Annotated in this window: 45 protein-coding genes and 3 pseudogenes (2 of these 48 only partly in view); 30 read left to right on the forward strand and 18 right to left on the reverse strand. The window is 71.2% G+C overall.

The window, feature by feature from the left end; genetic code table 11:
* From ACIRVH_RS38265 to ACIRVH_RS38285, 5 genes are all read left to right on the forward strand, one after another.
* Positions 1 to 1311, forward strand: the 3' portion of a protein-coding gene (locus tag ACIRVH_RS38265; RefSeq protein WP_403963640.1) for a sensor histidine kinase. 45 nt of this gene lie to the left of the window's left edge; 1311 of the gene's 1356 nt are visible here — the last part of the coding sequence; its start codon lies off the left edge, out of view; the stop codon is at positions 1309 to 1311.
* A complete protein-coding gene (locus ACIRVH_RS38270; RefSeq protein ID WP_386573042.1) occupies positions 1308 to 1973 on the forward strand; it encodes a response regulator in 666 nt (221 codons plus the stop codon). The genes ACIRVH_RS38265 and ACIRVH_RS38270 overlap by 4 nt, the downstream gene beginning before the upstream one ends.
* Positions 1974 to 2083: 110 nt before the next feature.
* The gene (locus tag ACIRVH_RS38275; protein ID WP_403963644.1) at positions 2084 to 6805 is read left to right on the forward strand and encodes a DUF6531 domain-containing protein; all 4722 of its coding nucleotides are present in this window, start codon (positions 2084 to 2086) and stop codon (positions 6803 to 6805) included.
* Positions 6806 to 6836: 31 nt separating this feature from the next.
* Complete coding sequence (locus tag ACIRVH_RS38280) at positions 6837 to 7298, forward strand: hypothetical protein (protein WP_403963647.1); 462 nt, start codon at positions 6837 to 6839, stop codon at positions 7296 to 7298.
* A 61-nt stretch (positions 7299 to 7359) separates the two neighbouring features.
* Positions 7360 to 8580, forward strand: coding sequence for a cytochrome P450 (locus ACIRVH_RS38285; protein ID WP_403963650.1), 1221 nt, complete (start codon positions 7360 to 7362; stop codon positions 8578 to 8580).
* Positions 8581 to 8598: 18 nt separating this feature from the next.
* Here the strand turns inward: ACIRVH_RS38285 and ACIRVH_RS38290 are convergent, their stop codons facing one another.
* Both ACIRVH_RS38290 and ACIRVH_RS38295 read right to left on the reverse strand, forming a co-directional pair.
* Complete coding sequence (locus ACIRVH_RS38290; protein ID WP_403963653.1) at positions 8599 to 10167, reverse strand: ABC transporter permease; 1569 nt, start codon at positions 10165 to 10167, stop codon at positions 8599 to 8601.
* Complete coding sequence (locus tag ACIRVH_RS38295) at positions 10164 to 11066, reverse strand: ATP-binding cassette domain-containing protein (protein WP_403963655.1); 903 nt, start codon at positions 11064 to 11066, stop codon at positions 10164 to 10166. The genes ACIRVH_RS38290 and ACIRVH_RS38295 overlap by 4 nt, the downstream gene beginning before the upstream one ends.
* A gap of 74 nt (positions 11067 to 11140) precedes the next feature.
* On the opposite strand from ACIRVH_RS38295, the gene ACIRVH_RS38300 reads away from it, so the two are divergent.
* Positions 11141 to 11632, forward strand: coding sequence for a GbsR/MarR family transcriptional regulator (locus ACIRVH_RS38300; protein WP_403963658.1), 492 nt, complete (start codon positions 11141 to 11143; stop codon positions 11630 to 11632).
* A gap of 20 nt (positions 11633 to 11652) precedes the next feature.
* Here the strand turns inward: ACIRVH_RS38300 and ACIRVH_RS38305 are convergent, their stop codons facing one another.
* Both ACIRVH_RS38305 and ACIRVH_RS38310 read right to left on the reverse strand, forming a co-directional pair.
* Entirely contained in the window at positions 11653 to 13161 is a 1509-nt protein-coding gene (locus ACIRVH_RS38305; protein WP_403963660.1) for an APC family permease, read from the reverse strand.
* A 218-nt stretch (positions 13162 to 13379) separates the two neighbouring features.
* On the reverse strand, positions 13380 to 14234 hold the full coding sequence (locus ACIRVH_RS38310; protein WP_403963663.1) for a diacylglycerol kinase family protein: 855 nt from the start codon (positions 14232 to 14234) through the stop codon (positions 13380 to 13382).
* A gap of 197 nt (positions 14235 to 14431) precedes the next feature.
* Between ACIRVH_RS38310 and ACIRVH_RS38315 the strand changes: the two genes are divergently transcribed.
* From ACIRVH_RS38315 to ACIRVH_RS38330, 4 genes are all read left to right on the forward strand, one after another.
* Positions 14432 to 15715 (forward strand): adenylosuccinate synthase, encoded by a 1284-nt coding sequence (locus ACIRVH_RS38315; RefSeq protein ID WP_403963665.1) that lies wholly within the window; start codon positions 14432 to 14434, stop codon positions 15713 to 15715.
* Positions 15716 to 15808: 93 nt separating this feature from the next.
* On the forward strand, positions 15809 to 16021 hold the full coding sequence (locus ACIRVH_RS38320; protein ID WP_390853521.1) for a hypothetical protein: 213 nt from the start codon (positions 15809 to 15811) through the stop codon (positions 16019 to 16021).
* Positions 16022 to 16300: 279 nt separating this feature from the next.
* Positions 16301 to 16789 carry a hypothetical protein gene (locus tag ACIRVH_RS38325; protein WP_403963669.1) on the forward strand — a complete coding sequence of 163 codons (489 nt, stop codon included), beginning with the start codon at positions 16301 to 16303 and terminating at the stop codon, positions 16787 to 16789.
* A gap of 250 nt (positions 16790 to 17039) precedes the next feature.
* Positions 17040 to 18863 (forward strand): bifunctional metallophosphatase/5'-nucleotidase, encoded by a 1824-nt coding sequence (locus tag ACIRVH_RS38330; protein ID WP_403963672.1) that lies wholly within the window; start codon positions 17040 to 17042, stop codon positions 18861 to 18863.
* On the opposite strand, the gene ACIRVH_RS38335 is transcribed toward ACIRVH_RS38330, so the two are convergent.
* Both ACIRVH_RS38335 and ACIRVH_RS38340 read right to left on the reverse strand, forming a co-directional pair.
* Positions 18820 to 19023, reverse strand: coding sequence for a DUF397 domain-containing protein (locus ACIRVH_RS38335; protein WP_403963675.1), 204 nt, complete (start codon positions 19021 to 19023; stop codon positions 18820 to 18822). The genes ACIRVH_RS38330 and ACIRVH_RS38335 overlap by 44 nt on opposite strands.
* On the reverse strand, positions 19020 to 19859 hold the full coding sequence (locus tag ACIRVH_RS38340) for a helix-turn-helix transcriptional regulator (protein WP_403963678.1): 840 nt from the start codon (positions 19857 to 19859) through the stop codon (positions 19020 to 19022). The genes ACIRVH_RS38335 and ACIRVH_RS38340 overlap by 4 nt, the downstream gene beginning before the upstream one ends.
* 126 nt (positions 19860 to 19985) lie before the next feature.
* Between ACIRVH_RS38340 and ACIRVH_RS38345 the strand changes: the two genes are divergently transcribed.
* The gene (locus tag ACIRVH_RS38345; protein WP_403963681.1) at positions 19986 to 20405 is read left to right on the forward strand and encodes a hypothetical protein; all 420 of its coding nucleotides are present in this window, start codon (positions 19986 to 19988) and stop codon (positions 20403 to 20405) included.
* Here the strand turns inward: ACIRVH_RS38345 and ACIRVH_RS38350 are convergent.
* The 3 genes from ACIRVH_RS38350 to ACIRVH_RS38360 all read right to left on the reverse strand — a co-directional run bounded on the left by ACIRVH_RS38350 (position 20398) and on the right by ACIRVH_RS38360 (position 23360).
* Positions 20398 to 21048, reverse strand: coding sequence for a hypothetical protein (locus tag ACIRVH_RS38350; protein WP_403963683.1), 651 nt, complete (start codon positions 21046 to 21048; stop codon positions 20398 to 20400). The genes ACIRVH_RS38345 and ACIRVH_RS38350 overlap by 8 nt on opposite strands.
* Positions 21049 to 21197: 149 nt before the next feature.
* A complete protein-coding gene (locus ACIRVH_RS38355; RefSeq protein WP_403963686.1) occupies positions 21198 to 21893 on the reverse strand; it encodes a GntR family transcriptional regulator in 696 nt (231 codons plus the stop codon).
* A 111-nt stretch (positions 21894 to 22004) separates the two neighbouring features.
* A complete protein-coding gene (locus tag ACIRVH_RS38360) occupies positions 22005 to 23360 on the reverse strand; it encodes an aspartate aminotransferase family protein (RefSeq protein WP_403963689.1) in 1356 nt (451 codons plus the stop codon).
* A 195-nt stretch (positions 23361 to 23555) separates the two neighbouring features.
* Here ACIRVH_RS38360 and ACIRVH_RS38365 point away from each other — a divergent pair, with 195 nt between their 5' ends.
* The gene (locus ACIRVH_RS38365) at positions 23556 to 25580 is read left to right on the forward strand and encodes a protein kinase (protein ID WP_403963692.1); all 2025 of its coding nucleotides are present in this window, start codon (positions 23556 to 23558) and stop codon (positions 25578 to 25580) included.
* Positions 25581 to 25620: 40 nt separating this feature from the next.
* Positions 25621 to 25950, forward strand: a pseudogene (locus tag ACIRVH_RS38370) (phosphate ABC transporter substrate-binding protein); the annotation flags it as partial.
* A gap of 20 nt (positions 25951 to 25970) precedes the next feature.
* Here ACIRVH_RS38370 and ACIRVH_RS38375 read toward each other — a convergent pair.
* Positions 25971 to 26720, reverse strand: a complete 750-nt coding sequence (locus ACIRVH_RS38375) for an SLATT domain-containing protein (RefSeq protein ID WP_403963695.1) — start codon at positions 26718 to 26720, stop codon at positions 25971 to 25973.
* Positions 26721 to 26990: 270 nt separating this feature from the next.
* On the opposite strand from ACIRVH_RS38375, the gene ACIRVH_RS38380 reads away from it, so the two are divergent.
* From ACIRVH_RS38380 to ACIRVH_RS38390, 3 genes are read left to right on the forward strand one after another with little or no spacing between them, the layout of a single operon-like run.
* Positions 26991 to 27335 carry a YbaB/EbfC family nucleoid-associated protein gene (locus ACIRVH_RS38380; RefSeq protein WP_145886284.1) on the forward strand — a complete coding sequence of 115 codons (345 nt, stop codon included), beginning with the start codon at positions 26991 to 26993 and terminating at the stop codon, positions 27333 to 27335.
* Between the two features lie 55 nt (positions 27336 to 27390).
* A complete protein-coding gene (gene recR / locus ACIRVH_RS38385) occupies positions 27391 to 27990 on the forward strand; it encodes a recombination mediator RecR (RefSeq protein WP_403963697.1) in 600 nt (199 codons plus the stop codon).
* The gene (locus tag ACIRVH_RS38390) at positions 27983 to 28645 is read left to right on the forward strand and encodes a DUF5063 domain-containing protein (RefSeq protein ID WP_403963699.1); all 663 of its coding nucleotides are present in this window, start codon (positions 27983 to 27985) and stop codon (positions 28643 to 28645) included. Before recR ends, ACIRVH_RS38390 begins: the two co-directional genes overlap by 8 nt.
* A 15-nt stretch (positions 28646 to 28660) precedes the next feature.
* Here the strand turns inward: ACIRVH_RS38390 and ACIRVH_RS38395 are convergent, their stop codons facing one another.
* On the reverse strand, positions 28661 to 29380 hold the full coding sequence (locus ACIRVH_RS38395) for a TSUP family transporter (protein WP_403963703.1): 720 nt from the start codon (positions 29378 to 29380) through the stop codon (positions 28661 to 28663).
* Positions 29381 to 29391: 11 nt separating this feature from the next.
* On the opposite strand from ACIRVH_RS38395, the pseudogene ACIRVH_RS38400 reads away from it, so the two are divergent.
* The 5 genes and pseudogenes from ACIRVH_RS38400 to ACIRVH_RS38420 form a co-directional block, all read left to right on the forward strand.
* Positions 29392 to 29496 (forward strand): annotated as a pseudogene (locus ACIRVH_RS38400) (methyltransferase); the annotation flags it as partial.
* A gap of 247 nt (positions 29497 to 29743) precedes the next feature.
* Positions 29744 to 31015 carry an aspartate kinase gene (locus ACIRVH_RS38405; protein ID WP_145886290.1) on the forward strand — a complete coding sequence of 424 codons (1272 nt, stop codon included), beginning with the start codon at positions 29744 to 29746 and terminating at the stop codon, positions 31013 to 31015.
* Positions 31015 to 32094: an aspartate-semialdehyde dehydrogenase gene (locus ACIRVH_RS38410; protein ID WP_403963708.1), complete on the forward strand. Its 1080-nt coding sequence runs from the start codon at positions 31015 to 31017 to the stop codon at positions 32092 to 32094. Before ACIRVH_RS38405 ends, ACIRVH_RS38410 begins: the two co-directional genes overlap by 1 nt.
* Positions 32095 to 32415: 321 nt before the next feature.
* Positions 32416 to 33108 (forward strand): SigE family RNA polymerase sigma factor, encoded by a 693-nt coding sequence (locus tag ACIRVH_RS38415; RefSeq protein WP_403963711.1) that lies wholly within the window; start codon positions 32416 to 32418, stop codon positions 33106 to 33108.
* Positions 33109 to 33251: 143 nt separating this feature from the next.
* A complete protein-coding gene (locus ACIRVH_RS38420; RefSeq protein ID WP_403963714.1) occupies positions 33252 to 34328 on the forward strand; it encodes a hypothetical protein in 1077 nt (358 codons plus the stop codon).
* Positions 34329 to 34369: 41 nt separating this feature from the next.
* Here the strand turns inward: ACIRVH_RS38420 and ACIRVH_RS38425 are convergent, their stop codons facing one another.
* Entirely contained in the window at positions 34370 to 35167 is a 798-nt protein-coding gene (locus ACIRVH_RS38425) for an SURF1 family protein (RefSeq protein ID WP_403963716.1), read from the reverse strand.
* A gap of 184 nt (positions 35168 to 35351) precedes the next feature.
* On the opposite strand from ACIRVH_RS38425, the gene ACIRVH_RS38430 reads away from it, so the two are divergent.
* Positions 35352 to 37160: a prolyl oligopeptidase family serine peptidase gene (locus tag ACIRVH_RS38430; RefSeq protein WP_403963718.1), complete on the forward strand. Its 1809-nt coding sequence runs from the start codon at positions 35352 to 35354 to the stop codon at positions 37158 to 37160.
* An 88-nt stretch (positions 37161 to 37248) separates the two neighbouring features.
* On the opposite strand, the gene ACIRVH_RS38435 is transcribed toward ACIRVH_RS38430, so the two are convergent.
* A complete protein-coding gene (locus tag ACIRVH_RS38435; protein ID WP_403963822.1) occupies positions 37249 to 39105 on the reverse strand; it encodes an NAD-binding protein in 1857 nt (618 codons plus the stop codon).
* A gap of 263 nt (positions 39106 to 39368) precedes the next feature.
* Between ACIRVH_RS38435 and ACIRVH_RS38440 the strand changes: the two genes are divergently transcribed.
* The 3 genes and pseudogenes from ACIRVH_RS38440 to ACIRVH_RS38450 all read left to right on the forward strand — a co-directional run.
* On the forward strand, positions 39369 to 40355 hold the full coding sequence (locus ACIRVH_RS38440; RefSeq protein WP_403963825.1) for a permease: 987 nt from the start codon (positions 39369 to 39371) through the stop codon (positions 40353 to 40355).
* Complete coding sequence (locus ACIRVH_RS38445; RefSeq protein WP_403963721.1) at positions 40352 to 41077, forward strand: TIGR03943 family putative permease subunit; 726 nt, start codon at positions 40352 to 40354, stop codon at positions 41075 to 41077. The genes ACIRVH_RS38440 and ACIRVH_RS38445 overlap by 4 nt, the downstream gene beginning before the upstream one ends.
* 191 nt (positions 41078 to 41268) lie before the next feature.
* Positions 41269 to 41940 (forward strand): annotated as a pseudogene (locus tag ACIRVH_RS38450) (serine/threonine-protein kinase); the annotation flags it as partial.
* Between the two features lie 821 nt (positions 41941 to 42761).
* On the opposite strand, the gene ACIRVH_RS38455 reads toward ACIRVH_RS38450, so the two are convergent.
* Positions 42762 to 43103 carry a hypothetical protein gene (locus ACIRVH_RS38455; RefSeq protein ID WP_403963831.1) on the reverse strand — a complete coding sequence of 114 codons (342 nt, stop codon included), beginning with the start codon at positions 43101 to 43103 and terminating at the stop codon, positions 42762 to 42764.
* A gap of 304 nt (positions 43104 to 43407) precedes the next feature.
* Positions 43408 to 44214, reverse strand: coding sequence for a hypothetical protein (locus tag ACIRVH_RS38460; protein WP_403963723.1), 807 nt, complete (start codon positions 44212 to 44214; stop codon positions 43408 to 43410).
* 360 nt (positions 44215 to 44574) lie between these two features.
* Between ACIRVH_RS38460 and ACIRVH_RS38465 the strand changes: the two genes are divergently transcribed.
* Together ACIRVH_RS38465 and ACIRVH_RS38470 are read left to right on the forward strand one after the other, a co-directional pair.
* Positions 44575 to 45795, forward strand: coding sequence for an RNA-guided endonuclease InsQ/TnpB family protein (locus ACIRVH_RS38465; protein WP_403963726.1), 1221 nt, complete (start codon positions 44575 to 44577; stop codon positions 45793 to 45795).
* 171 nt (positions 45796 to 45966) lie between these two features.
* The gene (locus tag ACIRVH_RS38470) at positions 45967 to 47784 is read left to right on the forward strand and encodes an APC family permease (RefSeq protein WP_403963730.1); all 1818 of its coding nucleotides are present in this window, start codon (positions 45967 to 45969) and stop codon (positions 47782 to 47784) included.
* Between the two features lie 20 nt (positions 47785 to 47804).
* On the opposite strand, the gene ACIRVH_RS38475 is transcribed toward ACIRVH_RS38470, so the two are convergent.
* Both ACIRVH_RS38475 and kdpB read right to left on the reverse strand, forming a co-directional pair.
* On the reverse strand, positions 47805 to 48614 hold the full coding sequence (locus ACIRVH_RS38475; RefSeq protein WP_403963733.1) for an SDR family NAD(P)-dependent oxidoreductase: 810 nt from the start codon (positions 48612 to 48614) through the stop codon (positions 47805 to 47807).
* A 340-nt stretch (positions 48615 to 48954) separates the two neighbouring features.
* Complete coding sequence (gene kdpB, locus ACIRVH_RS38480) at positions 48955 to 51108, reverse strand: potassium-transporting ATPase subunit KdpB (RefSeq protein ID WP_403963735.1); 2154 nt, start codon at positions 51106 to 51108, stop codon at positions 48955 to 48957.
* A 601-nt stretch (positions 51109 to 51709) separates the two neighbouring features.
* On the opposite strand from kdpB, the gene ACIRVH_RS38485 reads away from it, so the two are divergent.
* Positions 51710 to 53122, forward strand: a complete 1413-nt coding sequence (locus ACIRVH_RS38485; protein ID WP_403963738.1) for a hypothetical protein — start codon at positions 51710 to 51712, stop codon at positions 53120 to 53122.
* A gap of 13 nt (positions 53123 to 53135) precedes the next feature.
* Here the strand turns inward: ACIRVH_RS38485 and ACIRVH_RS38490 are convergent, their stop codons facing one another.
* Positions 53136 to 54710 (reverse strand): Na+/H+ antiporter, encoded by a 1575-nt coding sequence (locus tag ACIRVH_RS38490; RefSeq protein ID WP_403963828.1) that lies wholly within the window; start codon positions 54708 to 54710, stop codon positions 53136 to 53138.
* 234 nt (positions 54711 to 54944) lie between these two features.
* On the opposite strand from ACIRVH_RS38490, the gene ACIRVH_RS38495 reads away from it, so the two are divergent.
* Both ACIRVH_RS38495 and ACIRVH_RS38500 read left to right on the forward strand, forming a co-directional pair.
* Positions 54945 to 57476, forward strand: coding sequence for an ATP-binding protein (locus ACIRVH_RS38495; RefSeq protein ID WP_403963741.1), 2532 nt, complete (start codon positions 54945 to 54947; stop codon positions 57474 to 57476).
* Positions 57476 to 57671 carry the 5' portion of a DUF4118 domain-containing protein gene (locus ACIRVH_RS38500; RefSeq protein WP_403963744.1) on the forward strand. 605 nt of this gene lie beyond the right edge of the window, so only the first 196 of its 801 coding nucleotides appear in the window; its start codon is at positions 57476 to 57478; its stop codon lies beyond the right edge, outside the window. The genes ACIRVH_RS38495 and ACIRVH_RS38500 overlap by 1 nt, the downstream gene beginning before the upstream one ends.

Here is a 57671-nt window from a genome sequence, read left to right on the forward strand (position 1 = left end):
GCGAGGCCGCGCAGCCCGGAGTTCCGGCTCGCCGCGGACGCCCTGCGCGGGCTGCGGCAGGACCTGTTCCACGACGCCTTCGCCTACCGCCCGCTGCCCCGCAGGGTCGCCGAGGGCCGGCTCGCCCGCCGCGGCGGCCGGATGAGGGAGTACGCGGCCTGGTCACGGCACACGGTCGTGGTCGTCCTCGGCACGCTGGCAGGGCTCCTCGCCGTGGCGAGCACGGACGACTCCGGACTGCTGCCGCTGCTGTGCGGGCTGCTGGCCCTGGGGCCGGTCCTGCTGACCCTGGCGCGTCCGGTGGGAGCGTTCTGGTTCTCGCTCGCCGCGACCACGGTCACCGCCGCCCTGATAGGCGGCGGCTGGAGCGACTGGCCCTGGCTGCCGGGCAGCTTCCTGTCCCACCTGATCGTGCTCACGGTCGTCGCGCTGCGCACCCGCCCGCGCACGGCGGCGTGGATGTGGGCGCTGACCGCGGCCTACGGCTTCGTCGCCGAGAGCGCCTTCGGCTGGAGCCACTACGACACCAACGTCGGCCCGATGCTGATCCTCTCCGCGCTGATCCTGCTGGCCGTCTCCGTCCGGCAGATACGCAGGGAGGCCCAGCAGGAGGTGACCGCCCAGCAGTCGGTGACCGCCGTGGAGCGGTCGCGGCGCACGCTGCTGGAGGAGCGCACGACCATCGCCCGCGAGCTGCACGACGTGGTCGCCCACCACATGTCGGTGGTCGCCATCCAGGCGGAGGCGGCGCCCTACCGGGTCGAGAACCCGCCGCCGGAGCTGGAGAAGGCGTTCGCCACCATCCGGGAGAACGCGGTGGCGGCCCTGACCGAGCTGCGCCGGGTCCTGGGCGTGGTCCGCGCGGAGGACTACGAGGCGCCGGACGCCCCGCAGCCCACCCTCGGCGACCTGGACGGGCTGCTCGCCAATGTGCGGGAGGCCGGGCTGGAGGTGGAGAAGGTGGTGACCGGCGCGGTGCGTGAAATGCCGCAGGGCGTCGAGCTGTCGGCATACCGGATCGTGCAGGAGGCGCTGAGCAACACGCTGCGGCACGCTCCTGGGGCGGGGGCACGGGTCGAGATCGGGTACGTGCTCGGTGGCCTGGGCCTGCGCATAGTGAACGGCCCGCCGCCCGCTTCGGCCGAGCGGAAGCCCTCGCCGGGCGCCGGGCACGGCATCACGGGGATGCGGGAGCGCGTCTCGATGCTGAACGGGGAGATGACGACGGGCCCGACGCCCGACGGAGGACATGAGGTGACCGTGTTCCTGCCGGTGCCGGCGGCGGACACCGCGAGCGAGGGTGGGGCATGACGATCCGCGTACTGATCGCGGACGACCAGATGATGGTGCGCGAGGGCTTCTCGGTCCTGCTGAACGCGATGCCGGACATCGAGGTCGTCGGCGAGGCCGTCAACGGCCGCCAGGCGGTCGAGCGGGTGCGGGAACTCGCGCCGGACGTGGTGCTGATGGACATCCGCATGCCGGAGCTGAACGGCATCGAGGCGACGCGGGAGATCGTCGCGGCGGACGACACGGCGAAGGTGCTGGTACTGACCACGTTCGACCTGGACGAGTACGTGTACCAGGCGCTGCGTGCGGGAGCCTCCGGCTTCCTGCTGAAGGATGCCTCGGCCCGCCAGCTCGCCGACGGCGTACGGGTGGTGGCATCCGGCGAGGCGCTGCTCGCCCCCTCGGTGACCAGGCGGCTGATAACCGAGTTCTCCCGGCTGTCGGAGACACCGCGCATGATGCCGTCGGCACAGGCGGCGTACGGCGAGCTGACGGAGCGGGAGACGGAGGTGCTGGTCCTGATCGCACAGGGCCTGTCGAACGCGGAGATCGCCGAGCGGCTGGTGGTGGCGGAGTCGACGATCAAGACCCACGTGAGCCGGATCCTGGTGAAACTGGGCCTGCGTGACCGCACCCAGGCGGCGGTGTTCGCGTACGAGGCGCGGCTGGTGACACCGGGCTGACGGCGCGTGCCATCTTGCACGAACATCCCTGTTGCCAACTAGTGTTCGACATTGCGGGTCTGCGGATGCGCATGTGCGAAGGCTTCGGATGACGGGGGGTTACACGGGGGATGGGCTACGTTCTGCCCGGATGGGCCGATGAGATTCTGGACTTCATCGGGATCAACTGGCCGAATGTCGACGAGGACGACTACCGCGACATGGCCGACGCCATGCGGGACTTCGCCGACAAGTTCGAAGGCCATGGCGCCGATGCGCACAAGGCGGTGTCCCGCATCCTGTCCTCCTCGCAGGGGTGGGCCGTCGATGCGATGGAGAAACACTGGTCCCACGTCAAGGCGGGGCATCTGGAGAAGGTCCCGGAGATAGCCCGGCTGTTCGCGGATGCGTGCGACGTGGTCGCGGACGTCATCTTCGGGATGAAGACCAAGGCCGAGATCGAACTCGGGGCGATGGCCGCCTCGTTGGGCATATCGGTGGGACTGGCCTTCGTCACCGGTGGTCTGTCGGCGGTCATCGGGGCGGCGGAGACCGCGGCGATGCGGCAGGCGGTCAAGCGGGTCATCGACGAGGCCGTCGACCGGATCGTGGACGAGTTGATGGCACGGGTGACGGCTCCTGTCACCGCGAAGCTCGAGTCCATGGTCGAAGACATGGTCTTCGACCTGGTGGAGGGGGCCTTCCACCTGCCCCCCGCTCCGGGCGACGGACAGTCGGGAGGTACGGGGGGCTCGGGCGGTTCGGGCGCCCCGGGTGGCAAGCACGGTGGAGGGATGCACCTGGCCTCCGCCGGCGGTGGAGGCGGCGACGGGATGCAGTTGGCCTCCGCCGACGGCGGGGGCAAGCGGACCGTCATCGACCACATCGAGTTCGAGGACGGCGCCGGCAAGGTCTCCGCCCACGGCGGGGAACTGCACCTGTCCGGCACGGGCTCGCTGTCGAAGGCGAAGGGTGCCTTCGGCCGCACCCGCGGCAGGGACCCCTTCACCCAGGCTTTCGACTCCGTCCTCGAAGGCGCTCTGAAGGGCTCCGAGAAAGCCCTGGGCAAGATCGCCAAGCATGTCACCGAGACCATCCCGGACCGGGTGAAGGCCACTTCCCGCCTGCACAAGGGCAACGACCTCGACGTCCGCGACCGGGTCAACGCCATCACCGGCGGCAAGAAGGGCGGTGACGGCGGGGCGCGGCGAAGGATTCCCGAGTCGCTGCGTACGACTCTGGACAGCGTCCGCGAGAAGGCCGTGGCCCTGACGCAGCGCCGTTGCAAGACCGACCCGGTCGACGTGGCGAGCGGCGAGATGGTGCTGTCCCAGACGGACCTGGCCCTGCCGGGCGTTCTCCCGCTGGTGCTGCGGCGCACCCACATATCCGGCTACCGCTACGGCCACTGTTTCGGGACGAGTTGGGCGTCCACGCTCGACGAACGCCTGGAAATGACGGGCAGCGGCGCGATCTGGGCGCGCGAGGACGGATCCCTGCTCCAGTATCCGCACCTGCCGCGCGAGGCGGGCCAGGAGGTACTGCCCCTGGAAGGCGAGCGCGTTCCCCTCACGTACGTCGACCGGTCGGCCCTCGGCGAGGTCACGTACGCCACGTTCGACGTCCGCTCCGGCCTGACCCGGCGGTTCACCGGCAACCCGTACACCTCCGGCAGCCTGTACTGGCTGGACGACCTGGAGGACCGCAACGGCAACGCCATACAGATCGCACGCGATGACGAGGGCATCCCTTCGGCGCTCCTGCACGAGGGCGGTTACCGCGTGCGCGTCACCCGGGACACCGACCTCGGCCGGGTCACGGCCCTCGACCTGGAGACCCCCGAAGGCCCGGTCCGGGTCGCCTCGTTCGCGTACGACGAGAGGCACGACCTGGTGGGAGTGTCGGGCGCGCGTGGGGTACCTCTGCGGTTCAGCTACGACGACGAGCACCGCGTCACCTCATGGACCGACCGCAACGGCCACACCTACGGCTACGGGTACGACGCGGCCGGCCGGGTCGTGGAGACGACCGGCCCCGACGGTGCGCTCTCCTCGCGCTTCGCCTACGACACCGCCGCCCGCGAGACCCGCTTCACGGACTCCACCGGCGCGGTCACCGTCACCCGCTTCAACCAGCTCGGCCAGACGATCGGCGAGACCGACCCGCTCGGCAACACCGTGCGCTTCGAGTGGGACCGCTACGACAACCTGCTGTCCCGTACCGACGAGTTGGGGCACACCTCCCGGTTCACGTACGACGACGCGGGCAACCTCGTGACCGTGCACTACCCGGACGGGCGGCAGGCCTCGACCACGTACAACGCGCTGCACCTGCCGGTGGCGATGACCGGCCCGGACGGCACGGTGTGGCGGCAGACCTTCGACGAGCGGGGCAACCGCACCGGGATGGTCGCGCCGGACGGCACCTCGACCACGTTCACCTACGACGCGACGGGCGCCCCGGCCACGGTCACGTTCCCGGCCGGCGAGACGGAGACGCGCACCAACGACCAGGCAGGCCTGGTTCTTTCGGTCTCGGACGGGCACGGTGCCACGTACACGGTGCGCCGCGACGCCTTCGGACGGCCCTGCGAGTCCGTCGACCCCGCCGGATCCGTGACCCGTCTGGAGTGGACGGCGGACGGCTGGCTCACCCGGCGTACCGCACCCGACGGGGCGAGCGAGCGGTGGACGTACGACGAGGAGGGCAACTGCCTGACCCACACCGGCCCGCTGGGTGGTGTGACCCGTTTCGAGTACACGTGGTTCGACCTGCTCGCCGCCCGCACGGGCAAGGACGGGGCTCGCCACGAGTTCGCGTACGACACCGAACTCCGGATCAGCGCCGTGCTCAACCCGCAGGGTAAGACGTGGAGTTACCGGTACGGCCCGTCCGGCCTGACCGACTCCGAGACCGACTTCGACGGACGCACCACGCGCTACGAGTACGACGCCGCCGGCCGCCTCGTCGCCCGGACGACCCCGCTCGGGCAGCGCATCGCCTTCACGTTCGACGCGGTGGGCAACGTGCTGGAGAAGGACGCCGACGGCGTGCTCACCCGCTACACGTACGACAGCGACGACCGGCTCGTCGCGGCCGTCTCGCCGACTTCCTCGCTCGCCCTGGAACGCGACGCCATGGGGCGGCTGATCGCGGAGACGGTCGACGGACGCAGCATGCGCTACGGCTACGACCCGCACGGTGAGCTGGTCTCGCGCACGACACCGACCGGCGCCACCACCTCGTACGCCTATGACACCGCGGGCAACCGGGTGCGCGTCGACTGCGCCGGTCACGCGCTCGGGTTCGCCCACGACGAGCTGGGGCGCGAGACACGGCGCACCCTGGGCCCCGCCCACGCGCCGGTGACGCTCGACTCGCAGTGGGACACGATCGGCCGCCTTTCGGCCCGGTCGCTGACCACGCCACGCGGTACCGTTCGGGACCGCTCCTACGGCTACCGCGCCGACGGCTTCCTGACCCGGATCACGGACCGACAGGCCGGAACGGACTGGCAGTTCGAGCTCGACGCGGTGGGCCGCCCGCTCGGCGTCAGCGCCGGCGACTGGTCGGAGCGCTACGCCTACGACGCCACCGGGAACCAGACCGACGCCCACTGGCCCGACCAGGCCCGGCACACCGAGAGCCGTGGCGAGCGGGCCTACGACGGAAGCCGGCTACTCGGCGCGGACGGCGTGCGCTACGAGTACGACGACGCCGGGCGGGTCGTGCTGCGCCAGAAGCGACGTCTGTCCCGCAGGCCCGACACCTGGCGCTACACGTGGGACGCCGAGGACCGTCTGGTCTCCTGCACCACCCCCGACGGCACCGTGTGGCGCTACACCTACGACGCACTGGGCCGCCGTACCGCCAAGCACCGCATGCGTGCCGACGGGCACGGCGCGGCGGCCACGGTCCGCTTCGCCTGGGACGGCACCCAGCTGGCCGAGGAGACCGACACCGCCACGGGTGTCACGCTGACCTGGGAGTACGAGGGCTCGCAGCCGATGGCCCAGCTGGAACGCAGACTGCCGCCCGACGCCGTTCAGCGCGAGGTGGACAGCCGGTTCTTCGCCATCGTCACCGACGTCATCGGCACCCCGACCGAACTCGTCGACGAACAGGGCGACATCGCCTGGTACAAGCGTTCCACGGTCTGGGGCATCACCACCCGCAACCGTGGCGCCGGGGCCCACACGCCGCTGCGCTTCCCCGGCCAGTACGCGGACCCGGAGACGGGCCTGCACTACAACCTGAACCGGCACTACGACCCCGAGACGGCCCGCTACGTGTCGTCGGACCCGCTGGGACTGGTGCCCGCACCCAACGCCGCCGCGTACGTCGTCAACCCCTTCACGTGGATGGACCCCGAGGGCCTGGTCGCCAAGGGGTGCACGCAGATCGGCGGCTGGTACGGCGGACTGCTGCCCTCGAACCGGCAGGCGGACGGGAGGCGGTATCCGCAGGCGATGGAGGTCAACCACATCCCGGCCAAGTCGGCGTACAAGGACGTCATCGAGCCCGGGTTCTACATCGCGAACAAGCCCCACAAGAAGCAGAAGGTCAACAACGGCCCGGCCATTCGCATGGAGCAGGCCGACCACGAGCAGCTCTACAGCACGGGGTACTCGCACGAGTCGCAGGCCTGGCAGCAGTGGCAGCGCGAGCTGATCAATCAGGGGCGCATCACCGAAGCCATGCGCATGGACATCGACGACATCAAGCGGCGATTCCCCGACAAGTACGATCAGCACATCAAGGACATGGTGGCCAGCCTGAAGCACAACAAGCCCCTCCAGGCGATGCTCAAGAAACGAGGATGGAGCATCGACGAGAACGCCCTGCTGGCGTGAGGGTCCGGGGCACGTAACCGAGGGAGTGAGCATGGAACTGGAACTGCTGCCGCATGTCGGCGTCGCACGTTTCCGGCTCGGCATGTCGGTCGAGGAAGCGCGCGGCGCGGTGCAGGAGTGGGGACTTTTCCGGGTCGTCGCGAGTGACGCGGACCCGGGACAGATCACGCTCACGCACGACGTGTCCCAGCTGGGCATCGTGCTCGGGTTCACCAAGGGCGCGCTGAGCGGTGTGGAGCTGTTCCGGTTCCGGAACGAGGACGCCGACGTGCGGGTGCTGCTCGACGGGTTCGACGTCTTCCGCACCCCGAGCGAGGACCTCTTCGAACAGCTCGCGGAACGGGGCCACACCGTCGAGGAGAACGACCTGGGCTTCGACGCCCTGCCGGAGCTGAAGGTGATCCTCGCGAACCAGAGCAGCTACGAGTACCCGATGGACGAAGAGGGCGACCCGATCTACTACGACTACGTCCTGGTCGCCAACCAGATCTGAGCGGACACCTGAAGGGTGTAAACCCTGGTCACGCACCAGGCCGACGGGTTAGCGTCCCCGCATGGCAGGCCCTACCGACCTCGTGTTCGCTCCCTGGGACCCCGCGTTCCTGGCCGACCCGTACCCGGCCTACGCCGAGCTGCGCGCCCGCGGCCGGGTGATGCGGTACGAGCCGACCGACCAGTGGCTGATCCCGCACCACGCCGACGTCTCGGCGCTGCTGCGGGACCGGCGCCTCGGCCGGACCTACCAGCACAGGTTCACGCACGAGGACTTCGGGCGTACGGCGCCCGCGCCCGAGCACGAGCCCTTCCACACGCTCAACGACCACGGCATGCTCGACCTCGAACCGCCGGACCACACCCGCATCCGGCGGCTGGTGTCGAAGGCGTTCACCCCGCGTACGGTCGAGCAGCTGAAGCCGTATGTGGCGAACCTCGCCGGCGAGCTGGTGGACCGGCTGGTCGAGGCGGGCGGCGGGGATCTGCTCACGGACGTAGCCGAGCCGCTCCCCGTGGCCGTCATCGCCGAGATGCTGGGCATCCCGGAGTCCGACCGGGCCCCGCTGCGCCCCTGGTCGGCGGACATCTGCGGGATGTACGAGCTGAACCCGTCCCAGGAGACGGCGGCGCGGGCCGTCCAGGCATCGGTCGAGTTCTCGGACTACCTCCGCGAGCTGATCGCCGAGCGCCGCAAGAAGCCCGGCGACGACCTGATCTCCGGGCTCATCGCCGCGCACGACGAGGGCGACCGGCTGACCGAGCAGGAGATGATCTCGACGGCCGTCCTCCTCCTCAACGCGGGGCACGAGGCGACCGTCAACGCCACGGTCAACGGCTGGTACGCCCTGTTCCGCAACCCGGACCAGCTGGCCGCCCTCCGCGCCGACCATTCCCTGGTCCCCTCGGCGATCGAGGAGCTGATGCGCTACGACACCCCGCTCCAGCTCTTCGAGCGCTGGGTCCTGGACGACATCGAGATCGACGGCACGACGATCCCGAGGGGCGCCGAGATCGCCATGCTCTTCGGCTCCGCCAACCACGACCCCGAGGTCTTCCGGAACCCCGAGAACCTCGACCTCACCCGCAAGGACAACCCCCACATCTCCTTCAGCGCGGGCATCCACTACTGCATCGGCGCCCCCCTGGCCCGCATCGAACTGGCGGCATCGATGACCGCCCTGCTGGAGAAGGCCCCGGCCCTGACCCTGGCGGCGGACCCGGAGCGCAAGCCGAACTTCGTGATCCGGGGGTTGGAAGGACTGGACGTACTGATCGCCTGACCGCCGGCCCGGCGGGGCTCACGAGGTCAGGTCACGCCTGCGCAGCCCCGCCAGTCCCGCTCCCACGAGCGCCACCACCAGCCCCGTCAGGACCAGCACCGGCCCCCACTCCATCCTCCCGCCCGGCAGCTTCGGCAGGTGGCCGAACGGGGACAGGTCCAGGACGATCCGGGGGGCGTTCAGGGCCGGGCCCACCCAGCCGATCAGGAGCGCCGCCACGGCGATGCCCCAGGCGGCCGGGGCCAGGCGCGGGGCCAGGCCGTAGAGCAGGAGGGCCAGCGCGCCGATCAGCCAGACCGCCGGGAGTTGGACCAGGCAGGCGCCCAGGATCGGGCCGATCTGCTTGCCGTAGCCGACCGCGAAGCCCAGGCCCGCCAGGAGCATGATCAGGGCCGAGCCGGCGAAGGCGATCGTGAGGTGGCTCGCGGCCCAGCGGAGCCGGCCGACGGCGCAGGCCAGGACCGGTTCGGCGCGGCCGGAGGTCTCCTCGCCGTGCAGGCGCAGGACCGATCCGACGACGTAGAGCGCCGCGATCAGGCCGAGCATGCCGACCATCGCCGCCAGGAACGCGTCCGTGAGACCGCTCTGGCCGCCCATCCGCTCGAAGATCTGCCGGGCCCGGTCGTTGTCGCGGACCAGGTCGGCCGCGCCGTCCGTGAGACCGCCGTAGACGACCCCGGCGAGGAAGAAGCCGAGGGACCAGCCGAGGACGCTGCCGCGTTGCAGGCGCCAGGCCAGCGCGGCTGCCGTGCCGAGGCGGCCGGTGGGGGGACCGGGCCTGGTGGGCAGGAAGCTCATGCCGATGTCGCGGCGGCCCGCCAGCTCGTAGGCGATCAGGGCCTGCACGGCCACCGCCGCCACGAACAGCAGCAGCACCCACCAGCGTTCGGCGGCGAAGGAGCGCTGGTTCTCCAGCCAGCCCAGAGGGGACAGCCAGGTCAGGAGGGACGAGCCGTCGGTCGTTGTCGAGTCGCCCGCCGCGCGGAGGACGAAGGCCGCGCCGAGGACGGCCGCCGTCAGGCCGCGGGCGAGGCGTGCGCTCTCCGTCAGCTGGGCGACGATCGCCGCCGTCGTGGCGAAGACCATGCCGACCCCGGCGAGGCCGAGGCCGAAGGACAGTGCGCCCGTGGCGCCCTGCGCGGACAGGCCCGCCGTGATCAGCAGGGCCAGTACGGCGTTGGCCGTCGCCGCCGCCAGCAGGGCCGCCGTGAGGGAGGCCCGGCGGCCCACCATCCCGGACGCCACCAGCTCCTGGCGGCCGCTCTCCTCCTCGTCCCGGGTGTGCCGTACGACGATCAGCAGGCTCATCGCGGCCGCGAGCGCGGCGGCGTACACCCCCACGCGCCAGGCCGTCAGCGCGCCGATCGAGGTGTCGAAGACCGGGCCGATCAGGGCGCGGAAGGACGCGTTGGTCTGCAACTGGCCGACCAGGTCGGCGCGTTCGGCCGCGGTGCCGTACAGGGTCTTCAGGGTGTTCGGCATGGAGAGGACCATCAGCGCGTTCACCGCGATCCACACCGGGATCAGCAGTCGGTCGCGGCGCAGCGAGAAACGCAGCAGCACTCCCGTGCCCGTGAAGGTCGTCATCGCGCAGCCGCCTCGTCGAGATCCTGGTAGTGGCGCAGGAACAGCTCCTCCAGCGTCGGCGGGGTCGAGGTCAGGGACCGTACGCCCGACTCGCTCAACCGGCGCAGGACCGCGTCCAGTTGCTCGGCGTCCACCTGGAGGCGCACCCGGTGGCCCTGGACGTCCAGGTCGTGGACGCCGGGCAGGTGCGCCAACCCGTTGGGCGGGCCCGCGAGTTCGGCGCTCACGCTCGTCCTCGTCAGATGGCGCAGGTCGGCCAGGGAGCCGGTCTCCACGGTCCGGCCCTTGCGGATGATGCTGACGCGGTCGCAGAGTTCCTCGACCTCGCTGAGGATGTGGGAGGACAGCAGGATCGTCCGGCCGCGCTCCCGCTCCTCCTCCACGCAGCGCTGGAAGACCTCCTCCATCAGCGGGTCCAGACCCGCGGTCGGCTCGTCCAGGATCAGCAGGTCCACGTCCGAGGCGAAGGCGGCGACCAGGGCGACCTTCTGCCGGTTGCCCTTGGAGTAGGTGCGTCCCTTCTTGGTGGGGTCCAGCTCGAAGCGGTCGATCAGGTCAGCGCGGCGCCGCGCGTCCAGCCCCCCGCGCAGCCTGCCGTACAGGTCGATGACCTCGCCGCCGGAGAGGTTGCGCCACAGGGTCACGTCGCCGGGGACGTAGGCGATCCGGCGGTGCACCTCCACCGCGTCCTTCCACGGGTCGCGGCCCAGCACCTGCGCCGCGCCCGAGTCCGCGCGCAGCAGGCCGAGCAGGACCCTGATCGTGGTCGACTTGCCGGCGCCGTTGGGGCCGAGGAAGCCGTGGACCTCGCCGGTCTCGACGTCGAGGTCGAGACCGGCCAGCGCGTGGGTACGGCCGAAGGACTTGTGGAGTCCGGAGACCGTGATTGCCTTGGTCATGCCTCCGAACGTACGCTTCCTTCAGAAGTTTGTGAAGTTAAGGAAGTGCATGAACCCCGGATAGAGTGAGGGGCATGACGGAGCCGAGTAGTGAGCGGGACCCGGAGTCGGTGTCGAGGTTCGTGGAGCACTTCGCGGCGCAGCTGGTCGAGGCGGGGATGCCGCGCATGCCCTCCCGGGTCTTCGCCGCGCTGCTCGCCTCCGACACCGGCACCCTGACCTCGGCCGAGCTGGGCGAACAGCTGCGGATCAGCCCCGCGGCCGTCTCCGGCGCCGTGCGCTACCTCGCCCAGGTGCACATGGTGTCCCGCGAGCGGGAGCCCGGCTCCCGCCGGGAGCGGTACCGGGTGCACAGCGACCAGTGGTACGAGGCGCTCACCAACCGCGAGGCGATCATCAAACGCTGGGAGGACGCCCTCAGGGACGGCGTGGCCGGCCTGGGCCCCGACACACCGGCCGGGCGCAGGCTGGCCGAGACGCTCGCCTTCTTCGAGTTCATCGAGCGGGACGTCGCCGAGATGATGGAACGCTGGCGGGCGTATCGCGAGGAGAGGTTCGGGGACTGAGGCCGACGCCCGGCGGAGCGTTACCGCTCCTTCGTCTCCTCCAGTACCGTCCGCCCCAGCAGCGCGTACCGCTCCGGCGAGCGCCGCTTGAGGTACTGCGCGTAGCCGATCCCGGCGGCCGCGATCAGCGCGACCAGCCACGGTGTCGCCTTCAGGACCAGCGAGCCGGACTCCGAGCCGGCCGCCGCGCCCATGTTGGACACCAGCAGCACGACCACCGCGAGCATCGCGATCCCGCCGATCAGCGGGGCGGCGGTGGTCCGGAACCAGTGCCGGCTCTCCGGGTGGTGGCCGCGGAAGTAGACCAGCACCGCGAACGAGCACACGGCCTGGACGACCAGGATCGCCATGGTGCCGAGGATGGCGAGCAGGACGTACGTGCCGCTGTACGGGTCCTTGCCCGCGGCCCAGAACGCGCCCACCAGCAGCCCGCTCACCACCGTCTGCACCAGGCCCGCGATGTGCGGGGAGCCGTGCCGGGCGTGGGTGCGGCCGACGGTGTTCTTCAGGGAGGGCAGGACGCCCTCGCGGCCCAGCGCGTACATGTAGCGGGCGGCGCAGTTGTGGAAGGCCATGCCGCAGGCCAGCGAGCCGGTGATCATCAGCCACTGCATGACGTCGACCGCCCAGTGGCCCACGTAGCGCTCGGTGGGATTGAAGAAGAGGCCCATCGGGTCCTTGGTCGCCACCTCCACGGCGCTTCCCGCGCCGGTGCCCGAGATGGCCATCCAGGAGACGAAGACGTAGAAGACGCCGACGCCCAGGACACTGATCATCGTCGCCTTGGGGATGATCTTCTTCGGGTCGCGGGACTCCTCGCCGTACATCGCCGTCGACTCGAAGCCGACCCAGGACCAGAAGGCGAAGAAGAGTCCGAGCCCGGCGGACGTGCCCTTGAAGGCGTTGACCGGGTTGACCGGCGCGAACGTGAAGCCGTGCGGTCCGCCGCCGTGGAAGGCGACCGAGACGGCCATCGCGGCCAGCACGGTCACCTCGGTCGCCAGCAGTACCACCAGCAGCTTCTCGGCCACGCTCACGCCGAACCAGGTGCCGGTGGCGTTGATCGCCAGCATCAGGATCGCGAAGACCCACCACGGGACGTCGAGCCCCGACTGGTCCTTGAGGGTGGTCGTGGCGAAGGTGGAGAAGATCCCGATCAGGGCGGGCTCGAAGACGACGTACGCGAAGGTCGCGAGCAGTCCCGAGGCGAGGCCGACGGTGCGGCCGAGGCCGTAGGAGATGAAGCCGTAGAAGGCGCCCGTGGATGTGATGTGCTTCGCCATGGATGTGAAACCCACGGAAAAGATTGCCAGGACGACCATTGCGACGAGATAGCTCGCGGGTGCTCCGATGCCGTTTCCGGCGGACACCATGAAGGGCACGTTGCCAGTCATCGCGGTGATCGGCGCGGCCGTGGCGACGGCCATGAACACCACGCCGAGCAGGCCGACGGCGTTGGGTTTCAGCCGATGAACCACTCCGTCGTCGTCCGTCTTCGCCGCCGGGGCGATGCCCTCGTCCACTGCCATCGGGTGGCCCCTCTCCTGATCGCCACGCGCGGACGCACCGCGCCTAGATAGGGCAGGATGGTGGAGAGAGAACCGGTCCCTCAAGGGGTCGGCACGGTTAAATATTTGTCACCAGACCTTTAGAGTCGGTGTGAGGGGCCCGCCGGAGGGCGTCGGTGGGCGGGCCCGGAGGTCACCGATGGACGGGCCGGGGGGTCAGTGATGGACGGGCTCGGGGGTCAGTGATGGGTGGGCAGCGTCAGCGCCCAGGCCGCCTCACGCACGGTCCATGTCCGGCGTCGTACGGGCCCCGAGACCTGCGCGTCGGCCCGGTAGCGGAAGTCCGACCCGATCACCGTCACCGCGCGGCCACGGCCCCGCAGCGGGGTCGCCTCGGCGCCCACCGACAGCGGCCGGACCTCCACCTCGGCCATGCCGCAGGAACCCGGCGTCACCGACACCGCCTCCACGGGCTGGTCCAGGTCCACGAGCGTCTCGCCGTCCAGCTCCACCCGGAGCCGGGAGGGGCCCGGGGCCGGTACGGCCGGCAGACGGGGCGGACGCGGGGCCAGGGTGCGCACCAGGGAGCGGTACGTCGTGCGCAGCCAGGGGTGCCCGGAGGGGACGCCGACCGGCTCGGCGGAGGCCGCCCGCACCGGCGCCGAGGGGATGCCCAGCGCGCTCAGGACCACCCCGTCACTGTCGTCCACGAGCAGGTCGAGGCGGCGCTCCGCGCCGTCCAGCACGGCCCGCGCGGCCGCCACCGCACCGGCGGGCACGCCGAGGGACTCCGCCAGGGCCGTCGTCCCCCCGACCGGGACCACCGACAGTGCACATCCGGCCAGCTCGCGATGGCGGTGCAGCAGGGTCACCGTGCGGACCAGCGCCCGGTCGTCGCCGACCACGACCGGGCGCCGGGACCCTCGCCGGCCGAGCGCCCGGGCGAATTCCTCGGGGCCGTCCGGCAGACACACCTTGGTGGTCGCACCCGCGCTGAGCACGTCTTTCGCGATCCGGACGGACTCCCCGTCCGTCTGCCGGGCCGCGGGATCGATGATCACCAGCAGCTGATCGGACGTCGCGAAGGTCGCCACCTCGGTCCTGCCTCGCTTCCTCGGGTAGCATCTTTGTGCAAGAGCCCCTTGCGCTATTGCGCCAGGGGCTTCGTCTATTCCGGGGCATCCGGTCCGACGGTTGTGCGACCAAAGGCGGTCGCGGTGGTACGCGGCGGTGAACCTTACGCCCCTGCCCCCGACCTTGGACATGCCCCGCCCGGAAGGGGTGTACGCGCGTGCCCGCACTTGTGCTGCTCGGTGCTCAGTGGGGTGACGAAGGCAAGGGAAAGGCCACCGACCTGCTCGGTGGCTCGGTGGACTATGTAGTGCGCTACCAGGGTGGCAACAACGCCGGCCACACGGTGGTCGTCGGCGACCAGAAGTATGCACTCCACCTCCTCCCTTCCGGAATCCTCTCTCCCGGTTGTACGCCGGTCATCGGTAACGGTGTCGTCGTCGACCCGTCGGTCCTGCTCTCCGAGCTGAGCGGTCTGAACGAGCGTGGCGTCGACACGTCCAAGCTCCTGATCAGCGGTAACGCGCACATCATCACGCCGTACAACGTGACCGTCGACAAGGTGACGGAACGCTTCCTCGGCAAGCGCAAGATCGGTACGACCGGCCGCGGCATCGGCCCGACCTACGCCGACAAGATCAACCGCGTCGGCATCCGGGTTCAGGACCTGTACGACGAGTCGATCCTGCAGCAGAAGGTCGAGGCGGCCCTCGACGTCAAGAACCAGCTGCTCACCAAGCTGTACAACCGGCGGGTCATCTCCGCCGACCAGGTCGTCGAGGAGCTGCTGGGCTACGCCGAGCAGATCAAGCCGTACGTCACCGACACCGTGCTGGTCCTCAACCAGGCGCTGGAGGAGGACAAGGTCGTCCTGTTCGAGGGCGGTCAGGGCACCCTGCTCGACATCGACCACGGCACGTACCCCTTCGTCACCTCCTCGAACCCGACCGCGGGCGGTGCCTGCACCGGCGCCGGCGTGGGTCCGACGAAGATCAGTCGCGTGATCGGCATCCTCAAGGCCTACACGACCCGCGTCGGCGCCGGTCCCTTCCCGACCGAGCTGTTCGACGAGGACGGCGAGGCGCTGCGCCGCATCGGCGGCGAGCGGGGCGTGACGACCGGCCGTGACCGTCGCTGCGGCTGGTTCGACGCGGTCATCGCCCGCTACGCGACCCGCGTGAACGGCCTAACCGACTTCTTCCTCACCAAGCTGGACGTCCTGACCGGCTGGGAGGAGATCCCGGTCTGCGTGGCGTACGAGATCGACGGCAAGCGCGTCGAGGAGCTCCCGTACTCGCAGACCGACTTCCACCACGCGAAGCCGGTCTACGAGACCCTGCCGGGCTGGTCCGAGGACATCACCAAGGCGAAGTCCTTCTCCGACCTCCCGAAGAACGCCCAGAACTACGTGAAGGCGCTGGAGGAGATGTCCGGCGCCCCGATCTCCGCGATCGGCGTGGGCCCGGGCCGGGACGAGACGATCGAGATCAACTCGTTCCTGTAGACCGCGGGCGCGGACCGACACAGGACCGCCCGCCGATCCGCCCTCGGGTGTGATCGGCGGGCGGTCCCGCGTTCCGCGCGGTGCAATCGGACTATGAGCATCCACCGGACGGTACGGTGCCGGGGGCCGTACGGCGGTGAGGGCGACCGGGCTGCCGGTACGGACTGCTCCGACCCCGCCGTCTTCGAGGTCGCCCGCTACGACCTGCCGGCGCTCCCGGTGTGCCCGATCCACCTCGGTCCCTCGCTGCTGGTGGCGAGCAGGGTCCTGTGGCCACCGGAGATCCGGCTCATCGGCCGCCCCTGACCGCGGCGTCGTGGATGGCGTCCAGGCCTGTGCCGGCCGGTGCGCCAGGACGTGCGCGGAGGCCGAGGGCAGCGCGCCGAAGTCGCCGCGTACAGCCAGAGACTGCAAGGTTCGCGATCACTCCAGCAATTGACCTGAACATGGCTTATTTGATGGGGTGGCTAATGGGGTATTTAAGGCATATTTCGTGATTTATCTGTGATGCACGGTAGGACTCCTCTCGCCAGGAATGGCTTTCTCGCGCCATGCGAGGAAGCCGACGGACAAGAGGAAGAACACATGCGACGCATCGCGCTCGGAATCGTCTCGGCTGCATGCACCACCGTGCTGGCGGCCGCACCTGCATTCGCCCAGAACCCACACTTCCTGTTCGCCAACAACTCGGTGAACAGCAACGGGACCCTCTCGACCTCGTTCAAGGAGGTCGGCCTGGGTACCGGTACGACCAGCGTCCACATCACGCTCACGGCGAGCGCGACCGCTGTCTATCAGTGCTTCAACAACGGCGGCAAGCACCCCAAGGCGGGCAACAAGGAGACTCTGCAGAGCGACGTGATCGCCTCCGGCAACTTCGCCGTGCGCAACGGGCAGACCACCGGGACCTTGACGGTGGGTCCGCTCGGCCCTGGTGACTTCAAGTGTCCTTCGGGGCAGCGGCTGTTCCTGGAGAGTGTGTCCTACTCCAACACCCGCGTCAGCGATGCGGCCGGTAACTCGCTGGGGGCCACGCCCGACCCGATCTCGCGCACGCTTCACATCCAGATCTGACGGCAGCGACACCAGCCCGTCGACCACCACCACGCGCAGGGGCACGAGCAAGCGCCCCTGCGCGTGGTGCGTGTTGCAGTTCCTGCTCGATCTGTCCCACCGGCGGGCCCGGCCCTGCTGGCACATCCTTGACCTGGACATGGCTCATTCCTGGTTTCCGGGGCGCTGGACTGGCGTCACGATCTACGCGTGTAGTCCCCGCACGGATCGCCCAGTTGCTCGCATCACTCAGCCCTCCCAGGAGCCCCGAATGCCCGTCAACCCCATGAACCGCCGGGAGTTCGTGAAGAAGTCGGCCGTCACCGGCGCCGCCGTCGCCGCCGCGGGAGCGGTCGCCAGCGGCACCGCAGAGGCCGCGGAAGCCGGACACAGGCCCGAAAAGGCGCCGCGCACCTGGTCGTTCTCCATCCTGGGCACCACCGACCTGCACAGCCACGTCTTCGACTGGGACTACTACAAGGACGCCGCCTACACCGACAAGGCGGGCAACTCCGTGGGTGTGGCCCGGGTGGCCACCCTCATCAAGCAGCAGCGCGAGGCGAAGGGCGAGCACCGCACCCTCCTGGTCGACGCCGGCGACATCATCCAGGGCACCTCCCTGGCCTACTACTTCGCCCGTGTCGACCCGATCACCGGCACCGACGGCAAGCGCGGCCCCAAGCACCCGATGGCCGTCGCCATGAACCACATGCGCTACGACGCGGCCGCCCTCGGCAACCACGAGTTCAACTACGGCATCGACACGCTGCGCAAGTTCGAGAGCCAGTGTCACTTCCCGCTGCTCGGCGCCAACGCGCTGGACGCGAAGACGCTGCGCCCCGCCTTCCAGCCGTACACCGTGAAGCGGATCTGCGTGCCGGGCGCCCCGGACATCAAGGTCGGCATCCTGGGCCTCACCAACCCCGGCATCGCGCTGTGGGACAAGGACAACGTCAGCGGCAGGATGGTCTTCCCGGGCCTGGTCGAGCAGGCGAAGAAGTACGTGCCGCGGATGCGCGCGCTCGGCTGTGACGTGGTGTTCCTGACGGACCACTCGGGCCTGGACGGCTCCTCGTCCTGGGGCGACTCGCTCCCGTACGTCGAGAACGCCTCGAACCTGGTGGCCGAGCAGGTGCCGGGCATCGACGCGATCCTGGTGGGCCACACGCACGTCGAGGTGCCCTCGTACACGGTGAAGAACGCGGAGACCGGCGAGGAGGTCCTCCTCTCCGAGCCGTACTGCTGGGGCTACCGCCTGAGCGTCTTCGACTTCGAACTCGAACTCCACCACGGCCAGTGGAAGGTGACGAGCAAGACGGCGCAGACCCTCAACCCCAAGGACGTGGACGAGGACCCGGAGATCAAGGAGCTCCTGGAGGCCGACCACGAGCTGGTCGTGAAGTACGTGAACACGGCGGTCGGCACCTGCACGCAGGACCTCTCCGCGGCGGAGTCCTGCTGGAAGGACGTGCCGATCATGGACTTCATCCACAAGGTCCAGATGGAGACGGTGAAGGCCGGGCTCTCGGCGTCGGACGCGGCGCTCCCGCTGATCTCGGTCGCCGCGCCCTTCAGCCGCACGGCCGACATCCCCCAGGGCAACGTCACCATCAAGGACATCGCCGGGCTCTACATCTACGACAACACCCTGTACGGCAAGAAGCTGACGGGCGCCCAGCTCAAGGACTACCTGGAGTTCGGGGCGAAGTACTACTACCAGGTCCCGGCCGGCACGAAGGTCGACACCGCGACCCTCACCAACGCCAACAAGTTCTGGGACTACATGTACGACACGGCGGCGGGCGTCGACTACGACATCGACATCGCGCAGGCCGAGGGCTCCCGGATCAAGAACCTCACCTACAACGGGGCCCCGGTCGCCGACGACCAGGTCTTCGTCGTCGCGGTCAACAACTACCGGGCGAACGGCGGTTCCGGCTACCCGCACATCGCCTCGGCGCCCATCGCCTACAGCTCCACCAACGAGATCCGTCAGCTGATGATCGACTACGTGACGGCGAAGAAGGCGCTCGACCCGGCGGACTTCGCGGTCACCAACTGGAAGCTGACGCAGGCCGGAACGCCGGTGTTCTAAGGAATTCCGCCCAGGCCCCCGGCGAGACGGCGAGCTGGGGGCCATCCGGGTTCTTGGAGTCCCGGACGTGGATGGTGTGGGGGCAGGGGGCTATTTCGACACAGTCGCCGCCACTGGCATTGCTGTAGCTCGACTTGAACCACTGCAAGGTGCTCGTCATGTCCGCTCTTCTCCTGCCAACTTCCGGATGAGGCTCAGGGAGTCGTCCCGGCTCAGCGCCTGTGTGCGGATCTTCGCATACCGGTGATTGAGGAGCGCGACCTTTGCGGGGTCGCTGATCAGGAGACTTTCTTCCTCGACTTCCAGGTACACGACGCGATGGTGTTCCTTGGTCTCCACGATCACCATGTCGCCGTGGGCTCCGGCGTGTCCGCCCCTCAACCCCCGTTCCAGCGTGACGACTTGGATGCTGACATTGTCCCTCTCCGCATCCTCGGCCAGCGACTGCAATTGCCCCTGCAGCACCTCCTGGCTGCCGAACGGCCGCCGCAGCGCAGACTCGTCGAGGATCAGCTCGATCATGGCCTGAGGGTCCCTGTCGAACAGGTCCCGCCGGGCGATCCGTGCCTCCACCAACTCGTCCACCTTCGAGTCGGGGAGCTTGGGGAACCCTCCGCCGATCAGCGCCCTCGCGTACTCCGGCGTCTGGAAAAGGCCCGCGACCTGGTACGTCTGGTACGACGACAACGTCACCGCCTCCGCCTCCACCAACGCGAAGTTCTTGAACTGCGGCGGGTACTTGTCCAGCAGCATGAACCTCCGCGCCTTCTCGAAGATCCCGAGCCCACCCCCGATCTGCTCCTCCAAGGCCACCAGCATCTTGTCGCTCGCGGGCTGCGCACAAGTCTCCATCGCGCTGATTGCGGAGCCGGTGTAGCCGATCCGCTTGCCCAATTCGTCCTGTGTGAGCTTCTGTTGCTCACGCAGTGCTTTCGCCAGGGCGGCCACGAGATGTGCCGTGCCGCCCGCCTCCACCTTGTTCTCCGCCCGCGCCATGTGCGGTCACCCCCGGACTCAACCGAACTCAACCGGTCATCGACACTCCGAGTCGACTCCTGACCGTTCGGAAGGGTCGACGGAGAGTTATGGAAGAAGGTAGCGACCCCCACTGACACTGGTCCCATGAATACGGAAAGTCACCTGAGCCTCGATTGGATTCCGGCCACCGGCATTCAACTCCGCAAAGCAGGGGTCCAATTCGACGCCGTCCGGCTCGACGGGGACCACGGGCGGGCGGTCGCCGACCGGCTCGCGCGGATGACCGGGGGTGATCCAGGACCGGTGGTGGAGTCCGGAAGCGGGCGGCGCTGCGTCTACTTCCTCGTCGCCGCCGGAAGCACCGCCCACCACAGCTGGCCGGATGAGGTGACCCGGCTGACGAGTGGCCCGTACCGGATCTGCTACATCCCGGTGCCCGCGCTGGAGGGCATGACCTGGCCGCTGGTCTGGCGCTATCCGCCCACCGCGCCCGACCGACTCGTGCACACCCTGTTGCTGCGCACGGCTCTCCAGGACTCGGTCGACGTCGGCCTCGTCAGCTGAAGACGATCATCGACCCCTGTGCCAGGGACCGCGTCGCCGCCGCGTGCAGGCCGAGCCACACGTGGCGCTCGCGGGCGAAGGGGCTGGGGTCGTAGGGCGCCGGGACCGCGGGCTCCTCCAGTTCGGTGGGGGTCGCCGGCGGTGCCGGCGCCGCCGGCGGGTTGGCCGGGTCGATGCCGATCGACGGCGCCACGAGTTCCAGTTCCCTGAGCAGGGACTGGGAGGAGCCCAGGGGGCCGCCGCCGGCGAGGAGTTCGTCGCTGGACAGCGGGTGCGGGAAGTCGACCGGGACGTAGGCGCCCGCGTGGTCGTAGTGCCACACCAGATGGGACTGCTGGGCCGTCGACTCGAACATCTCCAGCAACTGCTCGTAGTCACCGCCCAGTTCGCCCACCGGGGTCACCGGCAGCCCGCACACCTGGAGCAGGTAGACCCGGCGCAGGAAATGCAGCGCGTCGTAGTCGAAGCCGGCCACCGGGGCGACCTCACCGGACAGGCCCGGCATGTACTGGTACACCGGCACCGGTGGGAGACCGGCCGCGGCCAGCGCGTCGTTGTAGTGCGAGAGTTCCTCGGCGAACGGGTTGTCCGGGGTGTGGCACAACACGTCGACGAGCGGGACCAGCCACAGGTCACAGGCCAAAGGACAGCTCCTAGTGTGGGTCGATTCAGAGGCCGCACTCCGCGGGCAGGGCGTTCAGGAAGGGTAATCGCTACGGGGCATGTCGAGGCCCCCCTGGTGCGACTTCTACCCGCTGTCCGGCTTGTTCGCACGGCACGTGACGCAGCTGATCAGGGCTGTTCGGCCAGGCGCTCGATGAGCGCGAGGGAGTGGGTGTTGGCCGCGGCCACGATGGCGCGGGCCGCCTCGGCGTCGCGGCGGGCCAGGGCGTCGACCAGTTCGGTGTGACCGGCCCACAGGTGGTGGCGCACGTCGGGGAGGCGGCGCAGGTGCTGGACCGCGCAGACCCAGGACTGGACCCGCAGGCGATGCAGGAAGTCGGCCAGGTAGGGGTTGCCGAACAGGCCGCTCAGCTCGCGCCAGAAGCGCAGGTCGTAGCCGATCAGCACGGTGAGATCACCGGCGGCCGCGGCCCGCTGGGCCTCCTCGCCGCGCCGGCGCACCGTCGCCAGGGCCGCCGCCGTCCGCGGGTCGTCCATGGCGGCGAAGGCCGGGTGGTGGGTGGTGAGGGCCTGGAACATGCCGTCGGTGACCAGACTGCGGGCCTCGATCATGCCCCGGTAGTCGGCCACCGAGTACTCGGGGACGCGGAAGCCGCGGTGCTGGTCGGCCTCCAGGATGCCCTGCGCGGACAGGTCGACCAGCGCCTCGCGGACCGGGGTCGCCGAGACGCCGTACTGGTCGGCGATCTCCTTGACCGTGAACGCCCGGCCCGGCTGCAGCCGCCCCGCCAGCACCTCGTCACGCAGCGCGTCCGCGATCTGCTGGCGCAGGGTGCTGCGCGTCACGGCGCCGTTGCCGGGCATCGTCCGGGCCTCTCCTCACACGTATGGGTGACGTACTCGTAGGTGCTCGTCATCTCTTACGAGCACGTCACCTTACGCGTTCGGGTCCCCCCGGCGGCAGCTGCCGTTCGGTTACGCGGTGTACTCGTCGGCGACGCCCAGCGCCGCGTCCAGGGCCGCCAGGCCCTCCTTCAGCTCGGCCTCGGAGACGTTGCAGGGCGGGACGACGTGGGTCCGGTTCATGTTGATGAAGGGCCACAGTCCGTGCTGCTTGGCGGCGGCACCGAACGCGGCCATGGGGGCGTTCGCGTCGCCGGCCGCGTTGTAGGGCACCAGCGGCTCCCGGGTCTCCCGGTTCTTCACCAGGTCCAGCGCCCAGAACATGCCGACGCCACGGACCTCGCCGACGCTCGGGTGCCGCTCGGCCAGCTCGGCCAGGGCGGGACCGACGACGCTCTCGCCGAGCCGCTTGGCGTTCTCGACGACGCCCTCCTCCGCCATCACGTTGATCGTGGCGACGGCGGCGGCGCAGGCCAGCGGGTGCCCGGAGTAGGTGAGACCGCCCGGGTAGGGCCGCTTGCCGAAGGTCTCGGCGATCTTCGCGGAGATGGCCACACCGCCGAGGGGGACGTAACCCGAGTTCACACCCTTGGCGAAGGTCATCAGGTCCGGCACGACACCGAACAGGTCGGCCGCGAACCACTCACCGGTCCGCCCGAACCCGGCCATGACCTCGTCCAGGATGAACACGATCCCGTACTTGTCACAGATCTCCCGGACCCCGGCCAGGTAGCCCGGCGGCGGGACCATGATCCCGGCGGTGCCGGGCACGGTCTCCAGGATGATCGCCGCGACCGTCCCCGGCCCCTCGAAGGCGATCGTCGTCTCCAGGTGCTCCAGCGCCCGCGCGGTCTCCTGCTCCTCGGTCTCGGAGTAGAAGCGGGAGCGGTAGGGGTAGGGGCCCCAGAAGTGGACGACACCGGCGGTGCCGCTGTCCGAGGGCCAGCGGCGCGGGTCACCGGTGACGTTGACCGCCTGCTGGGTGCCGCCGTGGTACGAGCGGTACGCCGAGAGCACCTTCGCGCGGCCCGTGTGCAGCCGGGCCATGCGAATGGCGTGCTCGACGGCGTCCGCGCCGCCGTTGGTGAAGAAGATCTTGTCCAGGTCGCCGGGGGTCCGCTCGGCGATCAGCCGGGCCGCCTCCGAGCGCGCCTCGACGGCGAACGCGGGCGCGAACGTCGTCATCTTCGCCGCCTGCTCCTGGATCGCGGCGACGACCTTGGGGTGCTGGTAGCCGATGTTGGTGAAGACGAGTCCGCTGGTGAAGTCCAGGTACCGCCTGCCGTCGTAGTCCCAGAAGTACGACCCCTCGGCGCCGGCGACGGCGAGCGGGTCGATGAGGTCCTGGGCGGACCAGGAGTGGAAGACATGCGCACGGTCCGCGGCCTTCACCGCGGCGCCGGCTTCGGGGCTGAGCTGAGGGGTCATGCGGGCGAGCGTAAATGTCCGGGATGCGGACGCGACATCGGCGTCTTGTTCCGTGGGCGGGGCTTTTCCGCGACAGATTGTCGACGTGGGACGGCACCGCCGTTACGGAACCGTAGACCCAGGTCCGCGCGGCCCCCTGTACGTCCGCACTATTCTCGGTCCGTTGCAGACCTATGGGGGGAAGGCGGCGCGGGGATGGACAAGCTGGGACCGGGGGATCCGCAGCGGATCGGGGCGTACCGGCTGCTCGCGCGGCTCGGCGCGGGCGGTATGGGGCATGTGTACCTGGCCCGGTCGGACCGGGGCCGCACGGTGGCCGTGAAGCTGGTCCGCGAGGAGCTGGCCGAGCAGGAGGAGTTCCGGGCGCGGTTCCGGCAGGAGGTGACGGCCGCACAGCGGGTCGGCGGGCACTGGACCGCGCCCGTGCTGGACGCGGACACCGAGGCCGCGGTGCCCTGGGTGGCCACCGGGTACGTGGCCGGGCCCAGCCTGCAGCAGGTCGTCTCACGCGATCACGGGGCACTGCCCGAGCGGTCGGTACGGATCCTCGCGGCGGGGCTCGCGCACGCGCTCGAGGACATCCACGCGGCGGGGATCGTGCACCGGGATCTGAAGCCGTCCAACGTGCTCGTCACCATCGACGGGCCGCGGGTGATCGACTTCGGGATCGCGCGGGCGATGGAGACCATGGCGGGGGACGGGCTGACCCGTACCGGGTCGCTGGTGGGGTCGCCCGGGTTCATGGCGCCCGAGCAGGTGCGGGGGGACCGGATCACGCCCGCGTGCGACGTCTTCTGCCTGGGGTCCGTGCTCGCCTATGCCTCCACCGGTGTGCTGCCCTTCGGCGGCGCCAACAGTGGGGTGCATGCCCTGATGTTCCGGATCGCTCAGGAGGAGCCGGATCTGGAGGGGGTGCCGGAGGGGATCGCGGATCTGGTGCGGGACTGCCTGAAGAAGGATCCCGCTGCTCGGCCTTCGCTGGATCGGATTCTGGAGCGGACGGGGGCGGAGGACACGGTGTCCGGGGGGCGGTCCCGGGATCCCTGGCTGCCGGGGGCGTTGGTGGCGCAGTTGGGGCGGCATGCGGTGCAGCTGTTGGATGCGGAGGATCCGTCGCCGAGCACCCGGCCTTCGGACGGGTCTGTGTCCCCACCCGCACCACCCGTGCAGCAGTCGTCGTCGGGTGCGGGTGGCCCTGGTGGGGCGGACTCGCCGTCGGCGGGTGCGGGTGCGGGTGCGCCGGGGGCGCCTGGCGGTCCTGCTGCAGGGGTGCCTGCTCCTGCTTGGGTGCATCAGCAAGGGGGTGGTGGGTCGCCTGAGCATGCTTCTGTTGCTGATGATGTTCCTGCGGCGCCGCCGTCCAAGGGGAGCGGTGCGGCCGTCAATCATCTGCCGACCGTGGTTTCCGGGCAGACCCCGCCGCCCGGGCCGCCTCCCGCCGCTCCCGGGTACGGTGCGGCGGCCGGGCCGTATGCCTCGCCGGGGCAGTACGGGTATCCGCAGCAGCCCCAGCAGCATCCTCAGCCCCATGCCCCCGTCTACGGCTACCCACAGCAGTCGTACCACCCCTACGGCGGTGGTGGGCTCGGTTCCACCCCGCCCTACGGGCCGCCGCCGGTCGGGGTTCCGCAGGAGCCCGAGCGGCGCAACGGGCGGTCCACCGCGTTGCTCGTCGTGATCGCGTTGGTGGTTGCGCTGGGCGCGGGCGGGTCGGTGTACGCGCTGATGAACCATGGTGGGGACGACGGCAAGGCCGGAGGGACGGTCAGTCCTGCGCCCACCGTCACCACCACCGCACCGGGCGGTACCTCGCCCGCGCCCACGCCCACGACCTCGGCGCCGTCCTCCTCCGCGCCCGCGGACGGGGCGATCCCGGCCGGGTACCTCGGCACCTGGCAGACCACGATCGACAACTCCAGCGGCACCAACACCCGTCAACTCACCATCCAGCAGGGGAAGGTGGGGGACACCGTCCTCACGCTCGTCGCGGACGGGCCCACCGCGGGCGGGGGGACGTACCACTGCGTGTTCGAGGCGGAGCTCACCGAACAGCCCGGCAGCAACGGGCCGTTGGAGATCGGGCCGTCGAACGTCAGCTCCGGTGAGCCGCTGTCCTCCTGCTCGCCGGGCGAGGCCACCGAGGTCACGCTGCTGTCGGACGGGCGGCTGAAGCGGGTGAAGAGGAGCGGCGGGGAGAGCCTGACGTACACCAAGCAGTGAGGCGAACTCGCCTTCCTGCCACGGCTGTTGAACGTTGGGCGAACTCGACTCCACGGACCAGGTGCTGACCCGGGTGGCCCGGCTTCCCGGCGCGATCGGCTACAGCGAACTCAACCTGGCCACCCGGGCGAAGGGCCTCCACGTCCTCTCCCTGGACGGCAATGCCCCCTCGGTGGACGCCATCGAGCACGGCCACAGCCCCTACCCGTACCGCGAGATCGAGTACGCCTACACCTACGGCCGGCCGCCCGCGGACTCCCTGGCGTCCAGCTTCCTGACGTACCTGTCCAGGGGCAACGGCCAGAACATCATCCGCACGCACGGCCACGTCCCGTGCTGGACCCCGGAGGGCATGAAGCTGTGCGCGTAGCCGGTTGAAGCGCCGGGTGCCTAGCGCGGCTCCGGCGGACGTTGCCGCGGCATGTTCGGGCGCGTCCCGTTCGCCGGCGGCAGCGGAAACCGTCCCACGGGGCTGCCCGGGTCCACCCGTGCCCCGGACGCCACCGCCGCCTGGATGCCCAGCGGTGCCGTACCCGTGCGGAACTCCACCATCCAGTCGGTCGTCTCCGTGCGCACCAGCTCCATCACGTCCTCGGAGAACCGCCGCAGAACCGCCAGGCACCGGTCGGCCGCCTCGCCGGCCGTCCCCTCCGCCGGCCCCAGAACCTCCCGCACGCTCTCCGACGCCCAGTCGAACTGCAACGCCTGCAACCGCCGCTGCACAGCCTGTGCGGTCGCCACGTCCCTTATCCAGCCGGACGTGACCCCGAAGAACCGGTCGACCGCGACGCACGCCACCGCGAGCATCAGCGCCAGATACCCCCAGGGCGCCACCCCGCCGACCACCCCGGTCAGGTCCAGCATCGGCAGCGCGGCCCCGCACACCGCCCCGGCCGCCGCCCCGGCCCGCAGCGCCCGCGCCCCGCGCCGCTTCCACACCCGGTCCGTGAGATACCAGGACGCCGTCTGCAGTGCTCCCCGCTCCACCCACCGGTACAGCTCGTCGAGCCGCTCGGCGGGCTCCCCCCAGTCCCCGAGCGGGAACGACCGCCCGGTCAGATCGCCCGGCCGCAGCCCGGCCGCCCCCTCGCCCCACCCGTCCTGAGGCGGACCCTCGGGCTGCATCTCCGGCTGAGCCACCCGGCACTCCCTACTGAACACGACACTGAACACGGCCCGTCACACTGCGTGACATTGCATGCCGACGCGCGTCACCCTTCCTACCGCCCAATGGGTGGCGGGGTCGTAGCTTTCCTCTCTTTTCCGCCCGGAAGAGGGCCTTGATCAGGTATAGGCCTGCCGCTGCTCTCACTCGAAAGAGTGGCGGGGCGATGGCCGCGTAGACCACGTAGGCTCGTGCACAACGGAGAATCGACGCCGCAGGCGAAGACGAGGAACCAGGAGCTGATCGTGATCCCCGGTGGTGGCCAGCCCAACATGCAGCAGTTGCTCCAGCAGGCCCAGAAGATGCAGCAGGACCTGCAGCGGGCACAGGAGGAACTGGCGAACACGGAGGTTGACGGGCAGGCGGGCGGCGGACTGGTGCGGGCCACCGTCACCGGTTCCGGCGAGCTGCGCGGTCTGAAGATCGACCCGAAGGCGGTGGACCCGGAGGACACGGAGACCCTCGCCGACCTGATCGTGGCGGCCGTCCAGGCGGCCAACGAGAACGCGCAGACGCTCCAGCAGCAGAAGCTGGGCCCCCTGGCGCAGGGCCTGGGCGGCGGCAGCGGCATTCCCGGCCTGCCTTTCTAAGACGGGCCGCGGCCAACTACCGTACGTACTGAAAGACTCCAGGAAGGGCAGTCCGTTGTACGAAGGCGTGGTTCAGGACCTCATCGACGAGCTGGGACGGCTGCCCGGCGTCGGTCCCAAGAGCGCGCAGCGGATCGCCTTCCACATCCTGCAGGCGGAGCCGACGGACGTCCGGCGGCTCGCCCAGGCCCTCCTGGAGGTGAAGGCGAAGGTCCGCTTCTGCGCGACCTGCGGCAACGTGGCACAGGAGGAGCTGTGCAACATCTGCCGCGACCCGCGCCGCGACCTCTCGGTCATCTGTGTCGTGGAGGAGCCCAAGGACGTCGTCGCCATCGAGCGCACCCGCGAGTTCCGCGGCCGTTACCACGTGCTCGGCGGCGCGATCAGCCCGATCGAGGGCGTCGGCCCCGACGACCTGCGTATACGAGAACTTCTCGCGCGGTTGGCCGACGGGACGGTCACGGAGCTGATCCTGGCCACGGACCCGAATCTGGAAGGCGAGGCCACGGCCACGTACCTCGCCCGCATGATCAAGCCCATGGGCCTCAAGGTCACCCGCCTGGCCAGCGGCCTCCCGGTGGGTGGCGACCTGGAATACGCGGACGAGGTCACTCTCGGCCGCGCCTTCGAGGGGAGACGACTCCTAGATGTCTGACGCCACGCTGCACGCGACCGGCCGCAACCCGGACGACTTCGCGGTCCAGATCGCGGACCAGATCGAGAGCTTCCTGGTGGCCGTCACGGAGGTGGCGAAGGGCGACGAACCCGACTCGGCCGTCCCCTTCCTGCTTCTGGAGGTCTCCCAGCTCCTCCTGGCCGGCGGCCGCCTCGGCGCGCACGAGGACATCGTCCCCGACGAGCGCTACGAGCCCGACCTCGGCCCCGAGCAGGACGTGGACGCACTCCGCGAGAACCTGGCCCGGCTCCTCGACCCCATCGACGTCTACTCCGAGGTCTTCGACCCCTACGAGCCCCGGACGGCCCCCGTCCCGGCCCGTATCTCCGACGACCTCGCCGACGTCGTCACGGACCTCCGCCACGGCATGGCCCACTACCGTTCGGGCCGCACCACGGAGGCCCTGTGGTGGTGGCAGTTCTCCTACTTCTCCAACTGGGGCGGCACCGCCTCCGCCACCCTCCGCGCCCTCCAGTCCCTGGTGGCGCACGTCCGCCTCAACCAGCCCCTGGAAGAGCTCGACGGCCTCGACACCGACCAGGCGACCCTGGGCGACGAGACCCTGGAGTTCGAGGCGGGCCGGGTCATGGCGGAGGAGATCGGCGGTCCCCTGGGGATGCGCCCGGCCACGTAGCGCGCCCGGGCCCGCTCACAGCCCCCACAGGCCCTTCGTCAGCGTCGTCGCCCCGCCCGCGAGCGCCAGCAGCAGCACCAGCAGCCGCGCCCGCGGTTCGGGGACCCGCCCGGCGAGTGCCCGGCCGAGCAGCGCCCCCGCGGTCATCGCGGCGACGGCCGAGGCCCACTGGGCCGTCCCGAGCCGGGGCGTCCCGTTCGCGGCCACGGAGAAGGCGTTGACCAGGACGCCGTAGAACTGCGCGTTGGGCACGAACTCCCGTACGGTCCAGCCGGCGTTGACCGCGTAGAGGGAGACGGGCGGCCCGCCGACGCCGGCCGCGGAGTTCATGAAGCCGCCCACCGCACCGGCCGCGACCGCGCCCCGCGTGCCCCGCAGCATCGGTACCCGCGCGCCCCGCATGACCAGCAGGACGGCACAGGTGACCAGGCCGCCCATGACCAACAGAAGTACCGGCTCGGGCAGTTGGCGGGTCAGCCAGACCCCCGCCGGAACCGTGCACGCCGCGGCGACGCACAACGGCACCATCGCCCGCGGCCGCACCTGCCGCCACCCTCCGGCGAGGCCCACCACGCTGATGGCACCGGCGGCGCAGTTGGCGAGCGTGACCCCGTCGCCCGCCCCGAGCAACAGCACGAGCCCGGGGACGGCGACCAGCGCGAACCCCATCCCGGTGATCCACTGCACGGTCGAGCCGAGCAGCACGATCGCGGCGAGCAACAGGTCGCTTGTCACGGTTCGGCAGTCTGCCACCGGACCTCTTCGAATGCAGCGCCCAGATCCTCACCGCCTGGCGCCCCGACCTGCCGATCGACCACCCGCCGGCCCACTGCACCCCGTTCCCGGAGTAGCGACCCACGGCGCGTCACGGCCCGTGTCCCGGCGATGACCCCGCGGAAGCCGCAGGACCGGGAGCCGAGGTCGGGAGCCACTGTGAGCCGGGGCACGTTTCGCGTGGTGTGCCGTGGGCTGGGCAGGTTCCGGTCGCGAGCGCGTCGATCTCCCACCGTCCGACGTCTCACCATGCGGGAGCAGGACGGTGGATTTCGGACGCTCGTTAGACTGAGCCGACACAAACGAACCGAGCGAGGAGCGCACGTGGGCCTTGTCGTGCAGAAGTACGGAGGCTCCTCCGTAGCCGATGCCGAAGGCATCAAGCGCGTCGCCAAGCGGATCGTGGAAGCGAAGAAGAACGGCAACCAGGTGGTTGTCGTCGTTTCCGCGATGGGCGACACGACGGACGAGCTGATCGATCTCGCCGAGCAGGTTTCTCCCATGCCTGCCGGACGCGAATTCGACATGCTGCTGACCGCCGGAGAGCGTATCTCCATGGCCCTGCTGGCCATGGCGATCAAAAACCTGGGCCACGAGGCCCAGTCGTTCACCGGCAGCCAGGCAGGCGTCATCACCGACTCGGTCCACAACAAAGCCCGGATCATCGACGTCACGCCCGGCCGCATCCGGGACTCCCTGGACAAGGGCAACATCGCGATCGTCGCCGGCTTCCAGGGCGTCAGCCAGGACAAGAAGGACATCACCACGCTGGGGCGCGGTGGGTCCGACACCACGGCCGTGGCGCTGGCCGCCGCGCTCGACGCCGAGGTCTGCGAGATCTACACCGACGTCGACGGCGTGTTCACCGCCGACCCCCGTGTGGTGAAGAAGGCGAAGAAGATCGACTGGATCTCCTTCGAGGACATGCTGGAGCTCGCGGCCTCCGGCTCCAAGGTGCTGCTCCACCGCTGTGTGGAGTACGCCCGCCGCTACAACATCCCGATCCACGTCCGCTCCTCCTTCAGCGGGTTGCAGGGCACGTGGGTCAGCAGTGAGCCGATTGGGGACAAGAAGGTGGAGCAGGCCATCATCTCCGGTGTCGCGCACGACACCTCCGAGGCCAAGATCACGGTCGTCGGTGTACCGGACAAGCCGGGTGAGGCTGCCGCGATCTTCCGGACCATCGCCGATGCCGAGATCAACATCGACATGGTCGTGCAGAACGTGTCGGCGGCCTCCACGGGGCTGACCGACATCTCCTTCACGCTGCCGAAGACCGAGGGCCGCAAGGCCATCGACGCGCTGGAGCGCAACCGCGCGGGCATCGGTTTCGACTCGCTGCGCTACGACGACCAGATCGGCAAGATCTCTCTCGTCGGCGCCGGCATGAAGACCAACCCGGGCGTCACGGCCTCCTTCTTCGAGGCGCTGAGCAACGCGGGCGTGAACATCGAGCTGATCTCGACCTCGGAGATCCGTATCTCGGTCGTCACCCGTGCCGACGACGTGCCGGAGGCCGTGCGCGCCGTGCACACCGCCTTCGGGCTCGACTCCGACACCGACGAGGCCGTCGTCTACGGAGGCACGGGCCGGTAATGGCGCCGACCGGGAAGCCGACGCTCGCGGTCGTGGGTGCGACCGGGGCCGTCGGCGCGGTCATGCTCCAGATCCTGTCCCAGCGCGCGGACGTCTGGGGCGAGATCCGTCTGATCGCCTCCCCGCGCTCGGCCGGCCGCAAGCTGGCCGTGCGCGGGACGGAGGTCGAGGTGGTGGCCCTGACGGAGGACGCCTTCGACGGGGTCGACATCGCCATGTTCGACGTGCCCGACGAGGTCTCCGCCGAGTGGGCGCCGATCGCCGCCGCGCGCGGTGCGGTCGTCGTCGACAACTCGGGCGCCTTCCGGATGGACCCGGACGTGCCCCTCGTCGTCCCCGAGGTCAATCCGCACGCGGTGCGGAGCCGGCCGCGCGGGATCGTCGCCAACCCCAACTGCACGACCCTGTCGATGATCGTCGCCCTGGGCGCGCTGCACGCCGAGTTCGGGCTGCGCGAGCTGGTGGTGTCGTCGTACCAGGCGGTGAGCGGGGCGGGCCGGGTCGGGGTCGAGACGCTGCGGGCCCAGCTGTCCCTGGTCGCCGGGACCGAGCTGGGGACCAAGCCCGGTGACGTACGGCGGGCCGTCGGGGACGACACCGGGCCCTTCCCGGAGCCGGTCGCGCTGAACGTCGTCCCGTGGGCCGGCTCGCTCAGGGAGGACGGCTGGTCGTCGGAGGAGATGAAGGTGCGGGACGAGTCCCGCAAGATCCTCGGACTGCCGCAGCTGCCGGTCGCCGTGACCTGTGTCCGGGTGCCGGTGGTCACCACGCACTCGCTCACCGTCCACGCCCGCTTCCAGGGCGAGGTGACCGTCGACGGCGCCCGCGAGATCCTCGCCACCGCGCCCGGCGTCGTGCTCTACGACGACCCCGCCGCCGGTGAGTTCCCCACCCCCGCCGACGTGGTGGGCACCGACCCGACCTGGGTCGGGCGGGTGCGCCGGGCCCTGGACGACCCGACCGCGCTCGAACTCTTCGTCTGCGGCGACAACCTCCGCAAGGGCGCCGCGCTCAACACCGCGCAGATCGCCGAGCTGGTCGCCGCGGAATTCAGGGGAGAGGCACCCACCCCCGGATAAGACGTTTGTAGGATCCAAGTAAGAATGTGGCCGGGAGCATGGTCCAAAACGCTTGAACCACGCTCTCCGGCGACAGAGGATTTTCCTCCCCGCTCCTCGCAACCACGCGAAGGGCGGGGAGCGTCTTTGCGGTCACCTTTGCGGGGCGTGAGACGTGAGGATCCTGGCGTGGGGACGCCGCGATCGGGGCGTGGGGACGCCCGTTCAAATGGGATATAGGGGAAGAGCGGGACGCATGACGGCACTTGGGACACCGTCGGTTGTCGGACATGTGACGCCCGGCACGTACAACCCTGGCGGGGGGAGACGTGTCCAACTGGCGTGGCAGAGGTACTCGAACTCAGTGCGGCCCGCGGCACCGCCGCGCTCCGGCCGCCCCGCGCGGCGCTCCGGCCGCGCATTCCCGGCGGCATGCCGGTGATCGCGCCCATGCCCGCAGCGCGGCCCGCCCGCATACCCAGTCAGCGTGACGGCTCCGACGACACGGCGGCCGACACCGCCACCGCGGACACCGCGGTCGCCGGCACGACCGTCGACCACCTCACCGAGACCTACCGGGCGCACTACCGCTCCCTGCTGGGCCTCGCCGCGCTCCTTCTCGACGACACCGCCTCGTGCGAGGACGTCGTGCAGGAGGCCTTCATCCGCGTCCACTCGGCCCGCAAACGCGTCCGCGACCCCGAGAAGACCCTGGCCTACCTGCGGCAGACGGTCGTCAACCTGTCCCGCTCCGCCCTGCGCCGGCGCATCCTCGGCCTGAAGCTCCTCTCCAAGCCGATGCCGGACATGGCGAGCGCGGAGGAGGGCGCCTACGACTCGCTGGAGCGGCGCGACCTCATCAAGGCGATGAAGGGCCTGCAGCGCCGCCAGCGCGAGGTCCTCGTCCTGCGCTACTTCGCGGACATGACGGAGGCCCAGGTCGCCGAGACGCTCGGCATCTCGCTGGGCTCGGTGAAGGCGTACGGGTCGCGGGGCATCGCCGCGCTGCGGACGGCCATGGAGACTCCGGCATGAGCGAGCACGCCGAAGGGGGCGATTCCCATGATGGTTCTTCCCGCGAAGGCCACTCCGAGGGATGCCATGAGCCCTGCGTCCGGCACGAACCGACGAAGCACCACGAGCAAGAGCACACGCAATCGCACGCTGGGAACGGAACTGTGAACCACGGCCCCGACGAAAAGGGCCCCGAGGGGCTCGGCCCGGGCCCGGACGGGCTCGGCTCGGACGAGCTGGACCTGCGCCGGCTGTTGCACTCCGCGGTCGACGACCTGGAACCGCGCACCGGCACGCTGGACCATCTGCGCAAGGCGGTGCCCGCCCGGCGCGCCCGCAAGCGCCAGGCCGCCGTCGGCATGGCGGCCGCCGCCCTGTTCGTGGGCACGGCGATCCCCGCGCTGATCCACGTCTCGAACTCCGCCGGCACCGACCCCAACACCGCCATGGCCGGGCAGACCTCCGAGGCCCAGGGCGGCGCCACCCAGGGCAAGGACCCGGACGGCGGCTCCAGCAGCGTCGGCGGCTCCCACGGCAAGCCCCCCGGGCACGGCAAGGACAGCTCCAAGGGCGGCGAGCCGGGCAGGACCGGCGGCAACGGCACCGGCTCGACCACCGGCGCCAACCCGTCCGCCACCCTCGCCACGGGCACCCCGGTGTGCACGGCGGCCCAGCTCGGCTCCGCCACCCAGACCGTGGACGCCCCCGACTCCGCGGGTGTCGTCTACGGCACCTTCCGCGTCACCAACATCTCCACCGCCGGCTGCACCGTCGGCGGCCCGGGCACGATCGGTGTCTCGGCGCAGGGGGCAGCGGATCCGGCCAAGGTCCTCAGCGCTCGGCATGTGGCCGGGGACGCGGCGGCCTCCCTGCCCGACCCCTCCCTGGAGGTCGCGGGGCTGGTCCTGCAGCCGGGTGCGGCCTACGAGGAGAAGTTCGCCTTCGTGCCCTCCGAGACCTGCCCCACCACCGGTGGCTCCACCACCACCGGCGGCTCGGACACCGGCGGTCCCTCGCCCGACCCGACGCCCTCCCAGGACGCCGGCGCCACCGGGAGCACGGACACCGGCACCACGTCCTCCGGCACCACCACCCAGCTCGTCACCGAGGACGGCGCGACGGCCGACGGCAGTGTCCTGGTCACCCACACCGCGCAGGTGGGCTCGCCCAGCATCGCGGCGACCGTGCCGAACGCGTGCGCCGGGACGGTGTACTACACCGAGGTGCTCGCAGGGGCGTAGCCGGGAGCCGCGTGGTCCGAGGCCGTGGTCCGGACCTGTGGTCAGACGGTGGCGGCCGGGGCGGAGGTGTCCTCCTGCTCCTCCTGTACCAGGCCGAGCGCCGCGTCCCGCTGGAACTCCACCTCGCGGCGCAGCAGCCGGAACCACATGAAGACCACGAAGCCCGCGAAGACGAACCACTCGCCGGTGTAGCCCAGGTTCTGGAACGCCTTCAGGTCGAGACCGGTGCCGGCCGGCGCGGTCGCGGGCACGGCCTTCATCCCCGCGTCGGCCTTGTCGAGGGTGATCCAGGCGTCGTAGAGCTTGTCCGGCACCAGGTTCACCAGTGAGGCCGCGCTGATCGCCGCCGTCTGCCCGGCGGGCAGCCCGCCCTGGGCACTGACCCCGTTGTCCCCCGGGGTCTCGGAAGCCTGCAGCGCGCCGGTGACGGTGACCTCGCCGGCCGGCGCGGCGGGGGCCTTCGCCGGATCCGCCTTGCCGGGCAGCCAGCCCCGCACCACGGGCAGCGTCCTGCCGGAGCCGGTGCGCAGCAGCGTCAGCACGTAGAAGCCCTGCTTGTTGTCGACCTCCCGGCCCGGCACGAGCAGCTGCTTGCCGTACCGGCCGCTCGCGGTGACCCGGCGTCCCGAGGTGCTCTTGTCGACGGGCAGCATCTCGGCCAGCGGACGGGCCGTCTCCTGTCCGTCGGAGGCGGCCTGCTCGGTCGCGGCGCGGTGGTCCTGCACCCGCCCCTCGAACCGGCTCAGCTGCCACGACCCCATGAAGACGCAGAACGGGATGGCGAGCAGCACGAAGACGTTGATGCCCCACCAGCGGGGTGTCAGCAGAAACCGGTACACGCCCTCCACGGTACGGCTCCGTGTCCGGGGGCCCGGGCGGGGGGTTCCGCTCGGACGTGTGTGCGGAGTCGGTGGGCGTGGGGTGCGGAGTCGGTGGTCGCGGTCGGGAAGTTGTCCACAGGCTGGGTGCACCGGCCAGCGCATTGTGGGTGGGGCCAGGCACTATGGGCGCATGACTGGGGCCATGAGTGAGAGCAGGACGCCGGACACACCGGACATGCCGGACTGGGAGAAGCGCTTCCGGGCGCCGCGGGTCTCGCTGCCCGACTGGGCGGAGGACGCGCCGGACCGCTCCCTGTTCGTGTCGAACGCGACGGGCACGTACGAGCTGTACGCCTGGGACCGGGCGACGGGCGAGCAGCGGCAGGCGACGGACCGGCCGAACGGCACGACGGACGGCGTGCTCTCCCCGGACGGCGCGTGGATCTGGTGGTTCGACGACAAGGACGGCGACGAGTTCGGCATCTGGCGCCGCCAGCCCTTCGGCGGCGGGGCGGACGGCACCGCCGTGCCGGGCCTGGAGCCCTCCTACCCGGCCGGCCTGGGCCTCGCCCGTGACGGGCGTACGGCGGTGGTCGGCCGCTCGACGGACGAGGACGGCACGACCATCCACCTCGCGCGCGAGGGCGAGGACCCGGTCGAGATCTACCGGCACCGCGAGTCGGCGGGCGTCGGCGACCTCTCCTACGACGGCTCCCTGATCGCGATCGAGCACACCGAGCACGGCGACGCCATGCATGCGGCCCTCCGTGTGCTGCGCCCGGACGGCACGACGGTCGCCGAGCTGGACGACACCAAGGGCGGCGCCGAGGAACTGGGCCTGGAGATCCTCGGCTTCGCACCCGTGGACGGCGACACCCGCCTCCTCATCGGCCACCAGCGCCGCGGCCGCTGGGAACCGCTGGTGTGGAACGTGGCGACGGGCGAGGAGAGCGACCTCGCCCTCGACCTGCCCGGTGACGTCGCCGCCGAGTGGTACCCGGACGGCAGGGCCCTGCTCATCGTCCACAGCTTCGAGGCCCGCAGCGAGCTGTTCCGCTACGACCCGGCGGCGCGCGAGCTGACCCGCATCCCCACCCCGCCCGGCACGGTCTCCGGGGCGACCGCCCGCCCCGACGGCAGCGTGGAGTACCTGTGGTCGTCGGCCGCCGAGCCGCCCGCGGTCCGCTCCACCACCGGCGAAGTCGTCCTGGACCCGCCGGGCATGAAGTGCCCGCCGTCCGTGCCGGTCGAGGACGCGTGGGTGGAGGGCCCCGGCGGCCGCATCCACGCCCTGATCCAGAAGCCCGCCGGTGCCACCGGCCCCCTCCCCACGGTCGTCGACCTGCACGGCGGCCCGACCTGGCACGACAGCGACTCCTTCGCCGCCGGCCCGGCCGCCTGGGTGGACCGGGGCTACGCGGTGATCCGCATCAACTACCGCGGCTCCACGGGATACGGCCGGGCCTGGACGGACGCCCTGAAGCACCGGGTCGGCCTGATCGAGCTGGAGGACGTGGCCGCCGTCCGCGAGTGGGCGATCGGATCCGGCCTCGCCGACCCCGAGCGGATGGTCCTCACCGGCGGCTCCTGGGGCGGCTACCTCACCCTCCTCGGCGTCGGCACCCGGCCGGAGGCGTGGGCGGTGGGCATCGCGGTTGTGCCGGTCGCGGACTACGTCACCGCGTACCACGACGAGATGGAGTCCCTGAAGGCCATGGACCGCACCCTGCTGGGCGGCACCCCGGAGGAGGTCCCGGAGCGCTTCGAGGCGTCCTCCCCGCTGACCTACGTCGACCAGGTCAAGGCCCCGGTCTACATCTCCGCGGGCGTCAACGACCCCCGTTGCCCGATCCGTCAGATCGACAACTACGTCAAGCGTCTGGAGGCCCGCGGCGCGGTCCACGAGGTGTATCGCTACGACGCCGGGCACGGCTCACTGGTGGTGGACGAGCGGATCAAGCAGCTGAGACTGGAGATGGAGTTCGCGGGGAGGCACCTGGCAGGGGAGTGAGCCGAGCCGGCGGGCGTCGCGCGAGTGCGGGACGCCCGCCGGAGGGGGCGGTCGGCCGGTCAGTTCGTGCAGCCGGGTACGGCCCCGCTCAGCCCAGCTCGGCCAGGCCCCGGCGGGTGGCGGCGACCACGACCCGGTCCCCCTTGCGCAGTACGTAGTCGCCGGGAACGTCGGCGCGGCCCTCCAACGCCAGCACCCGGAACGCCCCCGCCCGGAACGCCTCCGCCATGCTCCGTCCCTCCAGCTCCGGGTGCCCGGCCACCTCGACCGCGGCGAGCAGCAGCACCCGCCGCTCCACCGGAATCGCCCCCAGCACCTGCCGCCCGAGCATCGCCCCGGCGAACGCGGGGGCGGCCAGATGCGACACGCTCCGGCTGCGTGTGGACGCCTGCGGATGGGCGGCCCGCAACGTCCGGTACACCGCGGTCGCGAAGTCGTCGTCGTACAGCCGCAGCACCACCCGCAGATCCGGCCTTACGGACCGCGCGTAGAGCACGGCCTCCAGATTCGTCGTGTCCGCGCTGGTCACCGAGAGCAGCGCATGGGCCCGATGGATCTTCGCGGCCTCCAGCACCCCCTCCTGGGTGACATCCCCCAGCACCACCGGCACCCGCAGCCGCCGCGCGGTCGCGAGCCCCCGTGCCTCCGGGTCGGACTCCACGCACACCACGGGAATGTGCAGCTCCCGCAGCCGGGTCAGCACCCGCGTACCGATCTTCCCGAGGCCCAGCAGCACCACATGCCCGCCGAGCCCGCGGGGCGGCTTGCGCAGCGCGGACGCGGTCCGGAAGGTGCCCAGTGCCTCGAGCACCGCCGCCAGCAGCACCGGCAGCAACAGCAACCCGACCAGCCCGGAGAGGAGTTGGAGGATCTGCCGCCCGAGGGGTGCTCCGAGCGCCGGATCGTCGATCGCGAACAGGTCCAGGAGCGTCAGGTAGAAGGCCCGCAGCGGATGGATCCCGGTGACCACCCACAGCGCGACGGCGAGCGCGACCACACACGCCACGAGCCCGGCCAGCGACCATCGCAGCCGCCGGGAGAAGAGGGAGGCGAGCGGCGGTACGACCCCCATCCCGCGCCCGGCCGTGGCAGCCTCGGGACCGCCGAAGGAGGACACCTGCTCCAGCACCACGGCGGCTCGCCCGGCGGCCTGCCGCACCTCCTCGTCGTCCGGCAGCAGCACGGGTTCCTGCTCCCTGCCGCCGTCGGACCCGTCCGCCCCGGCGGGATCCGCGCCGGGCGCCGAGAGCAGGGCCAGGGTGCACAGCCCCGGAGCGGCGGTCTGCCCGTCCCCGGACGGCGCCCGCTCCACGGCCCGCAGCAGCAGACTCTCGGTCTGTACGACCTTGGTCGTGCCGGCGACGGCGGCCGCGGCCAGCGCGGGCGCGGCGGTGTCGGCGTCGGACAGCACGGTCGTGGACGCCTCCACGTCATCGGCCCCCGCCGCGCCCGACGCCAACGCGGCCGCCTGGTCGAGGAGTTCCTCGATGTGCTGGCCCAGCCGGCGGTTGTACAGCCGCAGGACGAGCCGCAGGCGCGGGTTGAGCCGACGGGCGGTCAGGGCGGCCCGGATGTTGATCTCGTCGTCGTCATGGACGAGCGCCAGCGCGGCGGCCCGCTCCACACCGGCCTCGGCGAGCACGGCCTCCGTCAGCTCGTAGGCCTCCAACACCCGCTCGCCGTCGGCCCGGTGGGCATTGCCGCCGTTACCGCCGTTGCCACCGCTCCCCGTCGTCCCGTTGCCTCCGTTGCCACCGCCCAGTCCGACGGCGGCGCTGACCACCCGGTCGAGCAGCGCGGCCGAGGCGGCCCGGGCCCGCCCCACCACCGGGGGCCGTGCCGTGCGCTCGCTCGGCGGCACCACGAGGGTGACCTGCTCGCCGTGGACTCCGCGCAACTCGGCCGCCAGCCGGTGCGCGAGCCCGTCGTCACCGCAGACCACCATGTGCGCCGCCGGGGCGCCGGACCCACCTTGATACGGAACGCTCGCCACGAGGGAAAAGACTGCCCCAAGGAGACAGGTGGTTCCAGCAACGAAGTGAACACCCGTGCCCGCCATCGCGTATTGATGGGGAGGGAGAGGCAGCGCACAGCCGGAGGTACCCGCCCGTGGCCATCACCGAAGACGCCCCGCCCGGCGCCACCGAACGCGACCCGGCGCGCCCGTCCGGCGAACGGCCGGGCCGGGCACGTCAGGAGGGTCAGGCAATCCGGGCAGGCCAGAAGGGTCAGGACGGCCAGGAGGGCCGGCGCCTCAGCTCCCCGCTGATCCTCACCATGACCCTGCTGCTGGCGGTGCTCGCCCAGTCCCCGATCCGCGGGGCCCTCGGCACCCCGCTGATGCAGAGCTGGATGACCGTGTTCGTGGCCGTGACGGTCCAGGCGCTGCCCTTCCTGGTCCTCGGGGTCCTCCTCTCGGCGGCGATCGCGGTCTTCGTACCCCCGTCCTTCTTCGCCCGCGCCCTGCCGAGCCGGCCCGCCCTGGCCGTACCGGTCGCCGGGATGGCGGGCGCGGTGCTGCCGGGCTGCGAGTGCGCCTCGGTCCCGGTGGCGGGCGCGCTGGTCCGCCGTGGCGTGACCCCCGCGGCCGCCCTGGCCTTCCTGCTCTCGGCCCCCGCGATCAACCCGATCGTCCTGACCGCCACAGCCGTCGCCTTCCCGCGCAATCCGGAGATGGTCCTGGCCCGGTTCGTGGCCAGCCTTCTGGTGGCCTGCGCGATGGGCTGGCTGTGGCAGCGCCTGGGCCGCACGGACTGGCTGCGCCAGCCGGCCCACGGCGCGCACGAGGGCGCGACCAAGGGCGAGACCTTCTGGAACTCGGTCCGGCACGACACCGTGCACGCGGGCGGCTTCCTGGTCCTGGGCGCGATGGCCGCGGCCACGCTGAAGGCGGCGACCCCGGCGACCTGGCTGCGCGCGGCGGCCGACAACCCCCTGGTCTCCGTTCTCGCCCTCGCCGTACTGGCCGTACTGCTGTCCATCTGCTCGGAGGCGGACGCGTTCGTCGCGGCCTCCCTCACCCAGTTCTCCCTGACGGCCAAGCTGGTGTTCCTGGTGGTGGGACCGATGATCGACCTCAAGCTCTTCGCGATGCAGGCGGGCACCTTCGGCCGCGCCTTCGCACTGCGCTTCGCCCCCGCCACGTTCGCGTTGGCGGTCGTGGGCGCCGTGGTGACCGGGACGGTGCTCCTGTGAACCGCCAGGCCCAGGCGGCAGTGATGTTCCTGCTGGGCGCCGCCCTTCTGCACGCGGGCGCCACCGATCTCTACCTGCGCTACGTCAAGGCGGGCCTGCAACCGATGCTGCTGGCCTCCGGCGCGGTCCTGATCGCGGCTGCCCTGGCGACGGCGTGGTACGAGCGCAAGCGGAACAAGGCGGCGAAGGCCACCGCCCACGCCGACCACGCGCACCCGGAGCCCCGCATCTCCTGGCTCCTCGTGCTGCCCCTGCTCTCCCTCATCCTCGTCGCCCCGCCGGCCCTGGGCTCCTACAGCGCCCTGCGCACCGGCACCGCACTGCAACAGCCGTACGGCTACGGCAAATTGCCCGCCGGTGACCCGGTCCCGCTCAGCGTGGTCGACTACGCGTCCCGCGCGGCCTACGACCACGGCCGCTCCCTGAACGGCCGCCCGGTCCGCGTCACCGGCTTCCTGGCCCTGGACCACAGCGGCGCGCCCTACCTCGTCCGCATGGCCCTCAACTGCTGTGCGGCGGACGCCCAGCCGGTGAAGATCGCCCTCACCGGCAAGCTCCCCCCGGTCCTGCAGCCGGACGCCTGGCTGGAGGTCACGGGCACCTACACCGCCAAGCTGACCCACGACCCCGTCAACAACGGCCCGATCCCGTACCTGTTGGTCACCTCGGTGAAGCCGGTACCGACGCCGCAGGATCCGTACGACGAGACCTGGAACAACTGAGGCGACGTGCCCGCAGGCCGCCCGGATGCGCTGCGGTGGCCGTGCCCGTTGAGTCGGATGAGTTATCGTTCCTCGTCGACCTCGACTGTTCGCGAATGGGAAGCGGAGTAGGAGACGATCTCACGGTGTCCGATCTTGGGCGGCTCATAGCCGGCCGATACCTGCTGGTGGAGCGGGTGGGCAGTGGTGGCATGGGCACCGTGTGGCGGGCTGAGGACAAGCTGCTCGGCCGTCACGTCGCCGTGAAGAAGCTGCACATTCCGCCGCATCTGCACGACGACGAGGTCCACCGGCTCTACGAGCGCACCCGTCGTGAGGCCCGCAGCGCCGCCCGGATCACCCACCCCAACGTGATCGTGGTGCACGACGTCGTCGATGACGAGGGCCTGCCGTGCATCGTCATGGAGTACATCCCCTCGGTCACGTTGAGTGACGTCCTGAAGCGTCAGGGTGCGCTGCCGCCCGAGGAGGCCGCCCGGATCGGCCGTGCCACGGCCGCTGCCCTGCGCGCCGCCCACGACGCCGGGGTCCTGCACCGCGATGTCAAACCCGCCAACGTTCTGCTGGGGCACGGCGGGCGGATCGTCCTCACCGACTTCGGGATCGCCATGGAGTCGGGAACGTCCTCGCTGACCAAGTCCGGCGAGTTGATCGGCTCCATTCGCTACCTGGCGCCCGAGCGCCTCAGGAACGCGCACAAGGAGCCCGGTCCCGCCAGCGATCTGTGGGCCCTCGGGGCAACGCTGTACCAGGCGGTCGAGGGTCGGCTCCCGTTCCACCGCGACACCCCGATCGAGACCGCGTACGCCATCGCCACCGACGCCTACGAGCCTCTGCGCAACGCCGGGGACCTGGCCCCGGTGATCGAGGGTCTGCTCGTCAAGGAACCGGAACAGCGGATGGACGTGCACGAGGTCGAACGCCTCCTAGACGATGCGACCGGCACCGGCACCGGCACACGGAGCGCTCCCATCGATCCGCCCACCCGCCCGGACCGTGTCGACGACCTCGCGCCTCCCGGACGCAAGGGCGGCGGCAACCGCCGCCGAACGGTGACGCGGTCGGTTCTGGCCGTGGCACTCGCCGCCTGCGTGGCGGGCGGTGCGCTGTGGTGGCTCAGGGGCGGTGCCGATACGCCGCACACCGACCGGGCCGATGCCTCCTCCGCCTCCTCGCCGAGTACCAGCCCCTCCGGCTTCACCGTGCCGCCGTTGCCCGCCGGATACCACCTGGAGAAGGCGGACACCGGCATCTCCGTCCCTGTCCAGGACGGCTGGACCAGAAAGACGCTGCCCGGAGGCGAGGTCGGCTACATAGACCCTTCCGGCAAGGTGGGCCTGAGGGTCAACGTCGTCCAGTTCGCGGGCACCGATCCGCTGCAGCACTGGCGTGAGACGGAAGAGGACCAGACCCGTCGCGACAATGCCAACTATGAACGGGTGAGGATGGCCGCGACCAAGTTCCGGGGGCGGCCTGCCGGGTACTGGGAATTCACCTTCGACGGCAGGGCACGCAAGTACCGGGGGGGCGGAGCTGGCATTCGCCGGCGCCGACGGCACCCAGTATGTGATCTACCTGTCCGCGCCGGACGCGCAATGGCACACGTACCGGCCGGTCTTCGACACCGCCGTCAACGGAGCCCGCCTGAGCGGCGACGATCGCTGAACCGGCGCCCGGAAGAGGGTCAGAAGAGCCCCGATGCGCGCAGGACCTGCTGGGCCTCGTCGTCGATGTGGCGGCCGAGGCGGGCCAGGACGTGCGCGCCGTGGTGCAGTGTGCCGCGTTCCAGGGAGCGGCGGACGCCCGTGTCGAGTTCGTGCCAGAGCAGCGGGTTCGCGGCGAGGATCCGGGGATCGAGCTGGACGCGGTGCCCTTGCACGTCCCGTAGGACGAGGTGGGAGGAGACGCCGTCGTACTGCCGTACCGCCGCCAGCGCGTCCGTGTGGACCACGAGGCGGCGCCAGGGGGTGCGGACGGCCAGCCGGCCGGGGCCCGCGCGACCCGCTGCGGCAGCAGGAGGACGCACACCGCGGCCGACAGGGCGACCCAGAGCAGCGTGCGCACCGGCGTCAGGCTCTCCGCGTCCCAGCCGACGAGCAGGGTCATGGCGCAGAACGTCAGGGCGCAGCCCAGAGCGAGCCGGACGGAATCCTTATGCCTCGGCCGCTCCGCCCGGCCCGAGAATCGGTCCCCGCGCCGCATTGCGGCCCGCCCCTATCGGCACTTGCCCACAGGGGCCCGGGTCATGTTGCTGCCCTTGTGCCTCGCAGCACCCAGGAAGCGGCAGCCATCCGTACGACGAGACCTGGAACAACTGACGGGCCGGGCGGTCAGCCCAGGCACACCACGAGCAGGCAGAGCTGGGCCGGGGAGGTCGCGGCCGGGGAGGGGCTCGTCTGGGGCGTGCCCGAGTCTGTGCCGCTACTGGTCGAGGGGGCGGGAGCGGGGGTGGACGGCTGCTGGGCAACGGTGCCGGTGCCGTCGGAGGCCGGGGCGGGGGCCTGCCGGTATGCGGTCGGCGTCTGCGCCGGGACCGGAGCGGCGGCGGCGTCCGGGTGGGTGTTCGCCACGGTGGTCCGGGGTGCGGTGGCGACGGTCCGCCGGTGCGGGCCGGCGGCCGCGGGCTGCTGGGTGTGGGCCGGGGTCGTGGTGCGCGGGGACCGGTGCTGGCCGGGGGGTGTCGACACCGGAGGAGTCCCGGCGTCGGTCTCTCCGTCGGTGGCGCCCATGGGCCGGTTGTCCGGGGCCGAGGCCGCCTGGGCCCGGTCGGGGGACTGGCGGTCCATCGAGGCCAGGGTGAGCCCGCCGCCGACGAGCGCGACGGCCGACGCGACCGCGGCCCGGCGCTTGTTCTTCTTCCACCGGGCCAGCTGGCGGCGCCGGGCGGCCCGTCCCTGCGAGGCGGCGGGCGCGTCCTCCACGTCGTCGGACGTGGCCTCGTCCCTCGCGGACGGCGTGGGCTCGACCGCGAGATCGTCGTCGTACCAGGCGGCGGAGGAAGCGGCGGAGGGGGCGGCCGCTCGCGCCGTGGGGACGGCCGCCGGCGTGTGCGGGGCTATGTCCGGGGCGTAAGCGCCGCAGCCGGGACACACCAGGGCGCCGTTCAGATGCCGACGGCACGAGGAGCAGTAGTCCATGTGAGGTCTTTCCGATTCGACGCGTTCGCACGTGGGATCGAGCGGCAACGCTAACGAGGCTTTCGGAAGACCGTGTGCGGCCCTTGTGGCACTCCTGCACACATTTACCTGGTCTCTTGTGAGGAGGCCCTCACGCCGGGGAGGAATCGCAACCCGTGACATCGGCGCGGAGCGTCGCAGCATCCGGCTTCCCGAGCGCGGAGTGCCGCTGCGGCTTGCTAGGCGGAGCCGGGTGAAGGGGAACGCGTGTGTCTGTGTTCGCCGATTGGGGTGATCGTGGCGGGAGAGGGGTGCGGGTGTGCGGATCTCGCACGTACGGTCGTCCGGCAGGGGGACACGGAACGTGGGCGGGGTGATGGCATGGCAGCAGCGGCGGAGACCGGCGGAGTGGGGCATGCCCGGTACACGTTCCGGCTTCGCGTGTCGTCCACTGCCCGCGGAGCCTTGATGGCGGAGTGGGACCGGTGCCGGTGGGTGTGGAACGAGTGCGTGGCCAAGTCCAAGGCCGTGCACCAGGACAACAAGGCTACCGGGCTCAAACGGACGTGTGGCCCAGCACAGCTCGACAAGATGCTAACCGAGGCGCGCCAGGCGACCCCATGGCTGCGCGAGGGCTCCTCGGTGCCGCAGCAGCAGATCATCAGGGACTTTGGCAAGTCCCGCGCCAAGGCCCAGAAAGACATCAAGGACCGGCTGCCTATGCAACGCCGGGCAGGGATGCCCAGGTGGAAGAAGAAGTGCGAGGCGCTGCCCACCCTCAACTACACCCGACGCGGCTTCCGTTTGAAGGGCGCAGAGCTGCACCTGGCGGGCGGGATCGCTCTGACCGTGGTGTGGTCGCGGGACCTGCCAGCCGACCCTTCCAGCGTCCGCGTCTACACGGACAGCATCGGCCACTGGTACGCCAGCTTTGTCGTCCCCGCCGCCGTTGAGTCGCTGCCGGAGACCGGTGCGGTGATCGGCATCGACTGGGGTGTGAAGGTGACTGCGACCACCACATCCGACACCCATGATCTCCCGCACGCCGAGCACGGCAGGAAGGTCAAGGAGAAGCTGACCCGATATGACCGGATGATGGCCCGCCGCAAGCCGAAGAAGGGTCAGGCCGGATCGAAGGGCTACCGCGAAGCGAAACGACTGCGCGCCAAGCTGCACAAGAAGGTCGCGCGTCGACGCCAGGACGCCGGCCGCAAATGGGCCAAGTCCGTCGTGACCGACCATGATGCTCTGGCCGTCGAGGACTTCAAGCCGAAGTTCCTCGCCCGGACTTCGATGGCCCGCAAGGCCGCTGACGCTGCCATCGGCGCCACCAAGGCGGCCCTGATCGAGATGGGACGCAAGCACGGCCGTGCCGTGCACCTGGTACATCCGGCGCACACCACGATGGACTGCGCGCACTGCGGAGCGAGAGCCAAGCACGCACTGCCGCTGGGTGAGCGCACCTACACCTGCACCGCATGCGGAACCGTGAGCCCACGGGACAAGAACTCCGCACGTGTGATGCTCGTCCGGGCTGGTCTCAACCCGGCTGGTGCTGAGGGCGTAAGACCACCTGGGGCGCTGCCCCTGGCGGCCGCCTGAGCCAGGAATCCCCTCCCTTCCGGGCGGGGAGGATTCAAAGGGGATTCATGGGGTGACTCGTGCCCCTCGTGAAACGGGGGCACGCACGCGGACGGCCGATCCCGAGGAGCCGTACGGCCGTCGCGCGCGGAGACTGGTCCGGACCGTTCTGCCGTCCGTGGTGAGGTCCCGATGGCGTATGGCCTGGCACGTCGTGAGCTGGAACCGCGGGTCCCGCTGCGCCCGGGCGAGGGGGAGAAGCACCACCTCACCAGCCTGGAAGGGCTGGCCGCGCTGTCCCTTGACGCGCTCAGCTCGGTCGCGTACGGCCCCGAGGCCATCGTGCTGGTGCTGGTCACGGCCGGGACCGCGGCGCTGGCCGCCACCCTGCCGATCACGCTGGCGATCACCTTCCTGCTCGCGGCGCTCGTCGTGTCGTACGCCCAGGTCATCGCCGTACACCCGGACGGCGGAGGCGCCTACGCGGTGGCCAAGAAGGACCTGGGCGTGACCGCCAGCCTGCTCGCCGCGGCCAGTCTGGTCGTCGACTACGTCCTCACGGTCTGCGTCAGCCTGACCGCGGGCGCGGACGCCCTGGCCTCCGCGTTCCCCGACCTGGCCCGGGACAAGCTGCTGGTGTGCCTGGTGGGGCTCGCGCTGCTGACGGTCGTGAACCTGCGCGGTGTGACCGAGAGCGCCCGGGTGCTGATGCTGCCGACCGTGCTGTTCGTCGTGGCCGTCCTCGGGGTCGTCGTCGGCGGCCTCCTCCGCTCCCATCCGGCGGCGGTGGTGGGCACCGCGCAGCCCGTCCAGGCGCACGAAACCCTGGGTCTTCTGCTCCTCCTCAAGGCGTTCTCGTCCGGCTGCTCGGCGCTGACGGGCGTGGAGGCCATCGCCAACGCCGTGCCGACGTTCCGCACCCCGCGGGTCAGGCGCGCCCAGCGCACCGAGTTCATGCTGGGCGGGCTGCTGGGCCTGATGCTGATCGGCATCGCCGTGCTGATCCGCCGTGACCACGTCGCCCCGCGCGGCGGTGTCACCGTCCTGGCCCAGCTCACCGCGGGCGTCTACGGCGACGGCTGGGCGTACTACGCCACCAACCTGATCGTCACCCTGGTCCTGCTGCTCGCGGCGAACACCAGTTTCGGCGGGCTGCCGGTGCTGATGAGCCTGCTGGCCCGCGACCACCGGCTGCCCCACCTGTTCGGGCTGCGCGCCGAACGGCCCGTCTACCGCTACGGCGTGGTGGCGCTGGCCCTGCTGGCCGCGCTGCTGCTCGTCGCGTCCGACGCCGACACCCACCGGCTGATCCCGCTGTTCGCGATCGGGGTGTTCATCGGCTTCACGCTCAGCCAGCTCGGCCTCGTCCGGCACTGGGCGACCGAGCGACCCCCGGGCTGGAAGCACCGTGCGCTCATCAACGGCACCGGGGCGGTGCTCACCACCCTGGCCGGGCTGATCCTCCTCTTCACCAAGTTCCTGGAGGGCGCCTGGGTGGTCGTGATCGCCGTGCCGCTGCTGATGCTGCTGTTCTCCCGCATCCAGCGCTACTACACGGAGGTCGGCGAGGAACTCGGCCTCGGCCGCATCCCCGACCCGCCCGCCCCGCGCCCCGGCAGCCTGGTGATCGTCCCGCTCGGCGACGTCAGCAAGCTCGCCCGGCAGGCCATCGGCGCCGCCCTCGCGCTGGGCGACGAGGTGGTCGCCGTCGCCGTCCACAACGACCCCGACAAGACCCGCGCCCTCCAGGAGGCGTGGGCACGCTGGAACCCGGGGGTACGCCTCGACGTCATCGACAGCCCGCACCGCTCCCTGGTCCGGCCGATGGTCGAGTACGTGCAGCACGCGGCCCGTGACGGCCGGCAGATCGCGGTGCTGATCCCCGAGGTCGAACCCCGGCACCGCCGCTACGAGATCCTGCAGAACCAGCGGGGCCTGCTGCTGGCGACCGTGCTGCGGGCCCGCACGGACGTGGTGGTGTGCATGCTGCCGTACCGGCTGCGGATGTGAGGCGGGGCGGAGGGCGGCGGTCAAGCGGTGCGGCCGACCAGCAGGTCGGCCAGCTTGCTGAGGCGCCTGACGGTGCGGTCCTCGGTCGCGGCCGGAGCCGGCGCGACGCGCTCGTCGCGGTCGTAGTAGGCGCCGTTGACGATCTCGACGGCCGGGTCGCACAGCCGGACCACGTGCGCGGCTCCCTCGGCGGGGGAGACGCCCTCGTGGGCGTAGAGCGGAAGCAGGGCGGTGTCGCAGACGCCCGGGTGGACGGACACGGCGGTGACGCGCGGGTCGGCCGCGAAGACCGTGAGGGCGAGCTGGGACTGGGCGTAGGCGGCGAGGCGGGAGTAGCGGCGGGCGCGGTTGGGGTCGGCCCACTGGATGGAGGCCGTGCGGTGCAGGGAGGACGAGACGTTCACGACCCGGCCGCCCGGGTCGGTCGTCAGAGCCGGCTCCAACAGGCACGTGAGCAGGTAGTGGGCGAGGAAGTTGACCTGGAAGGCGATCTCGTTGCCGTCGGCGGTGACGGTGTGCCGCTCGGGGGCGGCCATGCCCGCGTTGTTGACGAGGACGTCCAGGTGCGGGTGGGCGGAGACGATCGTGCCGGCGAGGGTCTCCACCTCTTCCAGGTGGGTGAAGTCGGCGCCGTACGCGTGCAGTCGGGTCGCCTGGGCTCCTGCCGTGGCGATGAGGCGGTCTGCCGCCGCCCGCGCCTCCTCGGCGGTACGGCCGTGCAGCAGCACGGTGGCGCCGCGCTCGGCGAGCCGGCGGGCGGTCGCGTAACCGATGCCGGAGGTGGCGCCGGTGATCAGGACGGTGCGAGAGGAAAGGGTGGAGTCGGACATGTCCCATCCGGGGTCGCGGGCACGCCGGCACGGCCCGGTGAGGGGCGGTGGGCGTGCGGTGGAGAAGGAGGAGCGAGGGGCGCCGGAGCCGATCACGGCGCCCCTCGGGTCACGGAAAGCGGCGTCGGCGGACGCGCGTCGGCGGGACGCGGGCGCTTCCGTTCAGCGCGGCTGACGACGCGACGGCCGAGCGGGACTCGGCGGCCGGTCGAAGAGAAGCCAGGCGCTGTTCACAGGCTCCATGGAAGCCGTCCCGCATCCGCCGGGCAAGACGGAACACCTCTCTCTGACGGGGCTCTGACGTGCGCATACGCGTCCTTGACGGGGAGCCTGGCGGGCTTCAGCCGAGGCCGGGCACCCCCGACACGAGCAGGTCGATCAGCTTGATGCCCACGAAGGGCAGCACGAGCCCGCCGAGCCCGTACACGAGCAGATTGCGGCGCAGCAGATCGTGGGCCGAGGACGGGGTGTAGCGCACTCCGCGCAGGGCCAGCGGGATCAGCGCGACGATGATCAGCGCGTTGAAGATGATCGCCGAGGTGATGGCCGAGGTCGGGCTGTGCAGGCCCATGACGTTCAGCGACTCCAGGCCGGGGTATGTGCCCGCGAACATCGCCGGGATGATCGCGAAGTACTTCGCGACGTCGTTCGTGATGGAGAACGTCGTCAACGCGCCTCGGGTGATGAGGAGTTGCTTGCCGATCTCGACGATCTCGATGAGCTTGGTCGGGTTGGAGTCGAGGTCGACCATGTTGCCGGCCTCCTTGGCGGCCGACGTACCGGTGTTCATCGCCACGCCGACGTCCGCCTGCGCGAGGGCCGGGGCGTCGTTGGTGCCGTCACCGGTCATCGCGACCAGCTTGCCGCCGGCCTGCTCCCGCCGGATCAGCGCGAGTTTGTCCTCGGGGGTCGCCTCGGCCAGGTAGTCGTCCAGGCCCGCCTCCTCGGCGATGGCGCGGGCGGTGAGCGGGTTGTCGCCGGTGACCATGACCGTGCGGATGCCCATCCGGCGCAGTTCGGCGAAGCGTTCGCGGATGCCGTCCTTGACGACGTCCTTGAGGTGGATCAGGCCGAGGACGCGCGGCCCGTCCCAGTCGTGCACGGCGACCAGCAGCGGGGTACCGCCGGACGCGGCCACGGCGTCGGCGTACATCCGTGCCTCGGGCGGCACTTGGCCGCCGTACATCTGCGCCCACTCGATCACCTGCTGGGCCGCGCCCTTGCGGATGGCGCACACCGCTCCGTTGTCCCAGCGCAGGTCGACGCCGCTCATCCGGCTGCGGGCGCTGAAGGCGACCCAGCGGGCGTTCGCCAACTCGCCCTCGGCGGGCGCCCGCAGTCCGTACCGCTCCTTGGCGAGGACGACGACGGAGCGGCCCTCCGGGGTCTCGTCGGCCAGTGAGGAGAGCTGGGCGGCGTCGGCGAGCTGCCGTTCGTCGATGCCGGGCAGCGGGACGAAGGCGGCGGCCTCGCGGTTGCCGAGGGTGATGGTGCCGGTCTTGTCGAGCAGCAGGGTGTTCACGTCGCCCGCCGCCTCGACCGCGCGCCCGGACAGGGCGATGACGTTGCGCTGCACCAGCCGGTCCATGCCGGCGATGCCGATCGCGGAGAGCAGGGCGCCGATCGTGGTCGGGATGAGGGTGACGAGGAGCGCGACCAGCACGGCCGTCGACTGGGCGGCTTCGGCGTACTCGCCCATCGGCTGGAGGGTGACCACGACCAGCAGGAAGATGATCGTGAGCGAGGCCAGCAGGATGTTCAGCGCTATCTCGTTCGGCGTCTTCTGCCGGGACGCGCCCTCGACCAGGGCGATCATCCGGTCCAGGAAGCTGTGGCCCGGGCGGGCGCTGACCCGGACGACGATCCGGTCGGACAGGACCGTCGTACCGCCCGTGACCCCGCTGCGGTCGCCGCCCGACTCCCGGATCACCGGCGCCGACTCACCGGTGACGGCGGACTCGTCCACAGCGGCGGCCCCGTCGACCACGTCACCGTCCGCCGGGATCATCTCGCCCGCCTCGACCACCACGACGTCCAGCGGTTTCAGATCGGTGGCGGCGACGGCCTCCGTGCGGGCGGTGGCGAGGTCCGTACCGTAGCTCCAGTGTTCGAGCCGCAGCGCCACCGTGTCCGTACGGGCCCTGCGCAGTGACTCGGCCTGCGCCCTGCCGCGGCCCTCGGCGACCGCCTCGGCGAGGTTGGCGAAGACCACCGTCAGCCACAGCCAGAGGCTGATGACCCAGGTGAAGACGGCGGGGTGGACGAGGGCGGACAGGGTGGTCAGGGCCGCGCCGACGGAGACGACGAAGAGCACCGGGTTCCGGACCAGGGCGCGCGGGTGCAGTTTGCGCAGCGCCTCGGGGAAGGAGCGGACGAGCTGGACGGGTTCGAACAGTCCGCTCGGGGCCCGGCGTCCTGCCCTTCGTTCCGGTAAGGGCCGGAGGGCGCGCCGGGGATGTGACGGTCGGGCCTGCTCGGGGGCAGCGGGAAGCATGGACACCTTCGTGCCTTGAGGGCGGACAGGGACTGTGGCCACGGCCCGTGCGGTGCCGGGGCCCCGGCACCGCACGGGGGCGCACCGACGTCAGCGATGGGATGAAGGGACGTCGGCGCGCCGATGCCTGTCCCTGGGACACGCACCGGACCGCCCTCGCGCCACTGCGGAGTGGGGACTCCACCGGTCGGGTGGGGCCGCTGACGCCCGCGGCCCCAGTGGCGGCCGACAGCGAATCTAACGCCGTTCGCGACACCAACCCGCCCGAAGGGGACGGAATTTGCGGCACTCATACGGCGGCTCCGTAGCCGCCGTCAAAGTGCCGTCAAACCGAGCTGAGGAGCCATCAGGAACGCGTCAACGTCAGCCGTCCATGGCCGGATCCGGTCGCAGACTGATCGACAACGGGGGACGGGCGACCGTCCGATGGCGTGATGTTGGAGGGACCGTGACTCTCACGGCCGGAACAGCGCAGGGTCCTCGGACCGAGGGGGGTACTCCGCCAGGACGGGAACCGTCGGGGGGCAGCCCCGGACCACGGAGACGAGGGGGTTCGCGGACGGGCGAGCCGGGTCCGGGGTCGCGCCCTCAGCCGCAGGTCGTGGCCGCGCGGGCCGCTCTGCGCCGCCGTTTCCGGGCCACCGTGCCCGCACGGCTGCGTCTTCTGCGCGCGGCCACGCTCCTGCTCGCCGCCGCCCTGGCCGTCCTGCTGACCGTCGCCGGGCTGGCCGCGAACGGCACCTGGGACAGCGTGGCCGGACGTGACGCGCCGCGCACCACCAGCGCCGCCGATCTCAACCTCGCCCTGAACGACATGGACGCCCAGGCCGCCAACATGCTGCTGTCCAACGGTGATGCGGGCAAGGGCCGCCTGCGGACGCCGTACGAGAAGGCGGTCGGTTTCTACGGCGACGCCCGGCGCGAGATCGGGCACGACCTGCGCACCCTCGCCGTCGCGGCACAGGGGGACCGGTCCGACGAGAGGACCGTGGAGTCGCTGACCGACGACTTCGCCGAGTACCAGGAGCTGATCGGCCGCGCCCTGGAGAACGACGGGCACGCCGGCGGCAAGGCGTCCGCCCTGGTCGACTACCGCCGGGCGACCGACCTGCTGCAGAGCAGGCTGCTCCCCGAGTCCCGCACGCTGGTCTCCTCCAACGACCGTGCCTTCGACGGCGAGTACGGCGCCGCCCGCTCCGCCCTCGCCGGCCGGCTCGCCGCCGTCGTCGTGCTCGGTGTCCTCCTGCTCGCCGTGCTCGGCCTCCTGCAGTGGTACCTGGCCAGCCGCTTCCACCGGATCCTGAACCCCGGCGTCCTAGCCGCCACCGTGTGCGCCCTGCTCGCGGTCGTCCTCGGCGCGCAGCTGCTCGCCTCGTCGTCCGCGAACCTGCGCACCGCCCGCCGCGACGCCTTCGACTCCGTCGTCGCGCTCTCCCGGGCCCGGGCCGTCGCCTACGACGCCAACGCCGACGAGAGCCGCTACCTGCTCGACCCGCAGCGCCGCGACCGGTACGAGCGGGCGTTCCTCGCCAAGTCCCAGAAGCTGTACGGCATCCGGGGCGCGACCCTCGCCACCTACGACGGCGCGTTGGCCAACACCTGGCAGGCCTACGAGACCGACCACCACGACCTGCGCTTCACCGGTGAGTTCCGGCGCGAGCTCGACAACGTCACCTTTCCCGGGGAGCGCGGCGCGGCCGAGCGGACCGTGCGGGCGTACGCCGTCTACGAGCACGACGACCGCAAGATCCGCTCACTGGTGGCGACCGGACAGGAGCGGGTGGCCACCGAGTTCTGCATGGACTGGGAGCCCGGCTCTTCCAACGCCCACTTCGGTGCCTGGATGGCGGCGCTGGACCAGGTGAAGGGCATCAACCAGGCCCACTTCGACTCGTCGGTGCGCGACGGTCGTTCGGCGGTGGACACGCTCCTGCCCCGGGCGGCCGGTCTGCTGCTCGCGTCGATGGCGCTCACCGCGCTCGGACTGCGGCCACGGCTGGCGGAGTTCCGCTGATCCCGCGAGGACCTCATCCGTCCGACAGCCGTGCCTCCTCGAGGTCCAGCGAGCGCTGGAGCCGGCGGCGGGTGGTGTCGCTGATGCGGTGGCCGTCGTAGAGGCGCTGGAGTTCCGCCGTCTCCACGGTGATCAGGTCGCGGCGGAGCTGGCGGTAGACCAGGTCGGCCGACTCGGTGGCCGTCGCGGTGCCGTTGCTCTCGGCGAGGCGGTCGCGGGCGTCCTCCAAGCGGGCGTTGAGGCCGCGGCGCAGCCGGTCGAGGACGACGTCCGGTACGGCCTCCAGCTCGGCCAGTTCCTCCAGCCGGGCGAGTCCGGCGTGGGCGAGGCGGGAGCGGGCCTCGACCTCCTCTCGTTCGGTGTGGGCGGGCTCCAGGGCGATGCCGGAGCGCCGGACGACCGGAGCGAGGGTGAAGCCCTGGACCACGAGGGTGATCACCACGACCGAGGTGGTGAGGACCAGGACCAGGGGACGGTCCGTCAGCGCGGAGCCGTCCTTCGCGAACTCCGGGATGGACAGGGCGGCGGCCAGCGGCATCACACCCCGGGTGCCCGCCCAGGTCAGGACCATCGGCACCCGCCAGTTCATGCGGCCGACCCCGCCCTTGCGCTGGACGACGGCCGACAGCGGCGCGAGCCACAGCAGGCGTACGGCGATGAGTGTGGCGGCGACGGCGAGGGCGTACAGCGGCCAGGCCCGGTCGCCGTCGGCCAGCGCCCGCACCTGCGCGGGCAGCGCCAGCCCGATCAGCGAGAAGACCACGCTCTCCAGCAGGAACACGACCGTGCCGTACACGGCGTGCAGCTGGAGTCGTATGCGCGCGTTGGTGAGCCGGTCGCCGCGGCCGCCCAGGACCACCCCGGCCACCACGCACGACGTCACCCCGGAGGTGTGCGCGGCCTCCGCGAGGAGATACGCGGCGTAGGGGGTGACCAGGGCTATCACGGTCTCCAGGACCGGTTCCTCGGTGCGCCGCCGGATCAGGGCCACCACCCCGGCCACCGCGGCGCCGATCACCGTGCCGCCGCCGGCCAGCACCAGGAACCTGCCGCCCGCGGAGCCCCAGTTCGCCGCCGCCGACGCGACCGCGATGCCCGCCGCCACCCGGACCAGCACCAGGGAGGTCGCGTCGTTGAACAGGCTCTCCGCCTGGACGAGGACCTGCACCCTCGGCGGCAGGGCGAGCCTGCGGCCGAGCGCGGTCACCGCCACCGGGTCGGTGCTGGCCAGCACCGCGCCCAGGACCAGCGCCATCTGCCAGGACAGCGGCGTCACCGTGGCGGCCACCGCGCCCACGGCAGCGGCGGAGGCGAGGACCAGGCCGATGGCGAGGATCCCGACCGGCTTCCACACCGCCCGCAGCTCCCGCCAGGGCATCTCCTCGGCGCTCGCGTACAGCAGCGGCGGCAGCACGACGAGCCCGATGATCTCGGGGCTGATCTCGATCTGCGGGGTGCCCGGCAGCAGGGCCACGGCGAGACCGGCGACGACGAGCAGGGAGGGCGCGGGGATGCGCCAGCGGCGCGCGAAGGTCGCCACGACGGTGGCCAGTACGACCAGTGCGAGAACCGTGCCGACGCTGCGCATGCCGTCCCCCTGGGGCTTCACAGGAGCCACCCTGGCTCCCAGCCGACCAGACTTCCCGGCACACCGCTTTCACCCTATCCGGCCACGGCACGTCAAGACAGTGTCAAGGTCCCCGGGGCCGGTGCCAAGGAATCGCTAACACGGGCACCCCGCGGAGCCCGGAAGCGCTTCCTTGGGAGCAGTGACCCTCCCTTGCCGGGGAGTTGAGCCAGTGATCGGAGCGCGTCGACGGCGATGAGTGACGTACGGCCCGGACGACTGAAGGTCTACCTCGGGGCGGCCCCGGGAGTCGGCAAGACCTACCGGATGCTCGACGAGGGGCGGCGCCGTGCCGCCCGCGGGGCGGACGTGGTGGTGGGTTTCGCCGAGTGCCACGGGCGGCCGCGCACCGAGGCCATGCTGGACGGCCTGGAGGTCGTCCCGCGGGCCCGGTGCGGCTACCGGGGCGGCGAGTTCGAGGAGATGGACCTGGCCGCGGTGCTCGCCCGGCGCCCGCAGCTCGCGATCGTGGACGAGTTCGCCCACAGCAACGTCCCGGGCGGCGGCCGCAACCCCAAGCGGTGGCAGGACATCGAGCAACTCCTCGCGGCCGGCATCGACGTGATCACCGCGCTGAACATCCAGCACCTCGAATCCCTCAACGACGTGGTCGAGAAGATCACGCACGTACCCCAGCACGAGACGGTCCCGGACGACGTCGTCCGCCGCGCCCACCAGCTGGAACTGGTCGACATGCCCCCGGAGGGGCTGCGCCGCCGCATGGCGCACGGCAACATCTACGCGCCCGAGAAGATCGACGCGGCCCTCGCCAACTACTTCCGGCCCGGCAACCTGACCGCGCTGCGCCAGCTGGCGCTGCTGTGGGTGGCCGACCGGGTCGACGAGGCGCTCCAGGCGTACCGCACCGAGCACGGCATAGGCCGGGTGTGGGAGACACGGGAGCGGGTGGTCGTCGCGCTGACCGGCGGGCCGGAGGGGGACACGATGGTCCGGCGGGCCGCGCGGATCGCCGCCCTCCCCCAAGCTCTCAACTCCGTTCGAGCAGGGGGGACCCCCATCGCCGGGGGCAACCTGCTCGCCGTGCACGTGGCCCGCAGCGACGGCCTGGCCGCCGGTGTCTCGCACGCCTCGCTGGCCCGGCAGCGCCGGCTGGTGGAGGACCTGGGCGGCAGCTACCACTCGGTGGTCGGCGACGACATCGCGACGACGCTGGTGGAGTTCGCCCGCGCGGAGAACGCCACCCAGCTGGTCCTGGGCACCAGCCGCCGGGGACGGCTGGAACGGTTCGTCACCGGACCCGGCACGGGCGAGACCGTGACCGAGCTGTCCGGCGACATCGACGTCCACCGCGTCACCCACGAGCGCGCCGGACGCGGCACCCTGCTGCCCTCCCGGCGCCGTACCCTGTCCACCCGGCGCCTGATCGCCGGACCCGTGGCGGGGCTCGTGCTCCCGGTGCTGCTGACCGCCGTCCTCGCCCAGGTGCGGGGCACGGTGAACCTGACGAGCGAGGCGCTGCTGTTCCTGCTCGCCGTGGTGGGCGTGGCCTGCATAGGCGGGGTCACCTCGGCGGTGATCGCGTCGATCACGGCGTCGCTGCTGCTGAACTATTGGTTCATCCCGCCCATAGGACAGTTCACGCTGAACGACCCGAACGCGCTGCTCGCCCTCGCGGTGTTCATGGTCGTCGCGGCCATAGTGGCCGGAGTCGTAGACCGCTCCCTCAGGCTGTCCCGGCGCTCGGCGCGGGCCACCGCCGAGGCCGAGACCATGTCGTCCCTGGCCGGCTCCATCGTGCGCGGCGGTGCGACCATCCCGGCGCTGCTGGAACGCACCCGGGAGACCTTCGGCATGGAGTCGGCGGAGCTGGTGGACGAGCCGCCCGACGCCGGGGACGTGACGGCCGTACCGGCCGGTCCCGGAGCCCATCTGGTGCTGCGCGGGCGGACCCTGTCCTCCTCCGAACGGCGGGTGCTGGCCGCGTTCGCCGCGCATGTCGGCTCCGCGGTGGAGCGGGCCCGGCTGGCCGAGGCGGCGGCCGAGGTCGAGCCGGTCAAGGCCGCCGACCGGATGCGTACGGCACTGCTGCGGGCCGTCGGCCACGACCTGCGCACCCCGCTCGCCGCGGGCTGGGCCGCCGTCACCTCCCTGCGCAGCCGCGAGGTCGAGTTCTCCGTCGCCGACCGTGAGGAACTCCTCACCACCGCCGACGAGTCCATGGCCAAACTCAACCGCCTGGTGGAGAACCTCCTCGACCTCAGCCGCCTGGAGGCGGGCGCCCTCACCCTGAACCTGCGCGCGACCTCCCTGGAGGAGGTGCTGCCCACGGCACTGGCGGACGTCCCCGGAGTCGACGTGGCGGACACCGAGGCGATCCCGGCGGTGCTGGCCGATCCGCCCCTGCTGGAGCGGGTGATCGCCAACCTCGCCGGCAACGCCGCCCGGCACACCCCGCCCGGCCGGAACGTGCTGGTCACCGCCAGCGCCCTGGCGGGCCGGGTGGAGCTGCGGGTCGTGGACCGGGGGCCCGGGCTTCCCCGGGCCGGCCGGGAGCGCCTCTTCGAGCCGTTCCAGCGGCTCGGCGACACCGACAACACCACCGGCCTCGGCCTCGGGCTGGCCCTCGCCCGCGGCCTGACCGAGGCCATGAGCGGCACCCTCACCCCCGAGGACACCCCGGGCGGCGGTCTGACCATGGTCGTATCGCTGCCCTTCGCGGAACAGCACGCGCACCCTCAGGGTGCGCAGAGCGTAGGAGGTGCCTGATGAGCACCGAGACCAGCACATTCCGGCTGCACCGCACCGGCCGGGCACGCCCGACGCTGGCCGCGCGGCCGCTGCGGGACCGGCTCGCCCTCGCGGCGGGCGTGGTGGCCCCGCTCGTGGTGGCGGCCGCTCTCGTGCCGCTGCGCACGGAGCTGTCGCGGACGAACGCCGCGCTGATCCTCGTGGTCGTGGTCG

Source organism: Streptomyces sp. NPDC101165, from assembly GCF_044768135.1.
Taxonomy (GTDB): domain Bacteria; phylum Actinomycetota; class Actinomycetes; order Streptomycetales; family Streptomycetaceae; genus Streptomyces.

Coding starts and splice junctions, on each gene's coding strand:
- ACIRVH_RS38270 (WP_386573042.1), top strand. CDS start 1,308: ATGACGATCCGCGTACTGATCGCGGACGACCAGATGATGGTGCGCGAG.
- ACIRVH_RS38275 (WP_403963644.1), top strand. CDS start 2,084: ATGGGCTACGTTCTGCCCGGATGGGCCGATGAGATTCTGGACTTCATC.
- ACIRVH_RS38280 (WP_403963647.1), top strand. CDS start 6,837: ATGGAACTGGAACTGCTGCCGCATGTCGGCGTCGCACGTTTCCGGCTC.
- ACIRVH_RS38285 (WP_403963650.1), top strand. CDS start 7,360: ATGGCAGGCCCTACCGACCTCGTGTTCGCTCCCTGGGACCCCGCGTTC.
- ACIRVH_RS38290 (WP_403963653.1), bottom strand. CDS start 10,167: ATGACGACCTTCACGGGCACGGGAGTGCTGCTGCGTTTCTCGCTGCGC.
- ACIRVH_RS38295 (WP_403963655.1), bottom strand. CDS start 11,066: ATGACCAAGGCAATCACGGTCTCCGGACTCCACAAGTCCTTCGGCCGT.
- ACIRVH_RS38300 (WP_403963658.1), top strand. CDS start 11,141: ATGACGGAGCCGAGTAGTGAGCGGGACCCGGAGTCGGTGTCGAGGTTC.
- ACIRVH_RS38305 (WP_403963660.1), bottom strand. CDS start 13,161: ATGGCAGTGGACGAGGGCATCGCCCCGGCGGCGAAGACGGACGACGAC.
- ACIRVH_RS38320 (WP_390853521.1), top strand. CDS start 15,809: ATGAGCATCCACCGGACGGTACGGTGCCGGGGGCCGTACGGCGGTGAG.
- ACIRVH_RS38325 (WP_403963669.1), top strand. CDS start 16,301: ATGCGACGCATCGCGCTCGGAATCGTCTCGGCTGCATGCACCACCGTG.
- ACIRVH_RS38330 (WP_403963672.1), top strand. CDS start 17,040: ATGCCCGTCAACCCCATGAACCGCCGGGAGTTCGTGAAGAAGTCGGCC.
- ACIRVH_RS38335 (WP_403963675.1), bottom strand. CDS start 19,023: ATGACGAGCACCTTGCAGTGGTTCAAGTCGAGCTACAGCAATGCCAGT.
- ACIRVH_RS38340 (WP_403963678.1), bottom strand. CDS start 19,859: ATGGCGCGGGCGGAGAACAAGGTGGAGGCGGGCGGCACGGCACATCTC.
- ACIRVH_RS38345 (WP_403963681.1), top strand. CDS start 19,986: ATGAATACGGAAAGTCACCTGAGCCTCGATTGGATTCCGGCCACCGGC.
- ACIRVH_RS38355 (WP_403963686.1), bottom strand. CDS start 21,893: ATGCCCGGCAACGGCGCCGTGACGCGCAGCACCCTGCGCCAGCAGATC.
- ACIRVH_RS38360 (WP_403963689.1), bottom strand. CDS start 23,360: ATGACCCCTCAGCTCAGCCCCGAAGCCGGCGCCGCGGTGAAGGCCGCG.
- ACIRVH_RS38365 (WP_403963692.1), top strand. CDS start 23,556: ATGGACAAGCTGGGACCGGGGGATCCGCAGCGGATCGGGGCGTACCGG.
- ACIRVH_RS38390 (WP_403963699.1), top strand. CDS start 27,983: ATGTCTGACGCCACGCTGCACGCGACCGGCCGCAACCCGGACGACTTC.
- ACIRVH_RS38410 (WP_403963708.1), top strand. CDS start 31,015: ATGGCGCCGACCGGGAAGCCGACGCTCGCGGTCGTGGGTGCGACCGGG.
- ACIRVH_RS38430 (WP_403963718.1), top strand. CDS start 35,352: ATGAGTGAGAGCAGGACGCCGGACACACCGGACATGCCGGACTGGGAG.
- ACIRVH_RS38435 (WP_403963822.1), bottom strand. CDS start 39,105: ATGGTGGTCTGCGGTGACGACGGGCTCGCGCACCGGCTGGCGGCCGAG.
- ACIRVH_RS38460 (WP_403963723.1), bottom strand. CDS start 44,214: ATGGACTACTGCTCCTCGTGCCGTCGGCATCTGAACGGCGCCCTGGTG.
- ACIRVH_RS38465 (WP_403963726.1), top strand. CDS start 44,575: ATGGCAGCAGCGGCGGAGACCGGCGGAGTGGGGCATGCCCGGTACACG.
- ACIRVH_RS38470 (WP_403963730.1), top strand. CDS start 45,967: ATGGCGTATGGCCTGGCACGTCGTGAGCTGGAACCGCGGGTCCCGCTG.
- ACIRVH_RS38475 (WP_403963733.1), bottom strand. CDS start 48,614: ATGTCCGACTCCACCCTTTCCTCTCGCACCGTCCTGATCACCGGCGCC.
- kdpB (WP_403963735.1), bottom strand. CDS start 51,108: ATGCTTCCCGCTGCCCCCGAGCAGGCCCGACCGTCACATCCCCGGCGC.
- ACIRVH_RS38490 (WP_403963828.1), bottom strand. CDS start 54,710: ATGCGCAGCGTCGGCACGGTTCTCGCACTGGTCGTACTGGCCACCGTC.
- ACIRVH_RS38495 (WP_403963741.1), top strand. CDS start 54,945: ATGAGTGACGTACGGCCCGGACGACTGAAGGTCTACCTCGGGGCGGCC.